The 40751-nt window shown below is 60.1% G+C and carries 36 protein-coding genes; 16 read left to right on the top strand and 20 right to left on the bottom strand.

What is annotated here, in order from left to right:
- From ACIPLA_RS24795 to bioB, 7 genes are all read right to left on the bottom strand, one after another.
- Positions 1 to 1281 (bottom strand): phenylacyl-CoA dehydrogenase (locus ACIPLA_RS24795; protein WP_401176770.1); only part of this gene is annotated, 1281 nt, incomplete at its 3' end.
- A 277-nt stretch (positions 1282 to 1558) separates the two neighbouring features.
- A complete protein-coding gene (locus tag ACIPLA_RS24790) occupies positions 1559 to 1855 on the bottom strand; it encodes a hypothetical protein (protein WP_008076394.1) in 297 nt (98 codons plus the stop codon).
- Between the two features lie 120 nt (positions 1856 to 1975).
- Positions 1976 to 2656, bottom strand: coding sequence for a dethiobiotin synthase (gene bioD, locus ACIPLA_RS24785; protein WP_192344814.1), 681 nt, complete (start codon positions 2654 to 2656; stop codon positions 1976 to 1978).
- On the bottom strand, positions 2653 to 3465 hold the full coding sequence (gene bioC, locus ACIPLA_RS24780) for a malonyl-ACP O-methyltransferase BioC (RefSeq protein ID WP_218395210.1): 813 nt from the start codon (positions 3463 to 3465) through the stop codon (positions 2653 to 2655). Before bioC ends, bioD begins: the two co-directional genes overlap by 4 nt.
- Positions 3458 to 4189: an alpha/beta fold hydrolase gene (locus ACIPLA_RS24775; RefSeq protein ID WP_008008203.1), complete on the bottom strand. Its 732-nt coding sequence runs from the start codon at positions 4187 to 4189 to the stop codon at positions 3458 to 3460. The genes bioC and ACIPLA_RS24775 overlap by 8 nt, the downstream gene beginning before the upstream one ends.
- Positions 4182 to 5360 (bottom strand): 8-amino-7-oxononanoate synthase, encoded by a 1179-nt coding sequence (gene bioF / locus ACIPLA_RS24770; RefSeq protein ID WP_218395211.1) that lies wholly within the window; start codon positions 5358 to 5360, stop codon positions 4182 to 4184. Before bioF ends, ACIPLA_RS24775 begins: the two co-directional genes overlap by 8 nt.
- Positions 5361 to 5496: 136 nt before the next feature.
- Positions 5497 to 6552 (bottom strand): biotin synthase BioB, encoded by a 1056-nt coding sequence (bioB, locus tag ACIPLA_RS24765; protein WP_008008198.1) that lies wholly within the window; start codon positions 6550 to 6552, stop codon positions 5497 to 5499.
- A 90-nt stretch (positions 6553 to 6642) separates the two neighbouring features.
- Between bioB and ACIPLA_RS24760 the strand changes: the two genes are divergently transcribed.
- The 5 genes from ACIPLA_RS24760 to rarD all read left to right on the top strand — a co-directional run bounded on the left by ACIPLA_RS24760 (position 6643) and on the right by rarD (position 12536).
- Entirely contained in the window at positions 6643 to 7383 is a 741-nt protein-coding gene (locus tag ACIPLA_RS24760) for a ComF family protein (protein WP_401176763.1), read from the top strand.
- 63 nt (positions 7384 to 7446) lie between these two features.
- On the top strand, positions 7447 to 8211 hold the full coding sequence (locus ACIPLA_RS24755) for a TOBE domain-containing protein (protein WP_192344819.1): 765 nt from the start codon (positions 7447 to 7449) through the stop codon (positions 8209 to 8211).
- A gap of 216 nt (positions 8212 to 8427) precedes the next feature.
- A complete protein-coding gene (locus ACIPLA_RS24750; protein WP_401176760.1) occupies positions 8428 to 10329 on the top strand; it encodes a PhoX family protein in 1902 nt (633 codons plus the stop codon).
- A gap of 182 nt (positions 10330 to 10511) precedes the next feature.
- Positions 10512 to 11486: a serine/threonine protein kinase gene (locus ACIPLA_RS24745; protein ID WP_401176757.1), complete on the top strand. Its 975-nt coding sequence runs from the start codon at positions 10512 to 10514 to the stop codon at positions 11484 to 11486.
- Positions 11487 to 11648: 162 nt separating this feature from the next.
- Positions 11649 to 12536, top strand: a complete 888-nt coding sequence (gene rarD, locus ACIPLA_RS24740; protein WP_030129965.1) for an EamA family transporter RarD — start codon at positions 11649 to 11651, stop codon at positions 12534 to 12536.
- 215 nt (positions 12537 to 12751) lie between these two features.
- On the opposite strand, the gene ACIPLA_RS24735 is transcribed toward rarD, so the two are convergent.
- Positions 12752 to 13270 (bottom strand): glycine cleavage system protein R, encoded by a 519-nt coding sequence (locus ACIPLA_RS24735; RefSeq protein ID WP_218395214.1) that lies wholly within the window; start codon positions 13268 to 13270, stop codon positions 12752 to 12754.
- 595 nt (positions 13271 to 13865) lie between these two features.
- Here ACIPLA_RS24735 and ACIPLA_RS24730 point away from each other — a divergent pair.
- Positions 13866 to 16043 carry a malate synthase G gene (locus ACIPLA_RS24730; protein ID WP_401176752.1) on the top strand — a complete coding sequence of 726 codons (2178 nt, stop codon included), beginning with the start codon at positions 13866 to 13868 and terminating at the stop codon, positions 16041 to 16043.
- 234 nt (positions 16044 to 16277) lie between these two features.
- Here the strand turns inward: ACIPLA_RS24730 and ACIPLA_RS24725 are convergent, their stop codons facing one another.
- Positions 16278 to 16724, bottom strand: a complete 447-nt coding sequence (locus ACIPLA_RS24725; RefSeq protein WP_007904163.1) for a response regulator — start codon at positions 16722 to 16724, stop codon at positions 16278 to 16280.
- 264 nt (positions 16725 to 16988) lie between these two features.
- Between ACIPLA_RS24725 and ACIPLA_RS24720 the strand changes: the two genes are divergently transcribed.
- The 8 genes from ACIPLA_RS24720 (at position 16989) to ACIPLA_RS24685 (ending at position 26234) form a co-directional block, all read left to right on the top strand.
- Positions 16989 to 18929, top strand: a complete 1941-nt coding sequence (locus ACIPLA_RS24720) for a putative nucleotidyltransferase substrate binding domain-containing protein (RefSeq protein ID WP_123497319.1) — start codon at positions 16989 to 16991, stop codon at positions 18927 to 18929.
- Complete coding sequence (locus ACIPLA_RS24715; protein ID WP_401176748.1) at positions 18926 to 19633, top strand: PolC-type DNA polymerase III; 708 nt, start codon at positions 18926 to 18928, stop codon at positions 19631 to 19633. The genes ACIPLA_RS24720 and ACIPLA_RS24715 overlap by 4 nt, the downstream gene beginning before the upstream one ends.
- A 248-nt stretch (positions 19634 to 19881) precedes the next feature.
- Positions 19882 to 20400 (top strand): RNA polymerase sigma factor, encoded by a 519-nt coding sequence (locus tag ACIPLA_RS24710; protein ID WP_218395217.1) that lies wholly within the window; start codon positions 19882 to 19884, stop codon positions 20398 to 20400.
- Positions 20397 to 21368: a FecR domain-containing protein gene (locus ACIPLA_RS24705; RefSeq protein ID WP_401176745.1), complete on the top strand. Its 972-nt coding sequence runs from the start codon at positions 20397 to 20399 to the stop codon at positions 21366 to 21368. Before ACIPLA_RS24710 ends, ACIPLA_RS24705 begins: the two co-directional genes overlap by 4 nt.
- Before the next feature lie 257 nt (positions 21369 to 21625).
- Positions 21626 to 24055: a TonB-dependent siderophore receptor gene (locus ACIPLA_RS24700; protein ID WP_401176741.1), complete on the top strand. Its 2430-nt coding sequence runs from the start codon at positions 21626 to 21628 to the stop codon at positions 24053 to 24055.
- A gap of 72 nt (positions 24056 to 24127) precedes the next feature.
- The gene (locus ACIPLA_RS24695; protein WP_401176739.1) at positions 24128 to 25258 is read left to right on the top strand and encodes a PepSY-associated TM helix domain-containing protein; all 1131 of its coding nucleotides are present in this window, start codon (positions 24128 to 24130) and stop codon (positions 25256 to 25258) included.
- Positions 25255 to 25434: a hypothetical protein gene (locus ACIPLA_RS24690; RefSeq protein WP_218395221.1), complete on the top strand. Its 180-nt coding sequence runs from the start codon at positions 25255 to 25257 to the stop codon at positions 25432 to 25434. The genes ACIPLA_RS24695 and ACIPLA_RS24690 overlap by 4 nt, the downstream gene beginning before the upstream one ends.
- Positions 25435 to 25604: 170 nt before the next feature.
- Positions 25605 to 26234, top strand: a complete 630-nt coding sequence (locus tag ACIPLA_RS24685; protein WP_401176736.1) for a glutathione S-transferase — start codon at positions 25605 to 25607, stop codon at positions 26232 to 26234.
- Positions 26235 to 26445: 211 nt separating this feature from the next.
- Here ACIPLA_RS24685 and creD read toward each other — a convergent pair whose 3' ends face one another.
- Entirely contained in the window at positions 26446 to 27816 is a 1371-nt protein-coding gene (gene creD, locus ACIPLA_RS24680) for a cell envelope integrity protein CreD (RefSeq protein ID WP_401176734.1), read from the bottom strand.
- A 236-nt stretch (positions 27817 to 28052) separates the two neighbouring features.
- Between creD and ACIPLA_RS24675 the strand changes: the two genes are divergently transcribed.
- Positions 28053 to 29063 carry an acyltransferase family protein gene (locus tag ACIPLA_RS24675; protein ID WP_401176731.1) on the top strand — a complete coding sequence of 337 codons (1011 nt, stop codon included), beginning with the start codon at positions 28053 to 28055 and terminating at the stop codon, positions 29061 to 29063.
- A gap of 1 nt (position 29064) precedes the next feature.
- Here ACIPLA_RS24675 and creC read toward each other — a convergent pair whose 3' ends face one another.
- The 3 genes from creC to ACIPLA_RS24660 are packed head-to-tail and all read right to left on the bottom strand — an operon-like array spanning position 29065 to position 31744.
- Positions 29065 to 30498: a two-component system sensor histidine kinase CreC gene (gene creC, locus ACIPLA_RS24670; RefSeq protein ID WP_401176728.1), complete on the bottom strand. Its 1434-nt coding sequence runs from the start codon at positions 30496 to 30498 to the stop codon at positions 29065 to 29067.
- Complete coding sequence (gene creB / locus ACIPLA_RS24665; protein ID WP_401176725.1) at positions 30498 to 31178, bottom strand: two-component system response regulator CreB; 681 nt, start codon at positions 31176 to 31178, stop codon at positions 30498 to 30500. The genes creC and creB overlap by 1 nt, the downstream gene beginning before the upstream one ends.
- 59 nt (positions 31179 to 31237) lie before the next feature.
- Complete coding sequence (locus ACIPLA_RS24660) at positions 31238 to 31744, bottom strand: ATP-dependent zinc protease (RefSeq protein WP_007904116.1); 507 nt, start codon at positions 31742 to 31744, stop codon at positions 31238 to 31240.
- A gap of 311 nt (positions 31745 to 32055) precedes the next feature.
- Here ACIPLA_RS24660 and ACIPLA_RS24655 point away from each other — a divergent pair, with 311 nt between their 5' ends.
- The gene (locus ACIPLA_RS24655; protein WP_401176722.1) at positions 32056 to 32940 is read left to right on the top strand and encodes an acyltransferase; all 885 of its coding nucleotides are present in this window, start codon (positions 32056 to 32058) and stop codon (positions 32938 to 32940) included.
- A 1-nt stretch (position 32941) separates the two neighbouring features.
- Here ACIPLA_RS24655 and ACIPLA_RS24650 read toward each other — a convergent pair whose 3' ends face one another.
- The 7 genes from ACIPLA_RS24650 to ACIPLA_RS24620 form a co-directional block, all read right to left on the bottom strand.
- Positions 32942 to 33580: a DUF2780 domain-containing protein gene (locus ACIPLA_RS24650; RefSeq protein ID WP_401176719.1), complete on the bottom strand. Its 639-nt coding sequence runs from the start codon at positions 33578 to 33580 to the stop codon at positions 32942 to 32944.
- A gap of 241 nt (positions 33581 to 33821) precedes the next feature.
- On the bottom strand, positions 33822 to 35021 hold the full coding sequence (gene fdhA / locus ACIPLA_RS24645) for a formaldehyde dehydrogenase, glutathione-independent (RefSeq protein ID WP_007907573.1): 1200 nt from the start codon (positions 35019 to 35021) through the stop codon (positions 33822 to 33824).
- A 205-nt stretch (positions 35022 to 35226) separates the two neighbouring features.
- A complete protein-coding gene (gene purU / locus ACIPLA_RS24640) occupies positions 35227 to 36084 on the bottom strand; it encodes a formyltetrahydrofolate deformylase (protein WP_007907570.1) in 858 nt (285 codons plus the stop codon).
- Between the two features lie 142 nt (positions 36085 to 36226).
- Positions 36227 to 36859 (bottom strand): sarcosine oxidase subunit gamma, encoded by a 633-nt coding sequence (locus ACIPLA_RS24635; protein ID WP_218395228.1) that lies wholly within the window; start codon positions 36857 to 36859, stop codon positions 36227 to 36229.
- A gap of 133 nt (positions 36860 to 36992) precedes the next feature.
- Entirely contained in the window at positions 36993 to 40010 is a 3018-nt protein-coding gene (locus ACIPLA_RS24630; protein WP_401176714.1) for a sarcosine oxidase subunit alpha, read from the bottom strand.
- Entirely contained in the window at positions 40007 to 40336 is a 330-nt protein-coding gene (locus ACIPLA_RS24625) for a sarcosine oxidase subunit delta (protein ID WP_008008142.1), read from the bottom strand. Before ACIPLA_RS24625 ends, ACIPLA_RS24630 begins: the two co-directional genes overlap by 4 nt.
- Before the next feature lie 14 nt (positions 40337 to 40350).
- Positions 40351 to 40751 (bottom strand): FAD-dependent oxidoreductase (locus ACIPLA_RS24620; RefSeq protein ID WP_401176711.1); only part of this gene is annotated, 401 nt, incomplete at its 5' end.

Here is a 40751-nt window from a genome sequence, read left to right as displayed (position 1 = left end):
CATGCCCCACTCGGCGATGAAGCCGTGGCCGCCGTAGATTTGTACGCCGTGGTTAGCGGATTCGAAACCGACTTCAGTCATGAAGGCTTTGGCGATCGGCGTCATGAAGGCCAGCAGTGCGTCGGCTTTCTTCTTCTCTTCTTCGTCTACGCCGTACTTGACGATGTCGACTTGCTTGGCAGTGAAGTAAACCATCGCACGGTTGCCTTCGGCGAACGCCTTCATGGTCAACAGCATGCGACGTACGTCAGGGTGAACGATGATCGGGTCAGCGGCTTTGTCCGGCGCTTTCGGGCCAGTCAGGGAGCGCATTTGCAGACGATCGCGAGCGTATTTCAGGCCGCCCTGGAAACCGATTTCGGCGTGAGCCAGACCTTGCAGCGCGGTACCCAGACGTGCGGTGTTCATAAAGGTGAACATGCAGTTCAGGCCTTTGTTCGCCGGGCCGATCAGGTAACCGGTGGCCGCGTCGAAGTTCATCACGCAGGTGGCGTTACCGTGGATGCCCATCTTGTGTTCCAGGGAACCGCAGGTCACAGCGTTGCGTGCGCCAATCGAGCCGTCTGCGTTCGGCAGGAACTTCGGAACGATGAACAGGGAAATGCCTTTGGTGCCGGCCGGTGCATCCGGCAGACGTGCCAGAACGATGTGGACGATGTTGTCGGCCATGTCGTGTTCGCCGGCCGAGATGAAGATCTTGGTGCCGGAGACTTTGTAGGAACCGTCAGCCTGAGGCTCGGCCTTGGTGCGCAGCATGCCCAGGTCAGTGCCGCAGTGCGGTTCGGTCAGGCACATGGTGCCGGTCCATTCGCCGGAAACCAGTTTGGTCAGGTAAGCCTCTTGTTGCTCAGGCGTACCGTGTTCGGAAATGGTGTTCATCGCGCCATGGGACAGGCCTGGGTACATACCCCACGACCAGTTGGCTTCGCCAACCATTTCGCTGACGGCCAGACCCAGAGACTCTGGCAGGCCTTGGCCGCCGTGCTCTACGTCGTGAGCCAGGCTTGGCCAGCCACCTTCGACGAATTGTTTGTAGGCTTCCTTGAAACCGGTCGGGGTTTTAACGCCGGACTCGCTCCAGGTGCAGCCTTCGGTGTCACCCACGCGGTTCAGCGGAGCCAGCACCTGCTCACAAAACTTGGCGCCTTCTTCGAGAATGGCGTCAACCATGTCTGGAGTTGCGTCTGCACAAGCCGGAAGGCTCTGATAGTGCGCTTCGTAGCCGAGCAGTTCGTCACGAACGAAGCGAATATCACGCAAGGGGGCCTTGTAGTCAGGCATAGCGATAAACCTCTGCTGATGTAACCGGGAATGAACGACCGCGTTGATTTGTTGTGGCGGTCAAACAGTTGTTTGAAACATACGTTTACGCCCAATTCTTGTCAAGCGCCGATCTTTTGCCGTTCGTCATCGCGTCACGAAAACCTCGGACACGCCGCTGCCCACCGCCGTTGACTGAGCAACACGCCATGTAGGAGAGATTAGTTGAGGCAGAAGGACTTACGCAGAAAAACGCCGCGAACAGGCGCGGCGTTGGAGTAGCGGATTCAGCGAGGGTTCAGGCAAATGTATCGATCAGCGTACCGAGCATTTCATCGGATGCCTTGGCGACTTTGACGCCCAGTTCCACCTGGAACTTGCCTTGGGACATCTCGACCATATTGCTGGCCAAGTCCGATTGCTGGCTGCGGTCTACCGAACGCAGGCGATCAACCTGAACCTCGGAGGATTGACTGGTGACCGAACGTTCGATGGTGTTGTTGGCGATCTGACCCGAAGCCTGATCGACACGGTTCTGCCCTGTCTGAATAGTGCTCAGACCGGCATAAAAAGCGGTATTTCCTGAGATTTCCATGGGGGAACTCGTCCGACAAAGGATCAACAGCGGCCATTGAACCAGACACGCCGACAAAAGGCCCGACAAAAACACTAATGGCACAGTGCCTTGTCATAGCTAAAACTCAAGCCAACAAATTCAGTCCAGCAGATCCAGCTGCAAATGCGCGGCCACCGCGTCGGCTGTCACCGATTTGAGTTTTGGCACTCGTCCCAGGCATGGCGCGGGGATGCGCTCGGCCAATGTCGCGAGGTTCTCTTCAAGGCGCGACGTCTTAGGATCGATGATGTTGGCCACCCACCCTGCCAACTGCAAACCATCCCGTGCGATCGCCTCAGCTGTCAGCAGCGCATGATTGATGCAACCCAGCCGTACACCGACCACCAGGATCACCGGCAGCCCCAGCGCCATCGCCAGGTCCGACAGATTGTCCTGATCCGCCAACGGCACTCGCCAGCCGCCAGCACCTTCGATCAACGTGAAGTCCGCCTGCATATCGAGAATCTGCCGCATCGGTGTCAACAGTGATTGCACGGTCAATGCCACGCCAGCCTCTCGCGCCGCCAGATGCGGTGCAATCGCCGGTTCGAACGCGACCGGATTGACCTGTTCGTAGGTCAACGGTATCGAGCACTCGGCCAACAGGGCCTGCGCATCGGCGTTGCGCAACCCCTTGGGCGTCAGCTCGCAACCGGAGGCCACCGGTTTGCCCGCTGCCGTGCTCAAGCCCGCCAACCGCGCGGCATGCAGCAAGCCTGCGGCGACGGTGGTCTTGCCGACATCGGTGTCAGTACCGGTGATGAAATAGGCTGCACTCATAAGGGTTTCTCCAACACGGCGTAAACCACTTGATAAGTCGCCGGCAGTCCCTGTGCCTGACGATACTGCTCGTAAGCCTCGATCAGGCCGAGGATCCGCGCCCTGCCGGTCAAACCGCCTGGCCGACCGGGGTTCAGGTTATGCGCCCCAAGTGCCTTGAGCTCATGGGTCAGGCTGCGGACATCGGGGTAATGCAACACATGCGGCTGCGTTTCGAGGCTGACGACCTTCAAGCCGCTGCCCGCGCAAAGCTGTTGATAAACACCGAACTCGCGGAAGCGGTTGACGTGCACCATGCCATCCACCTGACGCCAGCTGTCGCGCAATTCGTACAGCGTGCCTACACACAGACTAGCAAACGCAAAAACACCGCCCGGTTTCAGTACCCGATACGCCTCATTGAGCACCGAGGCGAAATCCGCGCACCATTGCACCGCCAGGCTGGAGAAGACCAGATCGCAGGTCGAGTCCTGCAACGGCAAGCGCTCGGCATCGCCCGCGATGAAATGGGTCGCGCCGCCCAAGGGACGAGCGTGATTGAGCATGCCTTCAGCGATGTCCAGCGCCACTCCGGCGCTCGCAGGAAACTTCTGCGCCAAGGCTCGGCTGAAATACCCTGTGCCGCAGCCCATATCCAGCCAACGAGCAGGGACAAGATCTCCCGTTAACCGACGCAACAACTCGCTGCCCACGTCACGCTGCAGTTCGGCCACGCTGTCGTAGCTCTCCGCCGCACGGGAAAAGGACGCCGCCACCTGGCGTTTGTCGGGCAAGCCGCCGGGCAGGTTGGGAAGGGATAAATCAGTCATCACCGAACTCATGCAAAAAGGCCTGAATCGCCCCCGCCACACCGTGAGGGTCTTCCAGAAGAAACGCGTGACTGGCCTGTTCAATCAGACCGATTTCGACATCCGGCAGCAGCGTCAACAAGTCCCCCGCCGCTTCGGCCGGGACCAGCCCGTCGAGGCCGGCGAACAAGTGCAACTGCGGGCCGCGAAACGCTTGCAACGCTTGCCGGGTATCCAGCTGGGCAAGCAACTCCAGGCCGCTCATCAGCACCGGCGAAGACGTATGCGGTGCGCCAGCGAGCAACAGCCGTGACATCCCGCGCGGGTCTTCGGCACCTTGGGCGCACAGCAGCGAAAAACGTTTCAACGTCATGCGCGAGTCAGCCTTGCAGCCGGCCAGAAACGCATCGAAGGTTTCGCCGGGCATCGCGCTCGACCATCGTTCATGGGCGACAAAAGAAGGGTTGCTCGCCAGGGTCACCAAGCCGCAGCAGCGGTCACCGCGTCGTGCCGCCAACTCGGACGCCAGCATGCCACCCAATGACCAGCCACCGAGCCAGGCATCCTGCGGCAACGTCGAGTCCAACTCATCGAGCCATTCTTCAAGGTCGCTCGATTCCAGCTCCGGCAACGGCTCGATCTCGACGCGCAGGTGCTCATCCAACCCTTGCAAGGCCGCTGCCAAGGGTTCCAGCGGCGAAATCCCGAGACCCCAACCCGGCAGCAGAATCAGACGATCACGCATGGCTTGGCTCCGGTCCCAGTTGTTGAAAACAATCGGCCAGTCCATTTAACAATAGCTGTACCTGCGCCTCGCTGTGAGCGGCGGTCAGGGTTACGCGCAAACGTGCGCTGCCCGCGGGCACAGTCGGTGGACGAATCGCGGTCACCATCAGCCCGCGTTCGCGCAACATCTGCGACAGTCGAACTGCGCGCCCGGCATCGCCAATCATGATCGGCTGGATCGGCGTGAAGCTGTCCATCAACTCCAGGCCAATCTGTTCGGCGCCATGACGGAACTGGCGAATCAGCGCCTGCAGATGCTCACGTCGCCAGTGTTCGCTGCGCAACAGCTCCAGGCTTTTCAGTGTCGCGCAGGCCAGCGCCGGCGGTTGGCTGGTGGTGTAGATATAAGGGCGAGCGAACTGGATCAGGCTTTCGATCAGCTCTTCACTGCCAGCCACAAAAGCACCGGCCGTACCGAAAGCCTTGCCAAGGGTGCCGACCAACACCGGCACGTCTTCCTGACTCAGACCGAAATGCTCGACGATCCCGCCGCCATTGGCACCCAGCGGACCAAAACCGTGAGCGTCATCGACCATCAGCCAGGCGCCTTTGGCCTTGGTTTCCCGCGCCAGCGCCGGCAGGTCGGCGATGTCACCGTCCATGCTGAACACGCCATCAGTGACCACCAGCGTATTGCCGGTGGCCTTCTCTAGGCGCTTGGCCAGACTGGCCGCGTCGTTATGCAGATAGCGATTGAAACGCGCACCGGACAACAACCCTGCATCCAGCAACGACGCATGATTGAGCCGGTCTTCGAGCACCGTATCGCCCTGCCCGACCAACGCGGTGACCGCGCCGAGGTTGGCCATGTAACCGGTGGTGAACAGCAGAGCTCGCGGGCGACCGGTGAACTCGGCGAGGGCTTCTTCCAGTGCGTGATGCGGGCCGCTGTGGCCAATCACCAAATGCGAAGCACCACCGCCCACGCCCCAACGCGACGCGCCGGCGCGCCAGGCTTCGATCACCTGCGGGTGATTGGCCAGGCCCAGGTAATCGTTGTTACAGAACGCCAGCAACGGCTGGCCATCGACCACCACTTCCGGCCCCTGAGGGCTTTCGAGCAGCGGACGCTGGCGATAAAGGTTTTCGGCACGACGGGCAGCAAGGCGTGCGGCGAGATCGAAAGACATGCAGGCCTCACGGGTCAGGAAAACAAACAACTCCTGTAGGAGCGAGGCTTGCCCGCGAAGGGGTCACCACGGTCAGTCAGATAGACCAAAGTGCCTCATTCGCGGGCAAGCCTCGCTCCTACAGGGCGGGGTGAAGTCAGACAGCCGCGTTATAGAACTGCTCGCTGCTCTTCTGCTCCACCAGCGCCTGTTCGATGGCGGCCTGATGCACTTCGTCGGCGTGCTCTTCGCGGGCTTCCGGCAGGATGCCCAGACGCGAGAACAGCTGCATGTCCTTGTCCGCCTGCGGGTTGGCGGTGGTCAGCAGTTTTTCGCCGTAGAAAATCGAGTTGGCGCCGGCAAAGAACGCCAGGGCCTGCATCTGCTCGTTCATCGCTTCACGGCCGGCGGACAGGCGCACGTGGGATTTTGGCATCAGGATGCGAGCGACAGCGAGCATGCGGATGAAGTCGAACGGGTCGACGTCGTCAGCATTTTCCAGCGGCGTACCGGCGACCTTCACCAGCATGTTGATCGGCACCGACTCTGGATGCTCAGGCAGGTTGGCCAGCTGGATCAGCAGATTGGCGCGGTCGTCGAGGGACTCGCCCATACCGAGAATGCCGCCGGAGCAGATCTTCATCCCCGAATCACGCACGTAAGCCAGGGTTTGCAGGCGCTCGCTGTACGTACGGGTGGTGATGATGCTGCCGTAGAACTCCGGCGAGGTGTCGAGGTTGTGGTTGTAGTAGTCCAGGCCGGCTTCGGCCAGGGCGACGGTCTGGTCCTGATCGAGACGACCCAGGGTCATGCAGGTTTCCAGGCCCATGGCTTTCACGCCTTTGACCATCTCCAACACGTACGGCATGTCTTTGGCCGACGGGTGCTTCCACGCCGCGCCCATGCAGAAACGGGTCGAACCGATGGCCTTGGCACGAGCGGCCTCTTCGAGGACCTTCTGCACTTCCATCAGTTTTTCTTTTTCCAGGCCGGTGTTGTAGTGACCGGACTGCGGACAATATTTGCAATCTTCCGGGCAAGCACCGGTCTTGATCGACAGCAGCGTCGAAACCTGGACACGGTTAGCGTCGAAATGCGCGCGGTGCACCGTCTGCGCCTGGAACAGCAGGTCGTTGAATGGCTGAACGAAGAGTGCTTTGACTTCGGCCAAAGACCAGTCATGACGCAGGGTTGCAGTGGTGCTGGCGCTCATGGGCGTTTCCTTGTTTATGCTTGGCAAGCGGCTGGGGAATGGAATACCCACAGACGCGACACGGATGTTCGGCATATTTAAGGAAGAGCGATGCGCTGTCAACCACGATACGTAGGACCGGTTTACAACTGGTTAAACAATAACCAACACTGCTTACTCTGCAGCGAAGCGACAGAAGATATCCGGCCAATCTGTATGGCCTGCGAAACCGACCTGCCCTGGCTGGGCGAGCACTGCCAAACCTGTGCCCTGCCCTTGCCTTCCACGGGCCTGACGTGCGGCCAATGCTTGAAACAACCGCCGGCCTTCGAGCGAGTCGCAGCGCCTTGGACTTACAGCTTTCCGGTCGACAGTTTGATCACCCGCTTCAAGCACAGCGCAAAGTGGCCGTTAGGCCGCCTGCTCGCCGAACTTCTTGCTCAGTTCCTGCAACATCGCTTCGATGAAGACCTGGATCGGCCCGACGCGCTGATACCGGTACCGCTGGCCGCCAAACGCCTGCGCCAGCGGGGTTTCAACCAGGCGGCGATGGTCGCCCGCTGGCTCAGCGTCAGCCTCGATATTCCTTATGATGAAACGCTGCTGCTGAGGATTCAGGACACCAGCGCGCAACAAGAGCTGAATGCCGACGCCCGTAAAAAGAACCTGCGCCACGCCTTTGCCTTGGCGCCCAGCGCCTCGATCAAGGGTCGCCATTTCGCATTGGTCGACGATGTGCTGACTACCGGCGCCACCGCCCAGGCCCTGGCTCGCCTGTTGATGGACGCGGGCGCCGCGCGGGTCGATGTCTACTGCCTGGCCCGTACCCCAAAACCTGGCGACGTGACCTGACTTGACTCCCGCGCGCCAAGCCGCCAACGTCCTCCCCATCGCCACAGCCCAAAGCGTCTCGCCATGTCCTTGCCTACGTTGTTGTCCCAGCACATTGCCCGTCGCCCGCAGCGCATCGCGTTGCTGCAACACATCGCCGAACAAGGCTCGATCACCCGCGCCGCGAAAAGCGCCGGCCTGAGTTACAAGGCGGCGTGGGACGCCATCGACGAGCTGAACAACCTCGCGCAGAAACCGCTGGTGGAGCGTAGCGTCGGCGGCAAGGGCGGTGGCGGCGCCAAACTGTCCAGCGAAGGTGAGCGCGTGTTGCGCCTGTATCAAAAGCTGCAAGCCTTGCAGACTCAGGTGCTGGAAGCCGCCGAAGAAGCCAGTGACCTGGACCTGCTCGGTCGCCTGATGCTCAGAACCAGCGCGCGCAACCAACTGCACGGCAAGGTCGTGGCGATCGATGCACAAGGACGCAACGACCGCATCCGTCTTGAACTGGCCGAAGGTTTGCGGATCGATGCGCAGATCACCCACGACAGCACTCTGCGCCTGGAACTGCAGACCGGCACCGAAGTAGTGGCGCTGATCAAGGCCGGTTGGCTGGAACTGCTGGGCATCGATCAAACCGCAACGCCCGGCAACAATTGCCTGAAGGGCATGATCGAAGAAATCCTCGACGCCGACGACGGCCCCAGCGAAGTGCGCATCGGCCTGCCCAATGGCCAGACACTTTGCGCCCTGGCCGAGCCGCTGCACCTGAAGACCCTCGAACTCACCGCCGGAAAACCGGTACAGGTGCAATTCGCGCCATCCAACATTCTGCTGGGCACACCGCTCTAGATCAGACACCACACAACCCTGTAGCAGCTGCCGAAGGCTGCGTTCGGCTGCGCAGCAGTCGCCATCCGACGTTGGCAATCGCGGTGGCGGGTTTACGACCGCTTCGCGATCGAACGCAGCCTTCGGCAGCTGCTACAAAAAATCAATGCAGCGGCTGCAACAAAAGCTTCATCGACCACCATTAAGGTGGCTGCAAAAACCCGCAGGGAGCCTGATGTGAGCTTATTAGAAGACAACCAACCCACCGACCTCGAAAAAATGGTCGGCCTCAGCCGTCGTGGCTTCATCAGCGCGGGTGCCCTCTGTGGTGCGGCGATGTTTCTCGGTGGCAACCTGCTGAGTCGCAGCGTGCTGGCCGCCAGCGTCAGCGCCGGTTCCAGCAAACTGTTGGGTTTCGACAGCATCGCCGCCGCCACGACCGATACCATCACCCTGCCGCCGGGCTACAAATCTTCGGTGTTGATCAGCTGGGGCCAGCCACTGCAAAAAAATGGCCCGGCGTTCGACCCGAGCGGCAACGGCACGGCCCAGGCGCAGGAAGTCCAGTTCGGCGACAACAACGACGGCATGAGCCTGTTCGAATTCCCCGGTGAAAAAGACCGGGCGCTGATGGCGATCAACAACGAATACACCAACTACCGCTACCTCTACCCCCACGGTGGTATGCCGCAATCGGCGGAAGATGTGCGCAAGGCCCTGGCCTGCGAAGGTGTGTCGGTCATCGAAGTGCAGCGCAAGAACGGCCAGTGGCAGTTCATCCAGGGCTCGCGCTACAACCGGCGCATTCACGGCAACGCGCCGATCAGCCTGAGCGGTCCGGCGGCAGGTCACGAGCTGATGAAAACCAGCGCCGACAAACACGGCAAGAACGTCCTCGGCACCTTCCAGAACTGCGCCAACGGCAAGACGCCGTGGGGCACGTATCTGACCTGCGAAGAGAACTTCACCGACTGCTTCGGCAGTAGCAATGCCGAGCAGAAATTCGACGCCGCGCAGAAACGCTACGGCGCGGTGGCGGCCAGTAAAGAAATCAACTGGCATCAACACGATCCGCGCTTCGACCTGGCGAAAAACCCCAACGAACTCAATCGTCATGGCTGGGTGGTGGAAATCGACCCGTTCGATCCTCAGTCGACGCCGGTCAAACGCACCGCGCTGGGCCGCTTCAAACATGAAAACGCCGCACTGGCCGAAACCAATGACGGTCGCGCCGTGGTGTACATGGGCGACGATGAGCGCGGCGAGTTCATCTACAAATTTGTCAGCCGCGACAAGATCAACCATAAAAACCCCAAGGCCAACCGCGACCTGCTGGACCACGGCACTTTGTACGTGGCGCGCTTCGATGCGGGCGACGGCAATGCCGATCACCCGAAAGGCCAGGGCGAGTGGATCGAACTGACCCATGGCAAGAACGGCATTGATGCCAGCAGCGGATTTGCTGATCAGGCCGAAGTGCTGATTCACGCCCGCCTCGCGGCCAGCGTGGTGAAAGCTACGCGCATGGACCGCCCGGAATGGATCGTCGTCAGCCCCAAGGATGGCCAGGTCTATTGCACGCTGACCAACAACGCCAAGCGTGGCGAGGACGGGCAACCGGTGGGCGGGCCGAACCCGCGCGAAAAGAACGTCTACGGGCAGATTTTGCGCTGGCGCACTGACCGTGACGATCACGGCTCGAAAAGCTTTGCCTGGGATCTGTTTGTGGTCGCCGGCAACCCGGGCGTCCACGCCGGCACGCCGAAGGGCGGTTCATCGAACATCACACCGCAGAACATGTTCAACAGCCCGGACGGGCTGGGTTTCGACAAGGCCGGTCGCCTGTGGATCCTCACGGATGGCGACTCGAGCAACGCAGGCGATTTCGCGGGCATGGGCAATAACCAGATGCTCTGTGCCGACCCGGTGACCGGCGAGATCCGCCGCTTCATGGTCGGGCCGGTGGGCTGCGAGGTGACGGGGATCAGCTTCTCGCCGGATCAGAAAACCTTGTTTGTCGGGATCCAGCATCCGGGGGAAAACGGTGGGTCGACGTTCCCCGAGCATCTGCCCAACGGCAAGCCGCGGTCTTCGGTGATGGCGATTTCCCGCGAGGATGGCGGAGTCGTCGGCGCCTGATCGGGCCTCTTCGCGGGCAAGCCTCGCTCCTACAGGTACAGCGTGATCCCTTGTAGGAGCGAGGCTTGCCCGCGAAGGCGTCATCCCAAACACCACTGATCTCAAGCCCACCCCCTAAAGAAGCCCCGTCTGCGCTACCATGTTTGGCCCGACGCGGCAGCCTGCTGCGCGCAGGAGTCAGCATGACCCACCCGTTTGCAACGCTCACCCCAGACCTCGTGCTCGATGCCGTCGAAAGCATCGGCTTTCTCAGCGACGCCCGCATTCTGGCGCTCAACAGCTACGAGAACCGTGTCTATCAGGTCGGCATCGAAGACTCCGAACCGCTGATCGCCAAGTTCTACCGCCCGCAGCGCTGGACCAATGAAGCGATTCTCGAAGAGCACCAATTCACCTTTGAACTCGCCGAATGCGACGTACCGGTGGTCGCGCCGATGATTCACAACGGTGCCAGCCTGCACGAACACAACGGTTTCCGCTTCACCCTGTTCCCCCGCCGTGGCGGCCGTGCGCCGGAACCGGGCAATCTCGATCAGCTGTATCGCCTGGGGCAACTGCTCGGTCGCCTGCACGCGGTCGGCTCCACCAAACCGTTCGAACACCGTGAAGCGCTGGGAGTAAAGAACTTCGGTCAGGACTCGCTGACGACATTGCTCGAAGGCAATTTCGTACCCAAAAGCTTGCTGCCGGCCTACGAGTCCGTGGCCCGCGACCTGCTCAAGCGGGTCGAAGAGGTCTACAAGGCCACGCCACACCAGAACATCCGCATGCACGGCGATTGCCACCCCGGCAACATGATGTGCCGCGACGAGATGTTCCACATCGTCGACCTCGACGACTGCCGCATGGGCCCGGCGGTGCAGGATATCTGGATGATGTTGGCGGGTGATCGTCAGGAATGTCTGGGGCAGTTGTCGGAATTGATGGACGGCTACAACGAATTCCACGACTTCGACCCGCGGGAACTGGCACTGATCGAACCGCTACGCGCCTTGCGCCTGATGCACTACAGCGCCTGGCTCGCCCGTCGCTGGGACGACCCGGCCTTCCCTCGCAGCTTTCCGTGGTTTGGTACCGAGCGCTATTGGGGCGATCAAGTGCTGGCGCTGCGTGAGCAATTGGCTGCGCTCAATGAAGAGCCACTAAAACTCTTCTAAACACACCAGCCCCTGTAGGAGCGAGGCTTGCCCGCGAAGAACGATAACGCGGTTTGTCTGACGAACCGCATCATCGTTCTTCGCGGGCAAGCCTCGCTCCTACAAAAAACATGACACATCTATACAATCCCCTCTTTGTTAGCTGCCTAAGCAAGGATTCTCATGCAAGCCGCCAACCCGCGTCGCGGGTACATCCTGGGCCTGAGTGCCTACATCATCTGGGGCCTGTTCCCGCTCTACTTCAAAGCCATCGCCAACGTGCCCGCCGTGGAGATCATCATCCATCGAGTGCTTTGGTCCGCGCTGTTTGGTGCTTTGCTGCTGCTCGTCTGGAAGCATCCCGGCTGGTGGCGCGAACTGCGGGAGAACCCCCGACGGCTGGCAATCCTGGCCCTGAGCGGCACGTTGATCGCCGCCAACTGGCTGACCTACGTCTGGTCGGTGAACAACGGACGCATGCTCGAAGCCAGCCTCGGTTACTACATAAACCCACTGGTAAACGTGCTGTTGGGAATGCTGATCCTCGGCGAACGGCTGCGGCGCATGCAATGGCTGGCGGTTGGCCTGGCGGCGGTCGGTGTTGCGCAGCAAGTGTGGCAAGTCGGCAGCCTGCCGTGGGTGTCGCTGGTGCTGGCATTGACCTTTGGCTTCTACGGACTGATCCGCAAGCAGGCCCCGGTCAAGGCGCTGCCCGGGCTGGTGGTGGAAACCTGGATGCTGGTGCCGATTGCTGTCGCCTGGCTGCTGTTCAATCCGACGGCGAGCAGCGCGCAAGCCGAATTCTGGACCACCTCTGAAGCCTGGTGGCTGGTGGCTGCAGGTCCGGTGACGCTGGTGCCGCTGGTGTGTTTCAACGCCGCCGCCCGGCATTTGCCCTACACCACCCTCGGATTTCTCCAGTACCTGGCGCCGACGCTGGTGTTGTTGCAAGCCGTTCTGCTGTTTGGCGAACACTTGTCGTCCAGCACGCTGGTGGCGTTCATCTTTATTTGGGCCGGTCTGGCGGTTTACAGCGTCGATGCGTGGATAAGTCTGCGCCGCCGCAGCTGATCAGAAAACGTACAAATCTCTACAGGCCACGTATCCCGTGGCCTGCATCCATCCTTCCCAAGGTTATCCACAGTGTGATCCCCGGCGTTTGTGCGCAAGTCACTGAAACTGCTGGTTTTTTGATCAGATCCTGAAGAGCACCGGCCGACGTGGCCTGGCGAGGTGTCTCTACAGGTTATCCACAGGCAGGTGCACGTATAACTTGGATAACCTTTTCAGGGTTCGCTGCGCAGCACCAATTCGACCATCAGATCGTCCGCCAGGGTTTCCAGGCGCGATTGCAGCACCTCCAGCGACAAGGTCAGTGGCACCGCAAGAATCGCCTCGGCATGGAACAGCGGCTCGCTACTCATCGGCGCCGGTCGAACGTCGGTCACCAACTGCTCCAGGTTCACGCCCTGCTCACTCAGCAGACGCGTAATGTCTCGCACAATACCCGGACGATCATTGCCCACCAGCTCCATGGCAATCGGCTTCCAGGTGCAGGATTGTTCGATGCCGCTTTCGGCGATCAGCACGCGGATCCCTTGATCCGCCAATCTCTGTAGGGCGTCTACCAGTTCATCGTAAGCCTCGGCCGGTACACCCACCCGAAGGATCCCGGCGAACTGCCCGGCCATCCGCGACATGCGGCTCTCCAGCCAGTTACCGCCGTGCTCGGCAATGCATTGAGCGATGCGCTCGACCTGCCCGGGCTTGTCTGGAGCAATTACAGTGAGTACGAGATGGTCCATGGCGCAGCCCTCTGGTCATGACTTTTGTTATAGAAAAACAAGTATAGGCAAGGGGCTGGTGGGTGCCTGAAGTAGAGTCAATTGTGTGTTGAATCGATCGGCCCCTTCGCGGGCAAGCCTCGCTCCTACAGTATCGAGGTAATCCACAATCATGGGAACGACGCGGACCTGTAGGAGTGAGGCTTGCCCGCGAATAGGGCACCACCAACAATCCTGCCAAACCACAAATCGTGTACAAGTTTTTATATTTAACTGGAACAATCCAATAGTTTTTTGAGAACATCCCGTTTCTCGCCATGACCACAATGCGTCATGGGGTCGCAGAACGACGTAATTAGTCTAATTTTCACAACCGCAATTCATCATGTAGTATGCCGCAGCGCGCACTACATAACGCTGGATCGATGTCTGCCGCAGGTCCGTCGCAACCCCTGAAAGCCCTGTCAGCAAGGCCGTAAAGCCGTTGATCGGATCGAACCCAGCCGCCAGCAATGGCATGTACTGGTAGAAGGGTTTGTGGTTTAAATGGCCAGAGGCTTCATTGTTAAAATTGAAGAGCTGAAAAGCGAAATAGCTGAGCAGAGTGAGGCAAGCAATGACTGAACACGTTCAAGTCGGTGGCCTGCAGGTCGCCAAAGTCCTGTTCGACTTCGTGAACAACGAAGCCATTCCCGGTACCGGCCTCACCGCCGACACGTTCTGGGCCGGTGCCGACAAGGTCATCAATGACCTGGCGCCGAAGAACAAAGCCCTACTCGCCAAACGCGATGATTTCCAGGCACGTATCGATGCCTGGCACCAGGCTCGTGCAGGTGTTGCGCACGATGCGGTGGCCTACAAAGCCTTCCTGCAAGACATCGGTTATCTGCTGCCAGAAGCGGCTGATTTCCAGGCAACGACGCAAAACGTCGATGACGAAATCGCCCGCATGGCCGGTCCACAGCTGGTGGTGCCGGTGATGAACGCGCGCTTCGCGCTCAACGCCTCGAATGCCCGCTGGGGTTCGCTGTATGACGCGCTCTATGGCACCGACGCCATCAGCGAAGCGGACGGCGCGGAAAAAGGCAAAGGCTACAACAAGGTTCGCGGCGACAAGGTCATCGCCTTCGCCCGCGCCTTCCTCGACGAAGCCGCGCCACTGGCTGCCGGCTCCCACGTCGATTCCACAGGCTACAAGATCATTGACGGCAAACTGGTGGTCGCCCTCAAAGGCGGCAGCAACACCGGCCTGCGCGACGATGCGCAACTGATCGGTTTCCACGGCGATACAGCGGCTCCAACTGCGATCCTGTTGAAAAACAACGGCCTGCACTTCGAAATCCAGATCGACGCCAGCACCCCCGTCGGCCAGACCGATGCGGCCGGCGTCAAAGACATCCTGATGGAAGCCGCGCTGACCACCATCATGGACTGCGAAGACTCGGTCGCCGCGGTCGATGCCGATGACAAAGTGGTGATCTACCGCAACTGGCTCGGCTTGATGAAGGGCGATCTGTCGGAAGAAGTCGCCAAGGGTGGACAGACCTTTACCCGTACCATGAACGCCGATCGCACCTACACCGGTGTCGATGGCAAAGAACTGAGCCTGCACGGTCGCTCGCTGTTGTTCGTGCGCAACGTTGGTCACCTGATGACCATCGACGCGATCCTCGATAAAGATGGCAATGAAGTACCGGAAGGTATTCTCGACGGTCTGGTGACTTGCCTCGCGGCGATTCATAGCCTCAACGGCAACAGCTCGCGCAAGAACAGCCGCACCGGCTCGGTCTATATCGTGAAACCGAAGATGCACGGCCCGGAAGAAGCGGCGTTCACCAACGAGCTGTTCGGTCGCATCGAAGACGTGCTGGGCTTGCCGCGCAACACCCTCAAAGTCGGGATCATGGATGAGGAGCGCCGCACCACGGTTAACCTCAAGGCCTGCATCAAGGCTGCCAGCGAACGCGTGGTGTTCATCAACACTGGCTTCCTCGACCGTACGGGCGATGAAATCCACACCTCCATGGAAGCCGGCCCGATGGTGCGCAAGGCCGACATGAAGGCCGAGAAGTGGATCAGCGCCTACGAGAACTGGAACGTCGATATTGGCCTGAGCACCGGCCTGCAAGGTCGCGCCCAGATCGGTAAAGGCATGTGGGCCATGCCGGACCTGATGGCAGCAATGCTCGAACAAAAAATCGCTCACCCGATGGCCGGTGCCAACACCGCCTGGGTTCCATCGCCGACCGCCGCCGCGCTGCACGCGCTGCATTACCACAAGGTCGACGTGTTCGCCCGTCAGGCTGAACTGGCCAAACGTGCTCGCGCTTCCGTGGACGACATCCTGACCATCCCTTTGGCCGTCAACCCAGACTGGACCGCGGAGCAGATCAAGAACGAACTGGACAACAACGCCCAGGGCATTCTCGGTTACGTGGTGCGTTGGATCGACCAGGGTGTGGGTTGCTCGAAAGTGCCGGACATCAATGACGTCGGCCTGATGGAAGACCGTGCGACGCTGCGTATTTCCAGCCAGCACATCGCCAACTGGCTGCGCCACGGCATCGTCACTGAAGATCAGGTGATGGAAAGCCTCAAGCGCATGGCGCCGGTGGTTGACCGTCAGAACGCCAACGACCCGCTGTACCGTCCGCTGGCACCGAACTTCGACAGCAATATCGCCTTCCAGGCGGCGGTCGAATTGGTGGTGGAAGGCACCAAGCAGCCAAACGGCTACACCGAGCCGGTCCTGCACCGTCGTCGTCGCGAATTCAAGGCTGCCAATGGCCTTTGAGTAAACGCTGACGCTGGACATGAAAAAGCCCTGATCGAAAGATCAGGGCTTTTTTTTACGCCGCGGTCCCCTGTGGCGAGGGAGCTTGCTCCCGCTCGACTGCGCAGCAGTCGTAAATCCTGTGTATGCGGTGTACCAGGTACATTGGGATTGCTGGTTTTGGGGCTGCTTCGCAACCCAGCGGGAGCAAGCTCCCTCGCCACAGGCAAGCCCCCTCGCCCACAAAAAAAGCCGCTACACATCCATCCCCAGCTCATGCTTGACCAATTCAAGCAGTTTGCCGCTATCGATGGGCTTGAGCAGAAAGTCCACTACGTGCAAGTGCATGGCTTCGATCGCATCCTTCACGTCGGCGTCGCCAGAGACGATGATGATCGGCAACGCCGCACGCGCCGATTCCCGCACCTGACGGATCAGTTCCAGGCCGTCGACATGTCCCATCCGCAGGTCGGTAATCACCAACCCGATTGATGACTTCGTCTCCAGCAATTTGAGCGCCGTTTCGCCACTGGCCGCCATCATGCAGTGAATGCCGTCCAGCCCCAGAATTTCCGACAGCAATTCCCTGGAGTCCTTATCGTCATCGACGATCAACACCCGCTGCGGCGGCAAGTCTGGTTCCAGCATGACGGCACTGAGCGCTTCGCGCTCGGCATCACTCAAAATATCGTGGTCGGACATGGCTTTCTCAACGTTTTCGATTCGATCCCTGACACAGTGGTCAGACATCGCTCAGCAGACTTCAATGTGCACTTCGTCGGAAACTTTTCCAATAGACAATGTAGGAGGTTTTTCCCACAGTTGTGTCAGACATTTCCCATATTCCGACCGTGGCACTGCGTACCTAGACTTACGTCCAATGGGCACCCTGCCCGTAGGGGCCGACCATGCCTGTAACGATCTGACACAACGATCCGACACAACAATCAGAAAAAGACTGCGGTAATGGTTATGAGTAAAGCGGACGCCTTCACCCAGGCAGGGAAAACCGCGGTGTTGCAGAACATCCAGGGCACTTTGCAATTCCTACAGCGCTTCCCGCCGTTCAATCAGATGGAAAACGCCCACTTGGCCTATCTGGTCGAGCAATGTCAGCTGCGTTTTTATGCCCCCGGCGAAAGCATCATCAAACCTGCCGATGGCCCGGTTGAGCATTTCTACATCGTCAAACAGGGCCGGGTCGTGGGCGAACGCCCGCACACGGCCAAGGGCGGGACGGAAACTACCTTCGAAATCACCACCGGCGAGTGTTTTCCCCTCGCCGCGCTACTGGGGGAACGGGCGACTCGCACCGAACATCTGGCGGCCGAAGATACCTTTTGCCTACAGCTGAATAAGCTGGCGTTCATCAAACTGTTCGCACTTTCCAGCCCGTTTCGCGACTTTGCCCTACGCGGAGTCAGCAGTTTGCTGGATCAGGTCAACCAGCAAGTCCAGCAGAAAGCCGTGGAAACCCTCGGCACCCAGTACTCGCTCAATACCCGACTGGGTGAACTGGCCATGCGTCACCCGGTGACTTGCAGTCCTAGCACTGCGCTGCGTGAAGCCGTAACGCTGATGCACAATCAACAAGTCGGCAGCATTGTGGTGGTTGATGAGCAAAAGGCGCCGCTGGGCATTTTCACCCTGCGCGACTTGCGACATGTGGTGGCCAACGGCACCAGCGACTTCAATGAAGCCATCGAAGGACACATGACCCGGGCGCCGTTTTACCTGACGCCGGACCACAGCGCTTTCGATGCCGCGATTGCCATGACCGAACGGCACATCGCCCACGTCTGCCTGGTCAAGGATCAGCGCCTGTGCGGCGTGGTCTCGGAACGCGACCTGTTTTCCCTGCAGCGGGTCGATCTGGTGCATCTGGCGCGGACTATTCGCAGTGCCCAGAAGCTGGAAAACCTGGTGGCGATGCGCGGCGAGATCGGCCAATTGGTGGAGCGGATGCTGGCCCATGGCGCGTCCTCGACCCAGATCACCCACATCATCACCCTGCTCAACGACCACACCGTGTGCCGGGTAATCGAACTGGTGCTCGCCGAGAAAGGTGACCCCGGCGTGCCGTTCAGTTGGTTATGTTTCGGCAGCGAAGGCCGCCGCGAGCAGACGCTGCACACCGATCAGGACAACGGCATTCTGTTCGAGGCCCGCGACGCGGCCCACGCCGCCGAGATTCGCGGCAAGTTGCTGCCCATCGCCCAGCAGATCAATCAGAACCTGGCGCTGTGCGGCTTCACTCTGTGCAAAGGCAACATCATGGCCGGCAACCCCGAGCTGTGTTTGTCCCGGGCCGAATGGGCGCGACGTTTTGCGGCGTTTATCCGCGAGGCGACGCCGGAAAACCTGCTGGGTTCGAGCATCTATTTCGACCTGCGCGTGGTCTGGGGCGACGAGCGAGGCTGCGAGCAACTGCGCCAAGGCATTCTCGATCAGGTCGGCGACAACCGCTTGTTCCAGCGGATGATGGCCGAAAACGCCCTGCGCAACCGCCCGCCCGTGGGCCGTTTCCGCGAATTCGTGCTGGCGCGCAAGAATGGCGAGAAAGCCACCCTCGACCTGAAGCTCCAGGGCCTGACTCCCTTCGTCGACGGTGCGCGAGTGCTGGCCCTGGCCCACGGCATCGACGCCAACAATACCCTGGAGCGCTTTCGCCAACTGGTAGACAAAGAGGTCATCGAACGGCTGGACGGCGCGGCATATGAAGAGGCGTATCACTTCATCCAGCAAACCCGCATGCAGCAACATCAGCTGCAGACCCGGGAGAATTTTCCCTACTCCAACCGCGTCGATCCCGACAGCCTCAATCATCTGGACCGACGCATCCTGCGTGAATCCCTGCGCCAGGCCCAACGCCTGCAAAGCAGCCTGACCCTGCGGTATCAGTTATGAGCCTGTTTTCATGGCTGCGCCCGGTCAGCCCCATTTTGCCCGGCGAACTGCAACAACGTCTGGAGCGCTTGCCTGCCGTGGCCGAGCTGGGCGATTGCAGCCTGCGCGAACAACGCTGGGTAGTACTCGACCTGGAAACCACCGGGCTGAACCTGAATAAAGATCGGCTGTTGTCCATCGGTGCGGTGGTGATCGAGGACGGGGCGATCGATTTCAGCCAGCAGTTCGAACGCACGCTGCAATGCACCGAACTCAAACTCGGCCCCAGCGTGTTGATTCACGGTCTGGGCCCGAGCGCCATTGCCGCCGGCAGTGACCCCGCGCAAGCCTTGCTCGAATTCATGGAGTTCATCGGCGACAGTCCGGTGCTGGCGTTTCATGCGCCGTTCGACCAGCACATGCTGGGGCGCGCGCTGAAAGAACATCTGGGCTACAAGTTGCAGCATCCGTTTCTGGACGTGGCCGACATCGCGCCGCTGCTTTGTCCACAGGCACACATTCGCGAGGCCGGGCTGGACGAGTGGATCGACTGGTTCAAGCTGGAGGTTTTCGAGCGGCATAACGCCAGTGCCGATGCCTTGGCGACGGCGGAGCTGGTGCTGATTTTATTCAGCCGGGCGCGACAGCAGCAGATTCATAGCCCGTTGAATTTGCAGCAGCGACTGAGTCAGTGGAAGCGGCGGCGACAGGCTCCGTCTTTTTAGGTTTTATGGCGCCTGTTCTGGCGCCTTCGCGGGCAAGCCTCGCTCCTACGGGTTTTGTGTCGTTCACCAATTTCATGAACGACACAAAACCCGTAGGAGCGAGGCTTGCCCGCGAAGAACGATGACACGGTCAACCTGAATACCCCCCGCCAAAACCACCCGACCAGCACCAATTGCTTACCTCCCCCGCCTCTGCCACAATCGCGAACAATTCTCGTTACTTAACACTTCCCCTTCGGTGATGTTGCGTGTCGTCAGTCCAAAGCCCCCAGAGTGAGCTCGTTGGTGCGTTGTATCGCGACCATCGCGGCTGGCTATTAGCCTGGCTACGGCGCAACGTGGCCTGCCCGCAACGGGCCGAAGACCTGAGCCAGGACACTTTCGTGCGCTTGCTGGGCCGTGACGAACTGAAGGCGCCTCGCGAACCTCGGGCATTTCTGGTGGCGATCGCCAAAGGCCTGCTGTTCGACTATTTCCGCCGTGCCGCACTGGAACAGGCCTACCTCACCGAATTGATGCTGATCCCCGAAGGCGAACAACCGTCGATAGAAGAGCAGCAACTGATCCTCGAAGACCTCAAAGCCATCGATCACCTGCTGGGCAAGCTCTCGAGCAAGGCCCGGGCGGCGTTTCTCTATAACCGTCTCGATGGTCTCAGCCACGCAGAAATCGCCGAGCGTCTGGGGGTGTCGGTGCCGCGGGTTCGTCAGTACCTGGCCCAGGGCATTCGCCAGTGCTACATCGCGTTGTACGGTGAGCCGGTATGAGCCCAGTCAGCTCCAAACCCGTCTCGGCGCAGGTGCTGGATGCCGCGATTGCCTGGCAACTGTCGCTGGATTCCGGCAACGCGGTCGAGCGCGAAGCGTTTGCCAAATGGCACGCCGCCCACGAAGAACATGCTCGGGCCTGGCGTCAGTTAGGCATGCTGGACCAGCGTTTCAGCGTCGCCAGCGGCCCGGCCCGCACTGCCCTGCTGCAATCGCGCGAAAGCATCCGGCGACGGGTGCGCAAGCTCGGCAGCGGTCTGGCCAGCGTCGTCGCGGTGATCGGCCTGGTGCTGTTCGCCGGTGATCGTTATCTGCCCATCGACTATTGGCTGGCCGACCAGCGCACCGCCACTGGCGAGCAGCGCACCCTGCGCCTGAGCGACGGCACTCAGATCAACCTCAACACCCACAGCGCAGTGGATGTGCGCTTCGATGAGAAGCAGCGGCTGATCGTCCTTCAGGAAGGGGAAATCCTCGTCGAAACCGGCCATGGCGATGCCCGGCCGTTTATTGTCGAAACTCGCGAAGGCAGCATGCGAGCACTGGGGACACGGTTCCTGGTCAAGCGAGAAGAAGAAGGCACACGCCTGAGCGTGTTGCAATCAGCGGTGGCGGCCCATCCCGAATCGAGTTCCGAGGAACAGATCCTACGCGAAGGCCAGCAAGTGCTGATGCGCAGCAATGGCCTGGACCCGATCATCGCCCTCAACCTCGGCGCCGATGCCTGGACCCGCGGCATACTGGTGGTGGACAACGCGCGGCTGGAGGATCTGGTCCAGGAACTCGCTCGCTATCGTCGCGGGCATCTTGGCGTCACGCCAGAGGTCGCCGACCTGCGCATCACCGGCAGCTTCCCGCTGAACGATACCGACAAGGCGTTGAGTGCGCTTTTACCAACCCTGCCGGTGCAGATCGAACAGCACACGCCGTGGTGGGTGACGGTGGCGAAGGCTGACGCCAAGCCCTGAATTCAGCGCAGATCCTGTGGGAGCGGGCTTGCTCGCGAAAGCGGTGTCCCAGGCAACATTAATGTCGACTGACACGCCCTCTTCGCGAGCAAGCCCGCTCCCACATGCATTGCGCATAACTGGCTGGCATTAGGGCAAGTCCCCCTCCCCACATTAGAAATGGCTGAATCGAAATTATTTTCATCTCGCCCTATCACTTTTGAATTCTCGTCCGGCACCTAGGCAATTGAGAAATATTTCCATTCAGGAGCCGCTGTATGTCCCGTTCGCTAGACACCGTGTTGCGCCCCCATTTGCTGGCGGTCGCCATTGCCCTTTGCGCCCCTTTGGCCAGTGGTCCACTGATGGCCGCCGAACAGGCGTCCAGTGTTCGCGCCTACAACCTGCCCGCTGCGCCTTTGGCCAGCACCCTGAACCAGATCGCCAGCCAGGCCGGTCTGGCGCTGTCGTTGAATCCGTCGCTGGCGGCGGGCAAGACCTCGGCGCCTGTGAAGGGCCAGTTCGACGCCACCGGTGCCCTGCGTGAAGCCCTGCGCGGCACCGGTCTGCAACTGGAACAGAGCAGCGCCGGCACCTACAGCCTGGTGGCCGTGCCCGAGGGCGTGATGGCCTTGCCGGAAACCGCCGTCATTGGCCTGGAAAATGCGGAAACTGCCTGGAGCCCGGTCGAAGGTTACGTGGCCACGCGCACCGCCGCTGGCACCAAGACCGACACCGCGCTCGTCGAAGCGCCGCGTTCGATATCCGTCGCTACCCGCCAGCAAATGGAAGATCGCGGTGTGCAAAACCTCGATGACGCTGTGCGCTACATGCCTGGCATCGTCGCCAGCAGCTTCGGCAGTGACACCCGCGCCGACTGGTTGCTCGTGCGCGGTTTCGAACCGACGCAATTCCTCGATGGCCTGCCACTGCCAAAAGGCGTGTACGCCAATCCGAAACAGGAAACCTGGAACCTTGATCGCCTTGCCCTGTTGCGCGGGCCGGCCTCTTCGGTTTACGGCCAGACCCCGCCAGGCGGTTTGCTGGACATGGTCAGCCGCCGTCCCAACGCCGAGTCGAGCAATGAAATCCAGGTGCAATACGGCAGCGACAATCATCGCCAGATTAACTTCGCCAGCACCGGCAAGATCGATGACGAAGGCCAGTTCCTTTATGGTTTGAGCGGTGTGGTACGCGACAGCGGCACGCAGATCGACCACGTCGACAACAAGCGCTACAACATCGCGCCGAGCCTGACCTGGAACATCGACGAAGACACCAAATTCACCCTGCTGACGCAATTCACCCGAGACGATACCGGCATCACCAGCCAGTTTCTGCCTGTGCAAGGCACCAAGATCCATTCGCCACTCGGCAAGATTTCCCATCACAAAAACCTCGGCGACCCGGACTGGGAATTCTACGACCGCACCTATTACGCACTGGGTTACGCCTTTGAACATCGCTTGAATGATGTCTGGCAGTTCAAGCAGAACCTGCGTTACACCAAGTCGGACCTGTCCTTCCAGGCCCTCACCCCCGGCGCCTACCCGTTCACCCAAGTGGATGCCGAGGGCAATGTTGGCCGTTCGAGCACCAGTGTCGACGAGGACATCAGCCAGTTCGCCGTGGACAACAACTTCCAGGGCGACTTCGCGACCGGCGACATTCGTCACACCCTGTTGATCGGCCTCGATCACCAGCGCACCAATACCAACTACCTCTCGATCTTCGGCGACGGTCTGACCACCAACGTCAACAACCCGATCTATGGCCAGCCAATCGTTCGCCCGTCACGCTCGACGGCGTTCTATGACTATGACCAGAAGACCTACCAGACCGGTTTGTATGTCCAGGACCAAATGGCCCTCGACCAATGGCGTCTGACCCTCGGTGGTCGTGAGGACTGGGTCCACACGGGCACCAAATTCTTCAACAAGGGTGATGCCACCAACACCGAACGGGACAAGAAATTCAGCGGCAACGCAGCGATCAGCTATGTGTTCGACTCGGGCTTCGTGCCCTACCTGTCCTACGCCGAGTCATTCCAGCCGACCAGCAAAGCCACGGCATCGCCGACCGAGTCGTTCAAGCCGACTGAAGGCAAACAGTGGGAACTGGGTATCAAGTACCAACCGCCGGGCAGCAACACCCTGCTGACGGCCGCGGTCTATAACCTGACCCAGAAAAACGTCTCCGTCACCACGACCAACGCGGACAATGTCTCGATTACCAGCCAGACCGGCGAAGTGAAGGTCAAAGGCCTGGAGCTGGAAGCCGTTTCCGACGTCACCGACAACCTGAAAGTCATCGCCGCCTACACCCTGGCCAAGTCCGAAGTACAAAAGGGTGACTTCAAGGGCAATCGCCTGCAACTGATGCCTAACCAGCAAGCCTCGCTGTGGGCCGATTACACCTGGCACAACGGTGTGCTGGATGGTTTCGGCATTGGTGCCGGCGCACGTTATACCGGCAATACTTATGGCGACCAGGGCAACACCTGGCTGGGCAAGGCTGATGCCTACACGGTGTTCGACGCAGCGGTCCATTACGACTTGGGCCGTCTGGATAACAGTCTGAAAGGTGCATCACTGGCATTGAATGCCACCAACCTGTTCGACAAGGACTACATCTCCACTTGCGACAGCTTCTACTGCTACTACGGCGACCAACGCAGTGTCGTCGCCAGTGCGACGTACAAGTGGTAATCGCCTGAACTGACACGCGCCACGACCAGGCCGTCCTTCGAGGACGGCTTTGGTCTTTCTGAAGGCCATGAAATGAAAAGCAAAACCATCCGCCGCTGGTCATTCGTTCACACCTGGACCAGCCTGATTTGCACGGTATTCCTGTTGATGTTGGCCCTCACCGGCCTGCCGTTGATCTTCCACCACGAGATCGACCATCTGCTGGGCGATGCCGCCGAGTTGAAATCCATGCCGGCCGATACCCCGCAGCTGAATTTGCAGCAGTTGGTGCAAGCGGCTGAAAAGCATCGTCCCGGCGAGGTCATGCAATATTTCGGCTACGACGAAGAAGACCCCAACGGCGTGATCGCCATCATGGCGCCCACCGCCGGCACCGAGCCGAACGCGTCCCACACCTTCATGCTCGACGCTCGCACCGGCGAAGCATTGGAAATGCCCTCGGCCAATGGCGGGCTGATGATGGTCATGCTGCGCCTGCACGTGGACATGTTCGCCGGCCTGCCGGGCAAGTTGCTGCTGGCGTTCATGGGGATTCTGTTTGTGCTGGCGATTGTCTCCGGGACGGTGCTGTACCTGCCGTTCATGCGGCGTTTGAAGTTCGCCACCGTGCGCCACGACAAATCCACCCGCCTGCGTTGGCTCGATCTGCATAACCTGATCGGCGTGGTGACGCTGACCTGGGCGTTGGTGGTCGGCGTGACTGGCGTGATCAGCGCCTGTGCCGACTTACTGATTGCCGCGTGGCGCAACGACAGCCTGAGCGCGATGGTTGCACCCTATCGCGATGCGCCACCGCTGACTCAATTGGCGCCTGCGACTCGCTTACTCGACATCGCCAAAGATGTCGCGCCGGACATGCAGCCCGACTTCATCGCCTTCCCCGGCACGCGATTTTCCAGCGAACACCATTACGCCGTGTTCATGAAAGGCAGCACTCACCTGACCTCGCACCTGCTGACACCGGTGTTGATCGACGCCAGCACCCTGCAAGTCACCGCCGTGGCTGAACGGCCTTGGTACATGGACGCCATGGGCATGTCGCAGCCGCTGCACTTCGGTGATTACGGCGGCATGCCGATGAAAATCCTCTGGGCGACCCTCGATGTGCTGACCATCATTGTGCTCGGCAGTGGGGTTTATTTGTGGGTGGTGCGGCGCAAGGTCACGAAAACTGTGCTCGAGAATGCGCAGTGCCCGACATGAGACCGAGACAGTCGAACTTCTGGAAGGTCTTCGCCACGCCCACCGTCATTGCCCTGCTCAGCGCCGCGGGGCTGTTTGCCGCGTTGTTGGGCGATGGCGTGTGGGATGCATTGAGCTGGCTCGGGCTGGGCATCCCCACCGTCCTCGCCTTGCGCGGATTTCTGCAACACCGCTAAAAACTGTAGGAGCGAGGCTTGCCCGCGAAAGCGGAGTGTCATTCAACACTGATGCCGACTGGCACTCCGCTTTCGCGGGCAAGCCTCGCTCCTACAAGGGTTAAAGCCATCTTGAGCTATCGGGTCAACGCGCTATGCTGCCGACACTGCCCACGATCGAGATCGTCACCATGTCCGTTCCCAGCATGACCTTGTTCCACAACCCCGCGTCGCCCTTCGTCCGCAAAGTCATGGTGCTGCTGCATGAAACCGGGCAAACGAACCGCGTGGCGCTGCAAGCCAGCCAGCTCACGCCAGTCAGCCCGGATCTGGCCCTCAACGAAGACAACCCGCTAGGCAAGATTCCGGCCCTGCGCCTGGCCGACGGCAATGTGTTGTACGACAGCCGGGTGATCCTCGACTATCTCGATCATCAGCACGTCGGCAATCCGCTGATTCCTCGTGAAGGCTCGGCACGCTGGCGGCGTCTGACCCTGGCTTCTCTGGCAGACGGGATCATGGATGCCGCGGTGATGATTCGCTATGAAGTGGCCCTGCGCGTCCCGGAAAAGCACTGGGACGAATGGCTTGAGGGTCAGCGCGACAAGATTCGTCGCGCTCTGGCCCTGCTGGAAGCCGACGCGATTGCCGAGCTGACCAGCCATTTCGATGTCGCGGCGATCAGTGTGGCCTGTGCCTTGGGTTACCTGGATCTGCGCCATCCGGATCTGGAATGGCGCAAAGAGAATCCGAAGCTGGCAGAGTGGTATTTTGAGGTGAGTCAGCGGCCTTCGATGATTGCGACGATGCCGAAGGTTTAGATATTCGCTGGCTGTACCGGCCTCTTCGCGAGCAAGCCCGCTCCCACAGGGGATTTGTGTTGTTCATTCCATATTTGTAACAACACAGAGCCAATGTGGGAGCGGGCTTGCTCGCGAATGCACCACACCGGATCTAACGGAAACAACCCGGCAATCCGCGTCGCCAACACCTCGCCCACCCGCTGATCCTCACGCAACCCCAACGACCGGCTCATTCCACGGCTCCAATATCAAACGCCAGCGGCTTGGCCGGTTTCTGCCCGATCCCGTACCAGTCCAGCTTGCGGGTCAGCACCATGAACACGCCCAGCAGCCCGAACAACAGCAACGAGCCCATCAACAACGCGTAATCCTCGGCACTCAGCAAGCCATAGAGCAAGCCATACAACGCCGCCAATCCCGCCGAAAAACTCAAGCCGTGACGCACACTGCGCAGCACATGGCAGACATAGAACCCGATCAACACCACACAACCACTCGCCGACAGCAGATACGCCAGGGCAAAGCCGATGTGTTCGGACAGCGACAGCAGCAACAGGTAGAAGAACGCCAGCGCCACGCCCACCAGCGCGTATTGCACCGGGTGGACCGCCAGGCTTTTCAGCACTTCGAAGAGGAAGAAACCGGCGAAGGTCAGGACGATGAACAGTAACGCGTATTTGATTGCCCGGTCGCTTTTCAAGTACTGGTCCACCGGGTCGATGAAACTCACGCCGAAGCTGCGACCACTGAACGCCTCGCACTGGCCGCCAGACACACAGCTGCTCAAGGCCTCTTGCAGGTTGGTGGAGAAAAACGAGGTTTGCCAATGGGCGGTGAAACCCTGATCGGTGATTTCACGCTGGGCCGGCAGGTAGTTGCCGATGAAGCTGGGATGAGGCCAGTTGGCGGCCAGTGAAACCTTGCTGGTCTTGCCCACCGGGAGAACCTGCAACTGGCCGGTGCCTTGCAGGCGCAAGTCGAAACCGAAGGCCAGTTCCGTGGCCTGCCGGGTATCCAGCGCTGGTAGCGTCACATGCACACCCTCGCCCAACCAGCCCACCTGGCTACCCGGTACAAAGTCCAGGCTTTGGCCATTGAGTTCGAGTTTCAATGCATTCTCGATGCCGCGAATGTCGCTGATGCCGACGGCCAGGAACGGTTGATCGAAGCGGTAATCGGCGAAGTCCTCTTTGATGCCCAATTGTGCCGGGACCGAGAAATGCCCGCTGATACGGTTGTCGGCATGAAACAGTCGTGCTTCGTAGATACCCCGGGCGCGCAGTTCGGTCTGGACCTGGCCGTCCAGTTCGAAGCGCTCCGGCAGGAAATACAATCGGCCGCGTTCCTCGCCAACGTCCTGGTAACGCTGGTTGGTTTTTTCGTTGGTTTTCCAGGTGCGCACCGTTTTGCGATAGGGCACCACCATCAGCGGGCCGCTCAATTGCTGGCTGTAACTGGAACTGCGGGCGATGTCTTCGAGCACACCGTCGCGCAGTTGTTGCCGCTCCTGGATCACGCCGTTGATCATCAGTAGCGGGATCAGCAGCAACAGAATCAAAAGGGCAATCGCCCCCAGTTTTAGGGTCAGGCTACGGTTCATGGGACTCTCCCTGTTTGGATGGGGAAAGTCTGGGTCAGTTGTGTGGGAGGTTCGTGGAGGATCTGTGGGGATTGTGTGTAAATACCTGTAAAAGCCTTTTGGGTCTTGGCACACTGCGCTACCTTCAGGCCCCCTGCGGGTATCTGCACCCATTCCGGATACATTTTACTGCCAGCTACAGTTCAGATTTTCGCCCCTTTGTTTGATCCAGAGGAGGCCAGACAAGGAGCGCCTCTTTGCGAAACAACTCATTTGACCTGATCAGACACCTCGCTGCCCTCATGGTCCTGGTCAGCCATCACTTTGTGCTGTCGGGCATGAGCGAGCCGGGGATAACTGGTTACAACTCGTTGGGCGGTACAGCGGTCATTTGCTTCTTCGCTATTTCCGGGCTGTTGATCACCCTCAGTTATTTGAACGCCGCTAGCTTTCAAGACTACTTGGCAAAGCGTGTCGCTCGAATCTTTCCGGCGCTTATCGCTTGCTCATTTTTGATGACCTACGTGGCCGGAGCGTTCTTTGCCAGCGACTATGTCTTGGGAAAAGAGGCTTTGGTCGACTTTCTGCGCATTTCAGCCTTTGGACGTGCCTCCATTGATGAAGTAACCAGCGACTTCATCTTCAGCGAATCCTTTAACGGAAGCCTGTGGACGTTAAAGATCGAGTTCGTTTTTTACATTCTGCTGGCGGTGGTATTGACCTTGTATCGCAGCGCCCTGATGCCTCTGGCTTTGTTACTGCTGTTTGGCCTCGCAACCCTTGTCCTGAGTAACTACATCACGGGCGCACTGGCGCAGAAATTTCTGGCCTACTGCGCCGCGGGCATAGCGTTTTTCTCGGGATCATTGATCGCCTTTCATCGACATCACTTCAACAGCCCTCGCACAAAAGCAATCGTATTGGCCGCCTCCATCCTACTGATAGTAGTTTCCTTGGGGACTTCGTCGGTGTGGGTCACCGCCACTCTAGGGGTCAGTCTGGCAACCATCAGCCTGGGCCTGTTGTACGTAGATAAAACCATCAGGGGCCGGTTTGATATCTCCTATGGCATCTACCTGTATGCCTTTCCCGTACAACAACTGGTCATCAATAAAACCCCACTGGCCTTTGTACCGTCTATTGTTGTCACGACTTTTATTGTCATCGGTCTGGCGACACTTTCATGGTTGTTCATCGAGCAGCCGGCACTCAAGTTCGTGCATAGAAAAAAGGCCCGAAAAACAGTGCCTGGCTTGGTAACTCCTTGAGTCAATGACGAGTCGCCTCAGGTAAATGCAACTTGGCCTCTACACCGCCAGCAACGTTGCCTACCCACAGTTGGCCGTTGTGCAGTTTGACCACTTCTTCAACGAAGTTAAGCCCCAACCCCGTGCTTTTGCGCCCACTGTCCGGACGCGGCAGTGAGTAGAAGCGCTCGCTCAAGCGCGGCAATGCATAGTCAGGAATCGCCTCGGCCTGGTTAAAAAACTTGAATTCGATTTGCTCACCGATCTTTGCGGCACTGAATCGCAGCAAGCCACGATCCGGGGTGAAATCCAGAGCATTCTCCAGCAGATTACCCAGCGCCTGGCGCAACAGAAACGGCTCGCCGAGCAGGTTCAGATCCGCAGCAATTTGCAGTTCCACACGCAACTGCTTGCCTTCGATTCGCGCAGCCTGCGCGCTCAATAGCTCATCGACCAAACCCGCCAACGGCACGGCCACCCGCTCTTCCAGCCCTTGGCGCTGTTCCACCTGCGCCAGGTTCAACAGTCGTTCGATCAACTGCTGCATGCGCGCACTTTCGCTGTCGATGTTGCTGACGAAACGCTGCTGCTGAGCCAGCGGCATCTGGCCTTGCAGCAACTCCGCCGCACCACGGATCGCCGCCAGCGGGCTTTTCAATTCATGGGTCAGGGTGTGTACATAACGCTCGACGTAGGCTTTGCCCTCAAGCTGGGTGCGCATCTGCTCCACCGCCGTGGCCAGTTGTTCCAGCTCGCCGCCACGATAATGCGGCACCTCGACCCGCCGGCCATCGCTGACGGCCTGGGCATACGCCGTCAACCGCCGCAGCGCCGCGCTCAGCCACCACGACAACAGCGCACCGAACAGCAAACCGAGGCCAATCAGCGCCGCGCCATAAGCCAGCAATCGCCGCTCGGTGCGATCAACGTAAGGCTGCAGCGAGCTATTGGGCTTGGCCACCGTCACCACGCCGATGATCTGGCCGTTGTCGCGAATCGGCGCCCCGACATGCATCACCGACGAATTCGAATCATCCGGGTTGCTGCGCGTCGAACGTGCGCCGTACTCGCCGCGCAGGGTCAGGTAGACGTCGTTCCAGCGCGAGTAGTCCTGGCCCACCGCGATGCCACTGGAATCGAGCACCACGATGCCCTTGGCATCGGTCACGTAAATACGGTGGTTGACTTGATTCTTCGGCATGCCCCAGATTTTCGCCTTCGGTTGCCGTTCACCGTAAGCCTTAAGCAACTCGGGCCAGCGGTTCTGGCTGAGGGTGCCGGCCTTGAAGTCGTCGCGCAGGATTTCGGCCATCAGGTTGGCGGTGTCCACCAGGGTTTCTTCGGTGGATTGGCGCACGCCGGGGCGGATTTCTTCCATCACCGTGTTGAGCACGAAATAACCGGTCAGGCCGATGAACAGCACATAAACCAGAAAAATCCGGATCCCCAGTGGCATCAGCTGTGCCCCGGGCTGTAGCTGTAACCGAGGCCGCGATGAGTCTGGATCGGCTCGGCGTCGGCCTTCACCTGGCGCAATTTGGCGCGCACGCTCTTGATGTGGCTGTCGATACTGCGCTCGTAGCCCGCGTCGGCGGCCACACCCAACGCATCGAGCAATTGCTCGCGGCTGAAGACTCGCTCAGGTTGTTCCAGCAGGCATTGCAGCAGACGGAATTCGTGGCGGGTCAGGCTCAAAGCTTGATTGCGATAGCTGATCTGCACCCGTTCGTTGTCGATACGAAACAGCACTGGCGCCATCTCCGCCACCGGTCGTGGCGCCATGCGCTTGAGAATCGCCCTGACCCGCGCCGCCACTTCCCGGGGGCTGAACGGTTTGACCACGTAGTCGTCGGCGCCGATCTCCAGACCCACCACGCGGTCGATCTCTGCATCACGGGCGCTGAGGAACATCACCGGCACTTCGCTGAAACGCCGCAATTGCTTGCACGTCTCGAAGCCGCTGATGTCCGGCAGGCCGATATCGAGGATGATCAGGTCGGCCGGCGTGGCGCGCTGATGCTCGAGTGCCGCCGCGCCAAGGTTCAACCACGTGGTGGTAAAGCCCTCGCCCTGCAAGGCGAAAATCAGGGTGTCGGCAATCGCCGCTTCGTCTTCGACAATCAGGATATGAGGCATGGCGTCCGAGCCCACTAGTTAAGTGGGCGAACGGTGCCCCAAGGCTGATTCGCCGTCAATCAGCAGTCGGGTTTGTCTGCCGTGAAACGCCGTGCCGGGTTCACCGCCGCACCGAATTCACGCAGTGCTTTGGCGCCGATCAACAGCGGGTAATTGAAGCTGCTGCGGTCGGTGAGGTTGACTTCGACGGTGCGCTTGACATTGCCCAGGCACAGTTCCAGATCAACCACTGGCCGTTTGGTGGGTTCGATCGCTTCTTTGTCATCGTCGTCTTCTTCGGAGCGAGTCTTGATCTTGCTGATCCGCGCGACCTTGTGTTCGTAGACCTTGTTGCTCGCGCCTTTGGTGGCGAGGCGGAAACGCACCCATTCGTCGCCATCACGGGTGAAGGTTTCGATGTCTTTGGCCGACAGGGATGCGGTCAGGGCGCCGGTGTCCATTTTGGCCTTGAGGACTTCACCACCGATTTCCGGCAGCGCGATGTATTCGTAACGCCCGTACAGGGTCGGTTCAGCGGCCAGGACCGGCAGGGCCACGAGGGAAAGCAGTGCAAGGAGAGATTTCACGTAGGGGGTTCCTTGAAGAGTGGGCCGCGGGATTTTAGAACCCCGGCCTTTGAATTCGTTCGTTCTTGAAATCGCTTCGCGGGCAAGCCTCGCTCCTACAGAAATGTGTCGTTCGCGAAATTGCATATGACAGGAACTCTGTAGGAGCGAGGCTTGCCCGCGAAGAGGCCAGATCAATCAATACAACAACCTGACCCATTCAAATTCGCTCAAGCATACCGCCGCAAACGTGAAACATTCGTCACCACCGATTTGGCCTGTCGCCTGAAGCTGCTTATCATGGCGCGCCCAAACGCTTTCAAGAGTGACTTATGCGCCGCCTGCTCACCGGCTGTTTCGTTACCCTGCTGCTGTTGCTTAACACCCTGGTGCTGTTCGGGCCTTTGATGGTGTTCGCCCTGCTGAAACTGCTCTTGCCCGGGCGCTTTCGCGATTACGCCTCGGCGGCGGTGATGTGGATTGCCGAAACCTGGGCCGAGATCGACAAGCTGATCTTTCGTCTGTGCATCCCCACCCGATGGGACATCCGCGGTGGCGAAGATTTGCGCCGCGACACCTCGTATCTGGTGATCGGTAACCATCAGTCCTGGGTCGATATCCCGGCACTGATTCAGGCGCTTAACCGGCGCACGCCGTTCTTCAAATTCTTCCTCAAGAAAGAACTGATCTGGGTGCCGTTTCTGGGCCTGGCCTGGTGGGCGTTGGACTATCCGTTCATGAAGCGCTACACCAAGGCGTTTCTGGCAAAGAACCCGGAGCTGGCCGGCAAGGACCTGGAGATCACCAAAGAGGCCTGCGAGCTGTACAAGCGTCAGCCAGTGACGGTGGTCAATTATCTGGAAGGCACCCGCTACACCTCGGCGAAAAGCGCCCAGCAGCAGTCACCGTTCACCCACCTGCTCAAGCCCAAGGCTGGCGGCGTGGCTTTTGTGCTGGCGGCGATGGGTGAACAGCTGGATGCCATTCTTGATGTGACGGTGGTGTATCCACAGCAGAAGATCCCTGGGTTCTGGGATTTGATCAGCGGCAACGTGCCCAGGATCATCATCGATATCCAGACACGTGAACTGGACCCGGCGCTGTGGCAAGGCGATTACGAAAACGATCCGGTGTTACGCGAACACGTCCAGAACTGGGTGAACCAGCTCTGGATCGAGAAGGACCAGCGTATCAAGGCCCTGCGCGCCGAGGGCTGACTCAGCTACCTATGCCGGTGCCGATGCCGGTGCCGGTGCCGGTGCCCCAGATTCCGCCAAGATTTTGCAGCAGCGAACCGGCGACGCCTTGCTGACCGAGGTATTGCAGAATCACCGGGGCAAACAGGCCGATCATGCCGGTGTCCATGCCCAGGGCACTGAACGCGTTGTTCAGGTCCTTGGTGTCCTTGACGTTACCCAGCAAACCATTGAGCAAAGGGTTCTTGTCGACACCACCGCCGAGCAGCCCACCCAATCCGCTCAAGCCACTGAGAGCGCTGTTGCCGGCGATCTGATCGAGGCCCGGCACATTTTTGCTCAGCTCGGTGAAGTCCTGGCCGCTGAGTTGGTTCCTGGCCAGCCCCAGCATCGCACCGGCACCACCCACGGCCTGTTCTGCCGTGACGTTGAGCTGAGACCCCAGGGTAGTGAGCAAACCGGCAGCCTTGGGGAGCGCTGCCACGGCGTCTTCGCTCTCGTCGCTCTCGCCGCTCTCATCGTCCTCGTTACCCTGCATCGCCGTAACCGCATTGGCCGCATCGCTGAGGCTGAACTGTGCAAAGGCCGGGCTGGCGGCCAGCGTCGTCAACGAAGCAACAGCCATGAGCGATGCCAGCGCAAAACCGCGTGAAACGTTCATCCAGACATCCTCTTGTGCCATGAGAACCACCCGGCAGGGCAGCAAAACTGCCGATTTGACCGGGCATCTGCTGGCATGTTCCCCCCCAGTCGTGGAACCCCGAATCCATACGATGAATGGCACGCCTGCTCCCGCCAAACTGGCCTGTGAACAACCCGGCAGAACCTGAAAGCGCAGGCTGCGGTGCTCCATAAAAAAGGGCGACATCACTGTCGCCCTTCTTCCCGTCTTGCTCCCAGCCTTACGCCGCGCTGAACATCTTGTGCGGATCGATCACAAACTTCTTCGGCACGCCCGCATCGAACTCGCCATAACCACGCGGGGCGTCGTCGAGGCTGATGACTTCGACACCCACGATGTCGGCAATCTTGATGCGGTCCCACATAATGGCTTGCATCAGTTGGCGGTTGTACTTCATCACCGGGGTCTGGCCGGTGTGGAAGCTGTGGGATTTGGCCCAGCCCAGACCGAAGCGAATGCTCAGGCTGCCCATTTTCGCGGCGGCATCCACCGCACCCGGGTCTTCAGTGACGTAGAGGCCGGGGATACCGATTTTGCCCGCCACGCGAACCACGCCCATCAGCGAGTTGAGCACGGTGGCCGGAGCCTCGTGCTTCACGCCGGCATGGCCGTGACCGCGAGCTTCGAAACCTACGGCATCGACGGCGCAGTCCACTTCCGGTTCGCCCAACAGTGCAGCGATTTGTTCGTGCAGTGGGGTGTCTGTCGACAGGTCGGCGATTTCGAAACCCTGAGCCTTGGCATGGGCCAGGCGGATCGGGTTGACGTCACCGATGATCACCACCGCAGCACCCAGCAGACGAGCGGAAGCGGCAGCTGCCAGGCCAACCGGGCCGGCGCCGGCGATGTACACGGTGCTGCCAGGGCCAACGCCGGCAGTCACTGCGCCGTGGTAACCAGTGGGCAGGATGTCGGAGAGACAGGTCAGGTCACGGATTTTTTCCATGGCCCGGTCGCGATCTGGAAGTTTCAGCAGGTTGAAGTCGGCATACGGCACAAACGCGTATTCCGCTTGGCCACCGGTCCAGTCACCCATGTCGACGTAACCATAGGCACCGCCCGGACGCGCCGGGTTAACGCTCAGGCAGACGCCAGTATGTTGCTCTTTGCACGAACGGCAACGGCCACAGGCAACGTTGAAAGGAACCGACACCAAGTCGCCGATCTGCAGGTTCTCGACACCGCTGCCCTTCTCGATCACTTCACCCGTGATCTCGTGGCCCAGCACCAGACCGGTCTGAGCGGTGGTACGCCCGCGCACCATGTGCTGATCGGAACCACAGATGTTGGTGGACACTACGCGCAGGATGACGCCGTGCTCGATCTTCCTGCCGCGCGGGTCCTGCATTTTGGGATAGTCGATTTTCTGTACTTCGACCTTGCCAGCGCCGAGATACACCACACCACGATTACCAGACATGCTTTCACCTCGCTGTTGTTTTTATGTAGCGGTCGCGTCGCCATGGAGCGGCGGCGCGTTGATTGCTCGGGTTATTGCCTGTGTCTTTTTGCGTTGTCTGTAAGGGCCTCTTCGCGAGCAAGCCCGCTCCCACATTGGATCGGGTAGGCATAAGGTCTGTGAACAACACAAAACCTGTGGGAGCGGGCTTGCTCGCGAAGGCGATCTAAAGAACGACGGTGCGATTGGCGTTCAAAAACACCCGTCGTTCAATGTGATAACCAACGGCCCGCGCCAGGGTCAGCCCTTCGATATCCCGCCCCTTGGCGATCAAATCTTCGGGGTAATGACTGTGATCCACAGCCTCCACGCCCTGGGCGATGATCGGGCCTTCGTCCAGGTCGTTGTTGATGTAATGCGCTGTGGCGCCGACCAGTTTCACGCCCTTGTTGTAAGCCTGGTGATAGGGCTTGGCACCCTTGAAACCCGGCAGCAGGGAGTGATGAATGTTGATCGCCTTGCCGTCGAGTTTGCGGCACAACTCTGGGGACAGAACCTGCATGTAGCGCGCAAGAATCACCAGTTCGGCGCCGGACTCTTCGACCACCTGCCAGACCTGACGCTCCTGGGAGGGCTTGTCGTTCGGGTCCAGCGGAAAGTGGTAGTACGGAATCTGATGCCAGTCGGCCAATGGCTTGAGGTCCGGGTGGTTGGAAACCACGGCGACCACGTCCATCGACAACTGGCCGATGCGCTGACGGTAGAGCAAGTCGTTGAGGCAGTGATCAGCCTTGGACACCATGATCACCACTTTTGGCCGGTGGTGCGGCGGGGTCAGCTCGAAAACCATCCCGAAGGCGTCACCACGCTCTGCCAAACCTGCGCGGAAAGCTTGCTCATCGAAGCCATCAGGCTGACGAAATTCCACGCGAATAAAAAAACGACCCGAGAGCCGGTCATCAAAGGAATGGTGCTCGGTGACGTAGCAGCCCTGCTCGAACAGAAAGCGGGTCACCGCATCCACGGTGCCGAGGACGCTGGGGCAATCGGCGGTCAGAATCCATGTGTCTGGGGCGCGGCTCATAGTGCGGTGACTCCTGTTGTTATGGGCAACCGCTTCGCGGTTGATCGCGGGCAAGCCTCGCTCCTACAGGGTTGATGTCGGCCATGAAATAACGGGGCGACACGGTCAATTGTAGGAGCGAGGCTTGCCCGCGAAGGCAATCTCAAGCCTGGACGCTAAGCCCGTACTCAGCCGCCGCATCCTGCAACCACAACCACCAGTAATCCGAGAAGCTGCGACGAATCAGCAGTTCCCAGGTGTCTTCGGCGGTGTGGCGGATCATCAATTGCGACTTGGCGAACACCGTGCCGACAGCCTTGCCCACCGGGAAGTTGTTGGGGTGCACGTCATAGCTGGTGGATTTCATCAGCACCTGACGCACGTTCGGGCCGCTGAGTTCGAGGATCTGCTGGCCGCCGCTGACGTTGACGATCTGGATGTGCAGGTCGCCCAGCGCTTCACGCAGTTTCTGCTCGGCGGCGAATTCTTCACCGGTCGGGACGATCAGCAGCCATTCATCCGGCCCCATCCATTGCAGGCTGGTTTCGCCTTTGATCACCACGGTCAGCGCGGCCGGCAGTTCCAGGCCGAGGGCCTTGTGCACGCCAGCGGCGAACGCGGCATCGTGGCCATCGCCACGGATGGTCAGATGACCGAGGAGTTTTTTCTCACGCACGATCACGCCGGCGTTCTTGCGGCCCTTGCCCACCAGGCTGGCGAGGTCGGCGTGATGCAGCGACGACTCGGCCTTGGCCCCGGTGGTTGGGCGTTGTTGGTAAACATTGGCTGCGGTCATAAAGCACCTGTCTTGAATTCGTACGACACACCGTAGGAGCGAGGCTTGCCCGCGAAGGCAGCGACGCGGTTTATCTGAGGGACCGCGTTATCGTTCTTCGCGGGCAAGCCTCGCTCCTACGGGAGCTGTGGTGTTACACGTTCTGGCGATCGCCTTTCGGATCGAAGAACACCGAAGAAACGATTTCCGCCTCGATCACGCTGCCGTCGGCCAGCGGTGCGAACACCCGCTCACCCATGCGCTTCAAGCCGCCCTTGACCACACCCATGGCAAACGAATAGCCCAGGGAGTTGTGCAGGTAACTGGAAGTCACGTGACCGACCATGGTCATCGGGATGGTTTGCTTGGTGTTGAACACCAGTTGCGCCCCTTCCGGCAGCCATTTGGTCGGATCGATCGGCTTCAGACCGACCAGCTGTTTGCGTTGATCACGCACGCAGTCTTCGCGGTTCATGCCACGCCAGCCGATCCACGAGAATGGTTTGGTGCGACCGACACACCAGCCCATGTTCAGGTCGTCCGGGGTCATCGAGCTGTCGGTGTCCTGACCGACGATGATGAAGCCCTTCTCTGCCCGCAGAACGTGCATGGTTTCGGTGCCGTACGGGGTCAGGTTGTACTGCTTGCCGGCCTCGACGATTTTTTCCAGCACGCCCATGGCGTAGTCGGCCTGCACGTTGACTTCGTACGACAGCTCACCGGTAAACGAAATCCGGAACACCCGCGCTGGCACACCACCGACCAGACCCTCTTTCCAGGTCATGAACGGGAAGGCTTCATTGCTCAAGTCGATGTCGGTGACTTCGCTGAGCAGCTTGCGGCTGTTCGGCCCCGACAGGGTCATGGTCGCCCAGTGATCCGTCACGGAAGTGAAGTACACCTTCAGCTCTGGCCATTCGGTCTGGTGGTAGATTTCCAGCCATTGCAGCACGCGTGCAGCGCCGCCGGTGGTGGTGGTCATCACGAAATGGTTGTCGGCCAGGCATGCGGTCACGCCGTCGTCGAACACCATGCCGTCTTCTTTACACATCAGGCCGTAACGGGCCTTGCCCACGTCGAGCTTGGTCCAGGCGTTGGTGTAGATGCGGTTGAGGAACTCGCGCGAATCCGGGCCCTGGATGTCGATCTTGCCCAGGGTCGAAGCGTCCAGCAGGCCGACGCTGTCGCGCACGGCTTTGCATTCGCGTTTTACCGCGGCGTGCAGGTCTTCACCGTTTTTCGGGAAGTACCATGGACGCTTCCACTGACCGACGTCTTCGAACTCGGCACCGTTTTTCACATGCCAGTGATGCAGCGCGGTGAAACGAACCGGCTCGAAGATGTGCCCACAGTGACGACCGGCCACGGCGCCGAAAGTCACCGGCGTGTAGTTCGGGCGGAACATGGTGGTGCCCATCTGCGGGATGGTCACGTTCAGCGAACGGGCGGCAATGGCCAGACCGTTGACGTTGCCGAGCTTGCCCTGATCGGTGCCGAAGCCCAGTGCGGTGTAGCGCTTGACGTGCTCGACCGACTCGAAGCCTTCGCGGGTCGCCAGTTCGATGGCGGCAGCGGTGACGTCGTTCTGCAGGTCGACGAATTGCTTCGGCGCACGGGCAGTGGCTTTTTCGTGAGGCACCTGGAACAGCGCCAAAGTTGGCTCTTCCAGACGGCTCAGGGCTTTGGGCAGTACGCCTTCGACCTTGCCGAAACCGGCTTCGCTCGCAGCGCGAGCACCGCCTTCAAAACCATCGGCCAGCGAATCGCCGAGGCCGTAGACGCCGTTGATGCCACCGACGCACACGCGTTTCTGCGGTGCTTCGCCCGGCACGAAACCGAGGATGTCTTCACGCCAGATCGGTTTGCCACCCAAGTGCGACGCCAAGTGAACCACCGGGCTGTAACCGCCGGAACTGGCGACCAGGTCGCACTCAAGCCACTCGCCCGGGCTGGTCACGGTGTGTGCTTTTACATCGATCGCGGCAACGCGAGCGGCAGTGACGTGCTTGCTGCCACGGGCCTCGATCACGGCGCTGCCGGTCAGGATGCGAATGCCTTTGGCGCGCGCTTCTTCCACCAGCGCACCACGAGGGTTGCTGCGGGCATCGGCGATCGCCACCACTTGCAGGCTGGCGTCGAGCCAATCCAGCGCCACGCGGTAGGCGTGGTCGTTGTTGGTCGACAGCACCAGTTTTTTGCCCGGTGCCACGCCATAACGACGCACATAGGTCGACACAGCGCCGGCGAGCATGTTGCCCGGCACGTCGTTGTTGCCGTAAACCAGTGGACGCTCGTGAGTACCGGTCGCCAGCACTACACGCTTGGCGCGAACCCGGTGGATGCGCTGACGCACTTGGCCAATCGGGGCGCGGTCACCGAGGTGATCGGTGAGGCGCTCGTGAATGGTCAGGAAGTTATGGTCGTGGTAACCGTTGACAGTGGCGCGCGGCAACAGCAGCACGTCCGGGGTGTTTTTCAGCTCGGCGATGACGCTGGCGACCCACTCGGTGGCAGGCTTGCCGTCGAGGCTTTCACGGGAATCGAGCAGGCTGCCGCCGAACTCTTCCTGCTCATCGGCCAGAATCACACGCGCACCGCTACGGGCAGCCGCCAGCGCAGCCGCCAGACCCGCAGGGCCAGCGCCGACGATCAGCACGTCGCAGTGCTGGTTCATGTAGTCGTAGGTGTCCGGATCGTTCTCGGTCGGCGAGCGGCCGAGGCCGGCAGCCTTACGAATGTACTTCTCGTAGGTCATCCAGAACGATTGCGGGTACATGAAGGTTTTGTAGTAGAAGCCCGGCGGCATCAGCTTGCCGCCGACCTTGCCGAGAATCCCCATCATGTCGTTGTTCACGCTTGGCCAGCCGTTGGTGCTGGTGGCGACCAGGCCTTGATACAGCGCTTGTTGCGTGGCGCGCACGTTGGGGATCTGCGTGGCTTCGGTCGCACCGATCTGCAGCACAGCGTTCGGCTCTTCGGCACCGGCGGCGAAGATGCCGCGTGGGCGCGAGTACTTGAAGCTACGGCCGATGATGTCGACACCGTTGGCCAGCAAGGCTGCAGCCAGGGAGTCGCCTTCAAAACCTTTGTAGACCTGGCCGTTGAAGGTGAAGCTCAGCACTTTGTTGCGGTCGATGCGTCCGCCGTTGGACAGGCGATTGATCTGGCTCATACCTTCTCTCCCAGAGCCGTGGCGGCCGCTTTCGGGCTGTCGGTCTTGTCGGTGAACTGCGGCTTGGCGCCGATCTTGTAGGTTTCGAGAATCTCGTAGGTCACGGTGTCACGGGTGACGTTGAAGTACTGACGGCAACCGGCGACGTGATCCCACAGCTCGTGGTGCAGACCGCGAGGGTTATCGCGGAAGAACATGTAGTCGCCCCACTCCTCGTCGGTGCAGCTGTTCGGATCCAGTGGACGCGGGATGTGCGCCTGGCCGGATGCATGGAATTCCTCTTCGGAGCGCAGTTCGCCACAGTGAGGACAGAAGATATGCAACATAGGGATTTCTCCTGTTAGTGGGCGACTGCTGCAGCGCCGTGTTCGTCGATCAACGCACCGCTATGGAAACGGTCGATGGAGAAAGGTGCAGCCAATGGGTGCATTTCACCCTTGGCCAGACTCGCGGCAAACACGTTGCCCGAGCCAGGTGTTGCCTTGAAGCCACCGGTGCCCCAACCGCAGTTGAAGAACATGTTCGGTACCGGGGTTTTCGAGATGATCGGGCACGCATCCGGCGTGGTGTCGACGATGCCGCCCCACTGACGGTTCATGCGTACACGGGACAACACCGGGAACATCTCGACAATGGCCTGGATGGTGTGCTCGATCACCGGGTACGAACCACGCTGGCCGTTGCCGGGGTCGCGGGCGGGGGCGGGGCCGAGCGCCGGGGCGCGCGGGGGGGGGGGGCGGG

The sequence above is a fragment of the Pseudomonas sp. NPDC086112 genome, assembly GCF_044746425.1.
Lineage (GTDB): Bacteria > Pseudomonadota > Gammaproteobacteria > Pseudomonadales > Pseudomonadaceae > Aquipseudomonas.
This window is presented reverse-complemented; position numbering and strand designations above follow the sequence as displayed.

Excerpts from the sequence above, each read along its gene's own strand:
- ACIPLA_RS24755 (WP_192344819.1), top strand. The coding sequence starts at position 7,447 with ATGTCCTTGCCTACGTTGTTGTCCCAGCACATTGCCCGTCGCCCGCAG.
- ACIPLA_RS24760 (WP_401176763.1), top strand. The coding sequence starts at position 6,643 with ATGCGCTGTCAACCACGATACGTAGGACCGGTTTACAACTGGTTAAAC.
- ACIPLA_RS24695 (WP_401176739.1), top strand. The coding sequence starts at position 24,128 with ATGAAAAGCAAAACCATCCGCCGCTGGTCATTCGTTCACACCTGGACC.
- ACIPLA_RS24625 (WP_008008142.1), bottom strand. The coding sequence starts at position 40,336 with ATGTTGCATATCTTCTGTCCTCACTGTGGCGAACTGCGCTCCGAAGAG.
- ACIPLA_RS24775 (WP_008008203.1), bottom strand. The coding sequence starts at position 4,189 with ATGCGTGATCGTCTGATTCTGCTGCCGGGTTGGGGTCTCGGGATTTCG.
- ACIPLA_RS24720 (WP_123497319.1), top strand. The coding sequence starts at position 16,989 with ATGGTTATGAGTAAAGCGGACGCCTTCACCCAGGCAGGGAAAACCGCG.
- ACIPLA_RS24735 (WP_218395214.1), bottom strand. The coding sequence starts at position 13,270 with ATGGACCATCTCGTACTCACTGTAATTGCTCCAGACAAGCCCGGGCAG.
- ACIPLA_RS24745 (WP_401176757.1), top strand. The coding sequence starts at position 10,512 with ATGACCCACCCGTTTGCAACGCTCACCCCAGACCTCGTGCTCGATGCC.
- ACIPLA_RS24690 (WP_218395221.1), top strand. The coding sequence starts at position 25,255 with ATGAGACCGAGACAGTCGAACTTCTGGAAGGTCTTCGCCACGCCCACC.
- ACIPLA_RS24635 (WP_218395228.1), bottom strand. The coding sequence starts at position 36,859 with ATGACCGCAGCCAATGTTTACCAACAACGCCCAACCACCGGGGCCAAG.
- ACIPLA_RS24685 (WP_401176736.1), top strand. The coding sequence starts at position 25,605 with ATGTCCGTTCCCAGCATGACCTTGTTCCACAACCCCGCGTCGCCCTTC.
- creB (WP_401176725.1), bottom strand. The coding sequence starts at position 31,178 with ATGCCTCATATCCTGATTGTCGAAGACGAAGCGGCGATTGCCGACACC.
- bioF (WP_218395211.1), bottom strand. The coding sequence starts at position 5,360 with ATGTCTTTCGATCTCGCCGCACGCCTTGCTGCCCGTCGTGCCGAAAAC.
- ACIPLA_RS24790 (WP_008076394.1), bottom strand. The coding sequence starts at position 1,855 with ATGGAAATCTCAGGAAATACCGCTTTTTATGCCGGTCTGAGCACTATT.
- bioB (WP_008008198.1), bottom strand. The coding sequence starts at position 6,552 with ATGAGCGCCAGCACCACTGCAACCCTGCGTCATGACTGGTCTTTGGCC.
- fdhA (WP_007907573.1), bottom strand. The coding sequence starts at position 35,021 with ATGTCTGGTAATCGTGGTGTGGTGTATCTCGGCGCTGGCAAGGTCGAA.
- ACIPLA_RS24730 (WP_401176752.1), top strand. The coding sequence starts at position 13,866 with ATGACTGAACACGTTCAAGTCGGTGGCCTGCAGGTCGCCAAAGTCCTG.
- ACIPLA_RS24715 (WP_401176748.1), top strand. The coding sequence starts at position 18,926 with ATGAGCCTGTTTTCATGGCTGCGCCCGGTCAGCCCCATTTTGCCCGGC.
- rarD (WP_030129965.1), top strand. The coding sequence starts at position 11,649 with ATGCAAGCCGCCAACCCGCGTCGCGGGTACATCCTGGGCCTGAGTGCC.
- creD (WP_401176734.1), bottom strand. The coding sequence starts at position 27,816 with ATGAACCGTAGCCTGACCCTAAAACTGGGGGCGATTGCCCTTTTGATT.
- purU (WP_007907570.1), bottom strand. The coding sequence starts at position 36,084 with ATGAGCCGCGCCCCAGACACATGGATTCTGACCGCCGATTGCCCCAGC.
- bioC (WP_218395210.1), bottom strand. The coding sequence starts at position 3,465 with ATGACTGATTTATCCCTTCCCAACCTGCCCGGCGGCTTGCCCGACAAA.
- ACIPLA_RS24705 (WP_401176745.1), top strand. The coding sequence starts at position 20,397 with ATGAGCCCAGTCAGCTCCAAACCCGTCTCGGCGCAGGTGCTGGATGCC.
- ACIPLA_RS24700 (WP_401176741.1), top strand. The coding sequence starts at position 21,626 with ATGTCCCGTTCGCTAGACACCGTGTTGCGCCCCCATTTGCTGGCGGTC.
- ACIPLA_RS24655 (WP_401176722.1), top strand. The coding sequence starts at position 32,056 with ATGCGCCGCCTGCTCACCGGCTGTTTCGTTACCCTGCTGCTGTTGCTT.
- ACIPLA_RS24630 (WP_401176714.1), bottom strand. The coding sequence starts at position 40,010 with ATGAGCCAGATCAATCGCCTGTCCAACGGCGGACGCATCGACCGCAAC.
- ACIPLA_RS24725 (WP_007904163.1), bottom strand. The coding sequence starts at position 16,724 with ATGTCCGACCACGATATTTTGAGTGATGCCGAGCGCGAAGCGCTCAGT.
- bioD (WP_192344814.1), bottom strand. The coding sequence starts at position 2,656 with ATGAGTGCAGCCTATTTCATCACCGGTACTGACACCGATGTCGGCAAG.
- ACIPLA_RS24650 (WP_401176719.1), bottom strand. The coding sequence starts at position 33,580 with ATGAACGTTTCACGCGGTTTTGCGCTGGCATCGCTCATGGCTGTTGCT.
- creC (WP_401176728.1), bottom strand. The coding sequence starts at position 30,498 with ATGCCACTGGGGATCCGGATTTTTCTGGTTTATGTGCTGTTCATCGGC.